The organism is Streptomyces hygroscopicus subsp. hygroscopicus (assembly GCF_001553455.1).
GTDB classification, from domain to species: domain Bacteria; phylum Actinomycetota; class Actinomycetes; order Streptomycetales; family Streptomycetaceae; genus Streptomyces; species Streptomyces hygroscopicus.
In genome coordinates this window covers 1-41,243 of sequence record NZ_BBOX01000011.1, presented here as the reverse complement: position 1 = coordinate 41,243, position 41,243 = coordinate 1, and the positions used below count along the sequence as shown (strand labels likewise).

Annotated in this window: 34 protein-coding genes and 1 pseudogene; 27 read left to right on the top strand and 8 right to left on the bottom strand. The window is 72.0% G+C overall.

All coding sequences use genetic code 11. The features are described from left to right. On the top strand, window positions 1-638 hold a 638-nt coding region (locus AXW62_RS02390), incomplete at its 5' end, for a SpoIIE family protein phosphatase (RefSeq protein WP_159060790.1). Window positions 639-1,158: 520 nt separating this feature from the next. On the opposite strand, the gene AXW62_RS02385 is transcribed toward AXW62_RS02390, so the two are convergent. Beyond that, entirely contained in the window at window positions 1,159-3,423 is a 2,265-nt protein-coding gene (locus AXW62_RS02385) for a (Fe-S)-binding protein (protein ID WP_060943011.1), read from the bottom strand. A gap of 270 nt (window positions 3,424-3,693) precedes the next feature. Here AXW62_RS02385 and dnaK point away from each other — a divergent pair, with 270 nt between their 5' ends. From dnaK to AXW62_RS02355, 6 genes are all read left to right on the top strand, one after another. Further along, window positions 3,694-5,559 (top strand): molecular chaperone DnaK, encoded by a 1,866-nt coding sequence (gene dnaK, locus AXW62_RS02380; RefSeq protein WP_060943010.1) that lies wholly within the window; start codon window positions 3,694-3,696, stop codon window positions 5,557-5,559. Continuing rightward, window positions 5,556-6,218, top strand: coding sequence for a nucleotide exchange factor GrpE (gene grpE, locus AXW62_RS02375; RefSeq protein WP_030836233.1), 663 nt, complete (start codon window positions 5,556-5,558; stop codon window positions 6,216-6,218). The genes dnaK and grpE overlap by 4 nt, the downstream gene beginning before the upstream one ends. Window positions 6,219-6,263: 45 nt before the next feature. Then, window positions 6,264-7,442: a molecular chaperone DnaJ gene (gene dnaJ / locus AXW62_RS02370; protein ID WP_060943009.1), complete on the top strand. Its 1,179-nt coding sequence runs from the start codon at window positions 6,264-6,266 to the stop codon at window positions 7,440-7,442. Window position 7,443: 1 nt separating this feature from the next. After that, window positions 7,444-7,923: a heat shock protein transcriptional repressor HspR gene (locus tag AXW62_RS02365; RefSeq protein ID WP_051886440.1), complete on the top strand. Its 480-nt coding sequence runs from the start codon at window positions 7,444-7,446 to the stop codon at window positions 7,921-7,923. Between the two features lie 215 nt (window positions 7,924-8,138). Next, complete coding sequence (locus AXW62_RS02360) at window positions 8,139-8,780, top strand: Uma2 family endonuclease (protein ID WP_060943008.1); 642 nt, start codon at window positions 8,139-8,141, stop codon at window positions 8,778-8,780. Window positions 8,781-8,862: 82 nt separating this feature from the next. Further along, complete coding sequence (locus tag AXW62_RS02355; protein WP_060943007.1) at window positions 8,863-9,135, top strand: hypothetical protein; 273 nt, start codon at window positions 8,863-8,865, stop codon at window positions 9,133-9,135. Window positions 9,136-9,221: 86 nt separating this feature from the next. On the opposite strand, the gene AXW62_RS02350 is transcribed toward AXW62_RS02355, so the two are convergent. Beyond that, on the bottom strand, window positions 9,222-9,578 hold the full coding sequence (locus AXW62_RS02350; RefSeq protein WP_060943006.1) for an ATP-binding protein: 357 nt from the start codon (window positions 9,576-9,578) through the stop codon (window positions 9,222-9,224). Window positions 9,579-9,812: 234 nt separating this feature from the next. On the opposite strand from AXW62_RS02350, the gene AXW62_RS02345 reads away from it, so the two are divergent. Next, window positions 9,813-10,184, top strand: coding sequence for a cupin domain-containing protein (locus tag AXW62_RS02345; protein ID WP_060943005.1), 372 nt, complete (start codon window positions 9,813-9,815; stop codon window positions 10,182-10,184). 173 nt (window positions 10,185-10,357) lie between these two features. Beyond that, window positions 10,358-11,893: a glycine betaine/L-proline transporter ProP gene (gene proP / locus AXW62_RS02340; protein ID WP_060943004.1), complete on the top strand. Its 1,536-nt coding sequence runs from the start codon at window positions 10,358-10,360 to the stop codon at window positions 11,891-11,893. A gap of 39 nt (window positions 11,894-11,932) precedes the next feature. On the opposite strand, the gene AXW62_RS02335 is transcribed toward proP, so the two are convergent. After that, the gene (locus tag AXW62_RS02335; RefSeq protein ID WP_060943003.1) at window positions 11,933-12,337 is read right to left on the bottom strand and encodes a pyridoxamine 5'-phosphate oxidase family protein; all 405 of its coding nucleotides are present in this window, start codon (window positions 12,335-12,337) and stop codon (window positions 11,933-11,935) included. Window positions 12,338-12,452: 115 nt separating this feature from the next. Here AXW62_RS02335 and clpB point away from each other — a divergent pair, with 115 nt between their 5' ends. Further along, the gene (gene clpB, locus AXW62_RS02330; RefSeq protein ID WP_060943002.1) at window positions 12,453-15,044 is read left to right on the top strand and encodes an ATP-dependent chaperone ClpB; all 2,592 of its coding nucleotides are present in this window, start codon (window positions 12,453-12,455) and stop codon (window positions 15,042-15,044) included. Window positions 15,045-15,151: 107 nt separating this feature from the next. Then, complete coding sequence (locus AXW62_RS02325) at window positions 15,152-15,688, top strand: YbjN domain-containing protein (RefSeq protein ID WP_030836195.1); 537 nt, start codon at window positions 15,152-15,154, stop codon at window positions 15,686-15,688. Between the two features lie 40 nt (window positions 15,689-15,728). Here the strand turns inward: AXW62_RS02325 and AXW62_RS02320 are convergent, their stop codons facing one another. Together AXW62_RS02320 and AXW62_RS02315 are read right to left on the bottom strand one after the other, a co-directional pair. Beyond that, window positions 15,729-16,949 (bottom strand): putative hexosyltransferase, encoded by a 1,221-nt coding sequence (locus AXW62_RS02320; RefSeq protein ID WP_174556342.1) that lies wholly within the window; start codon window positions 16,947-16,949, stop codon window positions 15,729-15,731. Window positions 16,950-17,239: 290 nt separating this feature from the next. After that, entirely contained in the window at window positions 17,240-18,421 is a 1,182-nt protein-coding gene (locus AXW62_RS02315) for a pyridoxal phosphate-dependent aminotransferase (RefSeq protein WP_060943001.1), read from the bottom strand. Between the two features lie 231 nt (window positions 18,422-18,652). Between AXW62_RS02315 and AXW62_RS02310 the strand changes: the two genes are divergently transcribed. Beyond that, window positions 18,653-19,600: a DUF5996 family protein gene (locus AXW62_RS02310; RefSeq protein ID WP_060943000.1), complete on the top strand. Its 948-nt coding sequence runs from the start codon at window positions 18,653-18,655 to the stop codon at window positions 19,598-19,600. Window positions 19,601-19,647: 47 nt separating this feature from the next. Here the strand turns inward: AXW62_RS02310 and AXW62_RS02305 are convergent, their stop codons facing one another. Then, on the bottom strand, window positions 19,648-20,028 hold the full coding sequence (locus AXW62_RS02305; protein ID WP_060942999.1) for a VOC family protein: 381 nt from the start codon (window positions 20,026-20,028) through the stop codon (window positions 19,648-19,650). A 935-nt stretch (window positions 20,029-20,963) separates the two neighbouring features. On the opposite strand from AXW62_RS02305, the pseudogene AXW62_RS02300 reads away from it, so the two are divergent. The 14 genes and pseudogenes from AXW62_RS02300 to AXW62_RS02235 all read left to right on the top strand — a co-directional run. Continuing rightward, window positions 20,964-21,479: pseudogene (locus tag AXW62_RS02300) on the top strand (DUF2617 family protein); the annotation flags it as partial. Between the two features lie 242 nt (window positions 21,480-21,721). Continuing rightward, complete coding sequence (locus AXW62_RS02295) at window positions 21,722-23,314, top strand: polyamine aminopropyltransferase (RefSeq protein ID WP_252368475.1); 1,593 nt, start codon at window positions 21,722-21,724, stop codon at window positions 23,312-23,314. A 113-nt stretch (window positions 23,315-23,427) separates the two neighbouring features. Continuing rightward, window positions 23,428-24,321, top strand: a complete 894-nt coding sequence (locus AXW62_RS02290) for an SRPBCC domain-containing protein (protein WP_060942998.1) — start codon at window positions 23,428-23,430, stop codon at window positions 24,319-24,321. A gap of 25 nt (window positions 24,322-24,346) precedes the next feature. Next, window positions 24,347-25,162 (top strand): aldose epimerase family protein, encoded by an 816-nt coding sequence (locus tag AXW62_RS02285; RefSeq protein ID WP_060942997.1) that lies wholly within the window; start codon window positions 24,347-24,349, stop codon window positions 25,160-25,162. A gap of 199 nt (window positions 25,163-25,361) precedes the next feature. Then, the gene (gene pyrE / locus AXW62_RS02280) at window positions 25,362-25,907 is read left to right on the top strand and encodes an orotate phosphoribosyltransferase (RefSeq protein ID WP_060942996.1); all 546 of its coding nucleotides are present in this window, start codon (window positions 25,362-25,364) and stop codon (window positions 25,905-25,907) included. Window positions 25,908-26,391: 484 nt separating this feature from the next. Beyond that, window positions 26,392-27,414 carry a class II fructose-bisphosphate aldolase gene (gene fbaA / locus AXW62_RS02275; RefSeq protein WP_030836166.1) on the top strand — a complete coding sequence of 341 codons (1,023 nt, stop codon included), beginning with the start codon at window positions 26,392-26,394 and terminating at the stop codon, window positions 27,412-27,414. A 272-nt stretch (window positions 27,415-27,686) separates the two neighbouring features. Next, window positions 27,687-29,462: an MFS transporter gene (locus tag AXW62_RS02270; RefSeq protein ID WP_079115434.1), complete on the top strand. Its 1,776-nt coding sequence runs from the start codon at window positions 27,687-27,689 to the stop codon at window positions 29,460-29,462. Between the two features lie 106 nt (window positions 29,463-29,568). After that, window positions 29,569-29,982: a DUF3151 domain-containing protein gene (locus AXW62_RS02265; protein ID WP_030836161.1), complete on the top strand. Its 414-nt coding sequence runs from the start codon at window positions 29,569-29,571 to the stop codon at window positions 29,980-29,982. Window positions 29,983-30,249: 267 nt separating this feature from the next. Then, window positions 30,250-31,227, top strand: coding sequence for a tryptophan 2,3-dioxygenase family protein (locus AXW62_RS02260; RefSeq protein ID WP_079115433.1), 978 nt, complete (start codon window positions 30,250-30,252; stop codon window positions 31,225-31,227). A gap of 592 nt (window positions 31,228-31,819) precedes the next feature. Further along, window positions 31,820-33,010, top strand: coding sequence for a kynureninase (kynU, locus tag AXW62_RS02255; RefSeq protein WP_060943012.1), 1,191 nt, complete (start codon window positions 31,820-31,822; stop codon window positions 33,008-33,010). A gap of 2 nt (window positions 33,011-33,012) precedes the next feature. Then, entirely contained in the window at window positions 33,013-34,164 is a 1,152-nt protein-coding gene (locus AXW62_RS45365; protein ID WP_060942994.1) for an alpha/beta hydrolase, read from the top strand. Window positions 34,165-34,412: 248 nt separating this feature from the next. Further along, window positions 34,413-35,894, top strand: a complete 1,482-nt coding sequence (locus AXW62_RS02245) for a sensor histidine kinase (RefSeq protein ID WP_063817512.1) — start codon at window positions 34,413-34,415, stop codon at window positions 35,892-35,894. Further along, entirely contained in the window at window positions 35,891-36,589 is a 699-nt protein-coding gene (locus AXW62_RS02240; protein ID WP_030836136.1) for a response regulator, read from the top strand. Before AXW62_RS02245 ends, AXW62_RS02240 begins: the two co-directional genes overlap by 4 nt. Before the next feature lie 95 nt (window positions 36,590-36,684). Then, window positions 36,685-37,908 (top strand): cytochrome P450, encoded by a 1,224-nt coding sequence (locus AXW62_RS02235; RefSeq protein ID WP_060942992.1) that lies wholly within the window; start codon window positions 36,685-36,687, stop codon window positions 37,906-37,908. An 81-nt stretch (window positions 37,909-37,989) separates the two neighbouring features. Here AXW62_RS02235 and AXW62_RS02230 read toward each other — a convergent pair whose 3' ends face one another. Together AXW62_RS02230 and AXW62_RS02225 are read right to left on the bottom strand one after the other, a co-directional pair. Then, window positions 37,990-39,642: an ABC transporter permease gene (locus tag AXW62_RS02230; protein ID WP_060942991.1), complete on the bottom strand. Its 1,653-nt coding sequence runs from the start codon at window positions 39,640-39,642 to the stop codon at window positions 37,990-37,992. Beyond that, window positions 39,639-40,556, bottom strand: a complete 918-nt coding sequence (locus tag AXW62_RS02225; protein WP_060942990.1) for an ABC transporter ATP-binding protein — start codon at window positions 40,554-40,556, stop codon at window positions 39,639-39,641. The genes AXW62_RS02230 and AXW62_RS02225 overlap by 4 nt, the downstream gene beginning before the upstream one ends. A gap of 92 nt (window positions 40,557-40,648) precedes the next feature. On the opposite strand from AXW62_RS02225, the gene AXW62_RS02220 reads away from it, so the two are divergent. Next, entirely contained in the window at window positions 40,649-41,185 is a 537-nt protein-coding gene (locus tag AXW62_RS02220) for a GbsR/MarR family transcriptional regulator (protein WP_060942989.1), read from the top strand. The last annotated feature ends 58 nt before the right edge of the window (window positions 41,186-41,243 follow it).

Here is a 41,243-nt window from a genome sequence, read left to right as displayed (position 1 = left end):
TCCCGTTCGAGACCGCCGAGGTGGAGCTGCCCGAGGGCAGCCAGCTGGTGCTCTACACCGACGGGCTGATCGAGAAGCGTGACCGGGACATCGACACGGGGCTGGAGATGCTGCGTGACGCGCTCGCCCACCCCGGCCGGACGCCCGAGGACGCCTGTACGGCGGTGCTGGACGCGCTGCTGCCCGACCGCCCGAGCGATGACATCGCGCTGATCGTGGCCCGTACGAGGGCGCTGGAACCCGGCCTGACCGCCGACTGGGAGGTGCCGTCCGATCCCAAGCAGGTCGCCGAGGTGCGTGCCGCGGTGGCCCGGAAGCTGGCGGAGTGGGATCTGGGCGATGTCGCGTTCACCACCGAACTCATCCTCAGCGAGCTGATCACCAACGCGATCCGCTACGCCACCGGCCCGATCCGGGTGCGGCTGCTCCGCGACCGCGCCCTGATCTGCGAGGTCTCCGACACCAGCAGCACCTCCCCGCATCTGCGGTACGCGGGAACGACGGACGAGGGCGGCCGGGGACTCTTCCTGGTCTCGCAGTTCGCCGAGCGATGGGGCACCCGCTACACCGCGGACGGCAAGGTGATCTGGACCGAGCAGGCGCTGCCGCCGTCGAAGCACGGCAAGCCCCGGGCGTGAGATCCAGACGGTCACCCCAACGGCTCACTTGTTGCCCTTACGGCCGGCCGGTCGCTGACGGTTCGGTCGGCCACGGGCGAGCAGGTGCGCCGTAGGGCGCACAGGTACGCCGCCCGGCGCACGCCGCACCCCGCATGCCGCACGCCGCACCCCGTATGCCGTAGGAGCAAGAGGTGCCTGGTGAGGGCAACGGATGCGCCGTAACGGCGACATGCACGCCGTAAGGGCAACGCGTACGCCGTACGGGCGACGCCAACGACGCCGTAAGGCCGTCGGCAAGCGGGAAGCCCGCCCACGGGCACTCCGTGGGCGGGCTTCTCCGTGCGCGGGCCGCCGCGTCGCTCCGCGGCCGGGCCGGTGACCCGACTGCGGCTGGACCGGTTACCCGACCGCAGCCGGGCCGGTCATCTGACCGCAGCCGGGCCGGTTACCTCACCGCAGCTGCACCGGTCATCCGACCGAAGCCGGGCCGGTGACCCGACCGCAGCTGGACCGGTCACCTCACCGGCCCGGCTGTGGGTTACTTGACCGGGGCCGGCGCCGGCTCCTCGGTGGTCCTGCCGCCGTCCTCCGGCTCGGCCGGGGTCTTCACCGAGTCGAGGAGCAGCTGGGCGACGTCCACGACCTGGAGGTCCTCCTTCGCCGATCCGTCGTTCTTCTTGCCGTTGACGGAGTCGGTGAGCATCACGAGGCAGAACGGGCAGGCGGTGGAGACGATGTCCGGGTTGAGGGACAGGGCCTCGTCCACGCGCTCGTTGTTGATGCGCTTGCCGATCCGTTCCTCCATCCACATCCGGGCGCCACCCGCGCCACAGCAGAAGCCGCGCTCCTTGTGGCGGTGCATCTCCTCGTTCCGCAGCCCCGGCACCTTCGCGATGATCTCGCGCGGCGGGGTGTAGACCTTGTTGTGGCGGCCCAGGTAGCAGGGGTCGTGGTAGGTGATCAGCCCCTCGACCGGGGTGACCGGGACCAGCTTGCCCTCGTCGATGAGGTGCTGGAGCAGCTGGGTGTGGTGGATGACCTCGTACTCGCCGCCGAGCTGGGGGTATTCGTTCGCGATGGTGTTGAAGCAGTGCGGGCAGGTCGCGACGATCTTCTTCTTGGCCTTCTCCACCACCACGCCTTCGTCGGCGTCCTCGCCGAAGGCCATGTTCAGCATCTCGACGTTCTGCTGGCCCAGCTGCTGGAAGAGGAACTCGTTGCCCAGGCGGCGGGCGGAGTCGCCGGTGCACGCCTCGTCGCCGCCCATGATCGCGAACTTGACGCCCGCGATGTGCAGCAGTTCGGCGAATGCCTTGGTGGTCTTCTTGGCACGGTCCTCCAGGGCGCCCGCGCAGCCGACCCAGTACAGGTAGTCGACCTCGGTGAGGTCCTCGATGTCCTTGCCGACGACCGGCACCTCGAAGTCGACTTCCTTGGTCCACGCGAGCCGCTGCTTCTTGGCCAGCCCCCAGGGGTTGCCCTTCTTCTCCAGGTTCTTGAGCATCGTGCCCGCCTCGCTGGGGAAGCTGGACTCGATCATCACCTGGTAGCGGCGCATGTCCACGATGTGGTCGACGTGCTCGATGTCCACCGGGCACTGCTCGACGCACGCACCGCAGGTGGTGCAGGACCACAGCACGTCCGGGTCGATGACGCCGTTCTCCTCGAGCGTGCCGATCAGCGGGCGCTCGGCCTCCGCCAGGGCCGCCGCGGGGACGTCCTCGAGCTGCTCCTGGCTCGCCTTCTCCGCACCCTCCGCGGTCTTGCCGCCACCGGCGAGCAGGTAGGGGGCCTTGGCGTGGCTGTGGTCGCGCAGCGCCATGATCAGCAGCTTGGGCGAGAGCGGCTTGCCGGTGTTCCAGGCGGGGCACTGCGACTGGCAGCGGCCGCATTCGGTGCAGGTGGAGAAGTCGAGGATGCCCTTCCAGGAGAAGTGCTCGATCTGCGAGACGCCGAACTGGTCGTCCTCGCCCGGGTCCTCGAAGTCGATCGGCTTGCCCTCGCTCACCATCGGCTGCAGCGCGCCGAGCGCCACGTCGCCGTCCGCGTTGCGCTTGAACCAGATGTTGGGGAAGGCGAGGAAGCGGTGCCAGGCGATGCTCATGTCGAGGTTGGTGCTGACCGTGATCATCCAGATCATGGTCGTGCCGAGCTTGACCATCGCGAACAGGTAGGTCAGGTTCTGCACCGTGTCGACGCTGAGCCCGTTGAAGAGCTGGACCAGCGGATACGAGGCGAAGTACGCGGGCTCGTAGGAGTCGACGTGGTGCAGCGCGCCCTCCGTGCCGCGCAGCGCCATGATCGCGACGCCGATGATGAGGATGACGTACTCGACGAAGTACGCCTGCCACGCGGTGGAGCCCGCGAACCGGGACTTGCGGCCGGCCCGGCGGGGCAGGTTCAGCAGCCGGATCACCATCAGCGTCAGGATGCCCAGCGTGGTCATCGTGCCGATGAACTCGATGTACAGCTCGTAGGGGAGGAAGCCGCCGAGGACCGGCAGCGTCCAGTCCGCCTGGAAGAGCTGGCCGTAGGCGTTGATGATGGTCGGCGGCAGGGTCAGGAAGCCGATCGCCACGAACCAGTGGGCGACGCCGATGACACCCCACTTGTTCATACGGGTGTGCGCGAGGAACTCCCGGACCAGGGTCACGCTGCGCTGCCATGGGTTGTCGGTCCTGGCCCCCGCCGGGACCGGCGCGCCGAGCTTGAAGAAGCGCACGAACTGCGCGACGGCCCGGCCGAGCAGGGCAACGCCGACCGCGGTGAGGACCAGCGACACGATGATCGCGGCGAGTTGCATATGGGGCTCCTCGAACCTGCGAGAGCTGGATTACTAAGCAGTAACTTAATGTGGCTTGACCGAGATTACCCGCCCGGACGGGGGCCCATGTAGACGACGAGCCGGTGATCTGTGTCGCTCACCTGGCCCACCTCCACCTCCTCCATCATCCCTTGGCTGTAAGGCTCATATAAAAGTTGAGCCCTCTCGACTCAGGTCTGTTGACAGCGGCAAGCGGTTCAGGCACGCTTGAGTCTGTTCCACTCAATGCTGTAGCTGGAGGATCCCGAAATGGCACGTGCGGTCGGCATCGACCTGGGTACGACGAACTCCGTCGTCAGTGTTCTCGAAGGCGGTGAGCCCACCGTCATCACCAACGCCGAGGGCGCCAGGACCACGCCGTCCGTTGTGGCGTTCGCGAAGAACGGCGAGGTGTTGGTCGGCGAGGTCGCCAAGCGCCAGGCGGTCACGAACGTGGACCGCACCATCCGGTCGGTCAAGCGCCACATGGGCACCGACTGGAAGATCAACCTCGACGGCAAGGACTTCAACCCCCAGCAGATCAGCGCCTTCATCCTGCAGAAGCTGAAGCGCGACGCCGAGTCGTACCTGGGTGAGAAGGTCACGGACGCGGTCATCACCGTCCCGGCGTACTTCAACGACGCCGAGCGCCAGGCCACCAAGGAAGCCGGTGAGATCGCGGGCCTCAACGTCCTGCGTATCGTCAACGAGCCTACTGCCGCCGCGCTCGCCTACGGGCTGGAGAAGGACGACCAGACCATTCTGGTCTTCGACCTCGGTGGCGGCACCTTCGACGTCTCGCTGCTGGAGATCGGCGACGGCGTGGTGGAGGTCAAGGCCACCAACGGTGACAACCACCTCGGTGGTGACGACTGGGACCAGCGCGTCGTCGACTACCTGGTCAAGCAGTTCAACAACGGCCACGGCGTCGACCTGTCCAAGGACAAGATGGCCCTGCAGCGCCTCCGCGAGGCCGCTGAGAAGGCGAAGATCGAGCTCTCCAGCTCGTCCGAGACCTCCATCAACCTGCCCTACATCACGGCGTCCGCCGAGGGCCCGCTGCACCTGGACGAGAAGCTCACCCGCGCCCAGTTCCAGCAGCTCACCTCCGACCTGCTGGAGCGCTGCAAGACCCCGTTCCACAACGTCATCAAGGACGCGGGCATCTCGCTGTCCGAGATCGACCACGTGGTGCTGGTCGGCGGTTCCACCCGGATGCCCGCCGTCGCCGAGCTCGTCAAGGAGCTGACCGGCGGCAAGGAGGCCAACAAGGGCGTCAACCCGGACGAGGTCGTCGCCATCGGCGCGTCCCTCCAGGCCGGTGTCCTCAAGGGTGAGGTCAAGGACGTCCTGCTGCTGGACGTCACCCCGCTGTCCCTCGGCATCGAGACCAAGGGCGGCATCATGACCAAGCTGATCGAGCGCAACACGACCATTCCGACCAAGCGCTCGGAGATCTTCACCACGGCCGAGGACAACCAGCCGTCCGTGCAGATCCAGGTCTACCAGGGCGAGCGCGAGATCGCGGCGTACAACAAGAAGCTCGGCATGTTCGAGCTGACCGGTCTGCCCCCGGCCCCGCGCGGCGTGCCGCAGATCGAGGTCACCTTCGACATCGACGCCAACGGCATCATGCACGTCGGCGCGAAGGACCTCGGCACCGGCAAGGAGCAGAAGATGACCGTCACCGGCGGCTCCGCGCTGCCGAAGGACGACATCGACCGCATGATGCGCGAGGCCGAGCAGTACGCGGAGGAGGACCACAAGCGCCGCGAGGCCGCCGAGACCCGCAACCAGGCCGAGCAGCTGGTCTACCAGACGGACAAGTTCCTCAAGGACAACGAGGACAAGGTTCCGGCCGAGGTCAAGACCGAGGTCGAGGAGGCCCTCACCGAGCTCAAGGAGAAGCTCAAGGGCGAGGACACCGCCGAGATCCGCACCGCGACCGAGAAGGTCGCCGCGGTCAGCCAGAAGCTGGGCCAGGCCATGTACGCCAACTCGGCGGACGGCGCGGCCGCGGCCGGTGCCGCCGGTGACGCCGGCGCCGCGGGCCAGGCCAAGGCCGATGACGATGTGGTGGACGCCGAGATCGTCGACGACGACAAGGCCGACAAGGGTAAGGGTGGTGCCGCGTGACGGAGGAGACCCCGGGCTTCGAGGAGCAGCCCGACGTCCCCTCCGAGGCCGCGCAGACCCCCGACGACGCGGCGAAGGGCGCCGGGTCCGCCGACAACAAGGCGGGCCCGGCAGCCCCGGCCGGGGACCTCGAGCAGGTAGCCCTTCAGGCACAGCTGGACCAGGTGCGTACCGCGCTCAACGAGCGGACGGCCGACCTCCAGCGGCTCCAGGCGGAGTACCAGAACTACCGGCGCCGGGTCGAGCGGGACCGGGTGACGGTCAAGGAGATCGCGGTGGCGAGCCTCCTGTCCGAGCTGCTGCCCGTCCTCGACGACATCGGCCGGGCCCGTGACCACGGCGAGCTGGTCGGCGGCTTCAAGTCCGTCGGCGAATCGGTGGAGACGGTGGTGGCGAAGCTGGGTCTGCAGCAGTTCGGCAAGGAGGGCGAGCCCTTCGACCCGCTGGTGCACGAGGCCCTGATGCACAGTTACGCGCCGGATGTCACCGAGACCACGTGCGTGCAGATTCTGCAGCCGGGGTATCGAATCGGCGAGCGGGTGATCCGCCCGGCGCGGGTCGCCGTCGCCGAGCCCCAGCCGGGAGCCACCCCCGCCAAGGGCGGCGAAGGCGAGGCCGCGGCGCCGGACGAGGAGAGCGGTGGCCCGGAAGAGGGCTGACGTGACGGCGACCGCGGGAACAGCAGGAAAGGAGGGACGTCGGGGATGAGCACCAAGGACTTCGTGGAGAAGGACTACTACAAAGTCCTCGGCGTCCCCAAGGACGCCACCGAGGCGGAGATCAAGAAGGCGTACCGGAAGCTCGCTCGCGAGTACCACCCGGACGCCAACAAGGGCGACGCCAAGGCGGAGGAGCGGTTCAAGGAGATCTCCGAGGCCAATGACATCCTCGGGGACCCCAAGCGGCGCAAGGAGTACGACGAGGCCCGCACCCTCTTCGGCAACGGGGGATTCCGCCCCGGGCCGGGCGGAGCGGGCTCCACCGGCAGCTTCAACTTCGACCTGGGCGACCTCTTCGGCGGTGGCCAGGGCGGTGGCGGTGGCGCCGGCGGCTTCGGCGGCGGGCTCGGGGACGTCTTCGGCGGGCTGTTCGGCCGCGGCGGCGCCACCCGCGCCCAGCCGCGCCGGGGCCAGGACATCGAGTCCGAGGTGACGCTCAGCTTCACCGAGGCCGTCGAGGGGGCCACGGTCCCGCTGCGGATGTCCAGCCAGGCCCCGTGCAAGGCGTGCTCGGGCACCGGCGACCAGAACGGCACCCCGCGGGTCTGCCCGACCTGTGTCGGCACCGGCCAGGTCACCCGGGGCGGCGGGGGCGGCTTCTCGCTCACCGACCCGTGCGTGGAGTGCCGGGGCCGCGGGCTGATCGCGCAGAACCCGTGCGAGACCTGCAAGGGCAGCGGACGGGCCCGTTCCGCCCGCACCATGCAGGTCCGGATCCCCGCGGGGGTCAGCGACGGGCAGCGGATCCGGCTGCGCGGCAAGGGCGCCCCGGGCGAGACCGGCGGCCCGGCCGGTGATCTGTACGTGATCGTGCACGTGGACGCGCATCCGGTCTTCGGCCGCAAGGGCGACAACCTGACCGTCACCGTGCCCGTCACCCTTCCGGAGGCGGCGCTCGGCGGCGAGGTCAAGGTCCCGACCCTGGGCGGCCCGCCGGTCACCTTGAAGCTGCCGCCCGGCACACCCAACGGGCGGACCATGCGTGCCCGGGGCAAGGGCGCGGTGCGCAAGGACGGCACCCGCGGGGACCTGCTGGTCACCGTCGAGGTCACGGTGCCGAGAGACCTGAACGACAAGGCGCGGGACGCGCTGGAGTCATATCGCGAGGCGACCGCGGGAGAGGACCCGCGGGCGGAGCTGTTCAAGGCCGCGAAGGGAGCTTGAGATGGACGGCCGAGGAGGAATCGGAGGCAGGGGCGCCGGCCGGCCCCGTAACCCGTACGAGCTGACCGAGGATTCGCCGGTGTACGTCATCTCGGTGGCCGCTCAGCTCTCCGGGCTGCATCCGCAGACCTTGCGTCAGTACGACCGCCTCGGCCTGGTTTCCCCCGACCGTACCGCCGGCCGTGGCCGGCGGTACTCCGCACGCGACATCCAGCTGCTCCGCCAGGTCCAGCAGCTGTCCCAGGACGAGGGCATCAACCTCGCCGGGATCAAGCGCATCATCGAACTGGAGAACCAGGTCGCGGCCCTCCAGGCCCGTGTCGCCGAGCTCCAGGCCGCGGTCGAGGGCGCCGCGACGGCCATGCAGCAGCGAGAGGCCCAGGTCCACGCCTCCTACCGCCGTGACCTGGTCCGTTACCAGGACGTCCAGCAGAGCAGCGCCCTGGTGGTGTGGCGGCCGAAGGCCAAGCGGACGGACTAGCGGCACCGTTCACCTGATCGAGTGGCCCGGTAACCGGTCTTCGGTTGCCGGGCCTGCCGTGTGCCAGGCGCATGGACGGTCCCGTCTGCTGACTCATCCGTTCGAGTGGCTCACCGCCCGAACCCGGGCTGTCAGGACACTCGCCTCCCTAGCGTGTGGGTTGCCTGTGCCGCCAGGGCACTCTTGGCCCACACTCGAGGAGGAGGTGCTGCGCCGTGACCGCAATCGCCCATGAGGTGCCTACGACGACGGAGGTGCCCGAGGCCATGTCCCCGATCTCGCTCGATGAGGCCCTGTGGCAGGCGTGGAAGTCCCTGGAACTCCCTGAGGGCTTTCGCGCGGAGATTGTCGAGGGGTTCATTGAAGTGTCGCCGACCGGACGTTCCAGCCACGCCCGCATCATCAACCGGCTGCGGCGGCTGCTCGAGAAATACCTGGAAGAGGGCGATTACGCGGTCCACCATGACTGGAACGTCATCCATGGCCTGAAGGCATGGGTACCCGACCTGTTCATCGCTCCCGAGGAGGACGAAGAGCACCTCACTGAGGACGGCCTCGGCTTCGCCGCCTCAGCGGTGAAACTCGTCGTCGAAGTGGTCTCTCCCGGCCACGAGAACCAGCAGCGCGACCGTGTGCGCAAGCGCCGGGCCTACGCCGGTGCCGGGATTCCCGTTTACCTCTTGATCGACGACCACGACCAGCACGGCACCGTCACCGTGCTGACGTCTCCCTCCCCGGGCGAGGGGACGTACGCGGCCGAGACCCGGGTCCCGTACGGCACCGTGGTGGAGATCCCGGAGGGCCCGGCGAAGGGTTTCGCGATCACGGAGGAGATCACCGGCCCACGTCAGGGGTGAGTGAAGGGGCCGCGATGAGTTCCCGGGCGGCGCCGGGTCCTACCTGCTGAACGAAGCATTCCGCCGCCGGAAGGACCCTGCCGTGTACGCAGCCCTCATCACCCTCACCATCGATCCGGCCCAGGCCCCCGCGGCCGCTGCCGCGCTCATGAACGACATCCTGCCGAAGCTCACGGCGGCGCCTGGCTTCGTCTCCGGCCAGTGGCTGGAGCCCGTGGACGGACGCGGCATGTCGATCCTGACGTTCGAGAACGAGGAGCGGGCCCGAGCCGCCGCCCCGCTGCTCGGCGGCTCGGCCCCCGGCGTCACCATCGAGTCCGTCGAGTTCCGCCGCGTCGCCCTCACCGCGCCCTGACCGTACGGCCTACGCCCACGCGGTGGGCGGCGTTCTGCTGATCTCACACCAGACGACCTTGGAGGCGGGCCCCCACCGGTCGCCCGTCAATGGGTAGTGGCTCCACCGGTCGGCGAGCAGCCGCAGCAGGTGCAGCCCTCGTCCGCTCTCGCCGCCCGCCGTGAGCGGGCGGAGACCGGGCGGGCCGCGCTGGAGTCCCACACGGTCATCCGCAACGTCTCGGCGGACCACTTCAGCCGCAGATCCGCCTCGCCGCCCGCGTGCACGATGGCGTTGGTGAGCATCTCGCTCGCCAACAGCTCGGCGCGCTCTACCAGGTCGGGCAGCTCATGGGCGGTGAGGGCGGTATGGAGGGAGGCCCTGGCCACGCCGACGGCCCGGGGGCCGTGGGGGATGTGGAGGCAGTACTCGAACGGGGCGAAGGGTGGCGTGACGAGGGGCATACGGGCCTCTTGCTGGCGCGATAGGACGGGCCGACCGGTGTCGATGCCGCCGCGCTGAGTTGCGGGCAGGGCGGTGCGCTTCCGGCTGGCCGGTTGCTTCGCTGGGTGAGCGACGCGATACGTAACGTAGCGGGGCGCTGAAGGTGCGCAAGGGGTTTGCGGGAACGCCCAGGTGCTCGAAGCGCCCCTGGGCCCCGCCGGGCGCACCATGGAGGTATGGGAGGAGGTACCGCCATGGTGGAGGTCAAGACGATCGAGAAGCCGGATGAGCGGCGTGACTTTCCCGGGGGCCATATCGAAGCGCTGCACCTGACCGGGCTGGATTTCGCCGTGGGCACCTTCGAGCCCGGATGGCGCTGGAGCGAGTCGCTGCGGCCGATCGCGGGGACCGATCTGTGCGAGGTCCGGCACACCGGGGTCGTGGTCCGGGGCCGGATGCGGCTGCGCACGGCCGAGGGCGCGGAGACCGAGGTGGGGCCCGGGGACGTGTATGTGGTCCCGCCCGGCCATGACGCGTGGGTCGTCGGCGATGAGCAGGCCGTGGTGTACGACGTCGCCGGGCAGATGGCGGAGACGTACGCGAAGTCGAGCCACGCCGGCGCCTGAGGCGGGCCGGGAGCGGCGTCCGGGCGTCAGGAGCTCAGGAGCCCAGCATGATCCGCACGACGCCCCTCAGCGGTTCGTAGCCGTCGGCAGGGGACGAGATGAGTACCGGCCGGACACCACCGCGCGGGCCCTACCACGGGGGCCGGTCCCGCGGCAGTGCCCGTACCGACCGGATGATCCGGACGCTGCTGCGCCGCCGCAAGGAGCCGCTGTCCCTCGAGGACGTCACCGTCGTCGACCGGCCGAGGCTGCGGCGGGCGGTCGCGGCCACGGCGGTCGGCAACATGATGGAGTGGTTCGACTTCGGCGTCTACGCGTATGTCGCGGTCACCCTCGGCAAGGTCTTCTTCCCGGCCGACAACCCCGCCACCCAGGTGGTCTCCACCTTCGCCACCTTCGCGGTGGCGTTCCTGGTGCGGCCGCTCGGCGGGCTGGTCTTCGGGCCGCTGGGCGACCGGATCGGGCGCCGGCGGGTGCTGTCCACCACCATGATCATGATGGCGGTCGGTACCTTCGCGGTGGGGGTGCTGCCCGGTTACGACGCCGTGGGGTTCGCCGCGCCGCTGCTGCTGCTGTCCTGCCGGGTGGTGCAGGGGTTCTCCACCGGCGGTGAGTACGCCGGGGCGACCACGTACATCGCGGAGTTCGCGCCCGATCAGCGCCGCGGGTTCCTCGGCAGCTGGCTGGACTTCGGCACCTTCGTCGGCTATTCGATGGGCTCCGGTGTGGTCACGGTGCTCACCGCCGTCCTCGGTGGGGACGGGATGGTGGCCTGGGGCTGGCGGGTGCCGTTCCTGGTGGCGGGTCCGCTGGGGCTGATCGGCCTGTACATGCGGCTGCGCCTGGAGGAGACCCCGGCGTTCCAGCTGGAGGCCGAGCGGGCGGCCGAGGCGGCGGAGGAGGCGGCCGCCCGCGGCGACACCGACCCGGTCGAGGAGGCACGCCAGTCCGGCAGGGGACGGCTGAAGGAGATCTTCACCAGGCACTGGCAGGCGGTGCTGATCTGCATGGGGCTGGTGCTCCTCTACAACGTCACCAACTACATGGTCACGTCGTATCTGCCGACGTACATGACCTCCACGCTCAGTCAGCGGGCGACGGTCGCCCAGATGCTGGTCCTCGGCACCATGATCGTCGTCGCGCTGACGATCACCGTGGTGGGGCGCAGCTCCGACCGCTGGGGGCGCAGGCCGATGTTCATGGCCGGAAGCGTGGGGTTGATCGTGCTGGCGGCGCCGGCGTTCCTGCTCATCCGGGAGGGCGGCATCCTGCTGCCCGCCATCGGCTGTCTGGTCCTCGGTCTGCTGCTGGTCATCTTCGCGGGGACGAGCGCCGCCACGCTTCCGGCGCTGTTCCCGACCCGGCTGCGCTACGGCGCGCTGTCGATCTCGTTCAACATCTCGGTGTCGCTGTTCGGCGGGACGACGCCGCTGGTGGCCTCGTGGCTGGTGGCCACCACGCACAACACGCTGGTGCCCGCGTACTACCTGATGGCGGCGGGTGTGGTCGGCCTGGTCGCCACGTTCTTCCTGTACGAGACGGCGGGGAAGCCGCTGCGCGGCTCGGGGCCGATGGTGGAGACCGAGGAGGAGGCCCGTACGGCGGTGGCCGAGAGCCGTACGGAGGCCGGGCGCCGCGCCCGCGATGTGTGGCTGCGGCTGCGGCACCCCAGGGCGCAGGTGCACCGGGACGACGAGGAGTGCGACTAGCTAGATCTCAGCCGCTCACGCCCGGCCCATGGCAGCCGCTCACGCCCGGCCCATGGCCCGGGTGAGGGTGATCTCGATGAGGACGCGGTCGGGGTTGGGGCGCGGGGCGTGCTGGTAGCGCTCGGCGTAGCGGCGTTCCGCGTCCGCGATCAGCTCGGGCTCCGCGCGCACCACCGCGAGCCCCTCCAGGGTGGCCCACCGCCTGCCCGCCAGCTGGCAGACCGCGACCCGCGCGCCGCCCTCGCCCGCCGCCCGGACATGGGCGACCTTGCGGCTGTGGCGGCCCGCGATGACGCGGGCGAGTCCCGCGCCGGGGTCGTAGGTGACGCCGACGGGGACGACGTGCGGGGTGCCGTCCGGGCGCGGGGTGGTCAGCGTGCACAGATGGCGTTCGCGCCAGAAGGCGAGGTACTCGGGATCGGGGTTGCGTGGATCGATGGGCATGGCCAGAACCTATGGCCAGAAGAGTGGCGTTCGCGAGGTTGAGTGGAATAGACTCAACTTTACGGATGTTGGGTAGGGCAGGATGCCAATCCGGAGCGAGGAGGAGCACAGGGACGTGGATGCCGAGCTGACCAACAAGAGCCGTGCGGCGCTGAGCGCCGCCAACGACCGGGCGGTGTCCGCCGGGCATGCGGACATGACGCCCGCGCATCTCCTGCTCGCCCTCCTGGAGGGCCAGGACAACGAGAACGTCATGGATCTGCTGGCCGCCGTCGAGGCCGACGCGGCCGTCGTGCGCGACGGCGCGGAGCGGCTGCTCGCCGCCCTGCCCAGCGTCCAGGGCTCGACCGTGGCCCCGCCGCAGGCCAGCCGCGATCTGCTGGCCGTGGTCGCGGACGCCGCCCAGCGGGCCAAGGAACTCGGGGACGACTACGTCTCCACCGAGCACCTCCTCATCGGCATCGCCGCCAAGGGCGGCCAGGCCGGGGAGCTGCTCGGCCGGCAAGGGGCGAGCGACAAGAAGCTGCTCGCCGCGTTCGAGAAGGTCAGGGGTGGACAGCGGGTGACGACGCCCGATCCGGAGGGCACGTACAAGGCCCTGGAGAAGTTCGGCACGGACTTCACCGCGGCGGCGCGCGAGGGCAAGCTCGACCCGGTCATCGGCCGGGACCAGGAGATCCGCCGGGTGGTGCAGGTGCTCTCCCGGCGCACCAAGAACAACCCGGTGCTGATCGGCGATCCGGGCGTCGGCAAGACGGCCGTGGTCGAGGGGCTCGCCCAGCGGATCGTCAAGGGCGACGTCCCCGAGAGCCTGCGCGACAAGCGCCTGGTCGCCCTCGACCTCGGCGCGATGGTCGCGGGCGCGAAGTACCGCGGTGAGTTCGAGGAGCGGCTGAAGACCGTACTGGCCGAGATCAAGTCCAGCGACGGCCAGATCATCACCTTCATCGACGAGCTGCACACCGTGGTCGGCGCGGGCGCCGGCGGCGACTCCGCGATGGACGCGGGCAACATGCTCAAGCCGATGCTGGCCCGAGGCGAGCTGCGCATGGTCGGCGCCACCACCCTCGACGAGTACCGCGAGCGGATCGAGAAGGACGCCGCGCTCGAGCGCCGCTTCCAGCAGGTGCTGGTCGCCGAGCCGACCGTCGAGGACACCGTCGCCATCCTGCGCGGGCTCAAGGGGCGCTACGAGGCCCACCACAAGGTGCAGATCGCCGACGGCGCGCTGGTGGCCGCCGCGGCCCTCTCCGACCGGTACATCACCTCCCGCTTCCTGCCCGACAAGGCCATCGACCTGGTCGACGAGGCGGCCTCCCGGCTCCGGATGGAGATCGACTCCTCCCCCGTCGAGATCGACGAGCTCCAGCGGTCGGTGGACCGGATGCGGATGGAGGAGATGGCCCTCGCCCGGGAGACCGACGAGGCCAGCAAGCTGCGGCTGGAGAAGCTGCGCCGCGACCTCGCGGACAAGGAGGAGGAGCTGCGCGGGCTCACCGCCCGCTGGGAGAAGGAGAAGCAGGGCCTGAACCGCGTCGGTGAGCTCAAGGAGAAGCTCGACGAGCTGCGCGGCCAGGCCGAGCGCGCCCAGCGCGACGGCGACTTCGACACCGCCTCCAAGCTGCTGTACGGGGAGATCCCGGCCGTCGAGCGGGAGCTCGCCGAGGCGTCGGAGGCCGAGGCGGAGGTCCAGCAGGACCGCACCACCATGGTCAAGGAGGAGGTCGGCCCGGACGACGTGGCCGATGTGGTCGCCTCCTGGACCGGCATCCCCGCGGGCCGGCTGCTGGAGGGCGAGACGCAGAAGCTGCTCCGCATGGAGGACGAACTGGGCAAGCGGCTGATCGGCCAGACCGAGGCGGTACGGGCCGTGTCGGACGCGGTGCGCAGGACCCGGGCGGGCATCGCCGACCCGGACCGGCCCACCGGCTCGTTCCTCTTCCTGGGCCCCACCGGCGTCGGCAAGACCGAGCTGGCCAAGGCGCTCGCCGACTTCCTCTTCGACGACGAGCGGGCCATGGTCCGCATCGACATGAGCGAGTACGGCGAGAAGCACAGCGTGGCCCGGCTGGTCGGTGCCCCGCCCGGCTACGTCGGCTACGAGGAGGGCGGCCAGCTGACCGAGGCGGTGCGCCGCCGCCCGTACAGCGTGGTGCTGCTGGACGAGGTGGAGAAGGCCCACCCCGAGGTCTTCGACATCCTGCTGCAGGTGCTCGACGACGGACGGCTCACCGACGGCCAGGGCCGCACGGTGGACTTCCGCAACACCATCCTGGTGCTCACCTCCAACCTGGGCAGCCAGTACCTGATGGATCCGCTGCTCGGCGAGGAGGAGAAGCGGCAGAGCGTCCTGGAGACGGTCCGGGCCTCCTTCAAGCCGGAGTTCCTCAACCGCCTGGACGACCTGGTGGTCTTCTCCGCGCTCAGCCATCCGGAGCTGGCCCGGATCGCCGAGCTCCAGATCGGCCGGCTGGCCCGCCGCCTGGCCGACCGCAGGCTGACCCTCGACGTCACCCCGGCCGCGCTGGAGTGGCTCGCCGTGGAGGGCAACGACCCGGCGTACGGGGCGCGCCCGCTGCGCCGGCTGATCCAGACCGCGATCGGCGACCGGCTGGCCAAGGAGATCCTTGCCGGGGAGATCCGGGACGGCGACAAGGTCCGGGTGGACCGGGGCGGTGACGGCCTCCTGGTGGGTCCGGCGCAGTAGGTCACCGGGGTGGTTTTCCGCCGGACCGGGCAATGTGCGGCCGGGGTTGCACGGCGGGGGCGGGTGTGAGGGAGGATGGCGGTATTCCATACGAAGGGAAATCCACGGTGAGCATCGACCCGTCCTCGATTCCGAATTTCGGGGGTCAGCCCGAGCCCGAACCGACGGGTCCGAGCGGCCCTGTGCTGCCCGACCAGGATCTGGTCAAGCAGCTGCTGGAGCAGATGGAGCTGAAGTACGTCGTCGACGAGGAGGGGGACCTCGCCGCGCCGTGGGAGCAGTTCCGCACCTACTTCATGTTCCGCGGGGAGGAGGAGCAGCAGGTCTTCTCCGTCCGTACGTTCTACGACCGGCCGCACGGCATCGACGAGAAGCCGCGGCTGCTCGAGGCGATCGACGACTGGAACCGCCGCACGCTGTGGCCGAAGGTCTACAGCCACACCAATGACGACGGCACGGTCCGGTTGATCGGCGAGGCGCAGATGCTGATCGGCACCGGCGTCAGCCTGGAGCACTTCGTGTCCAGCACGGTCAGCTGGGTGCGGGCTTCGATCGAGTTCGACCGCTGGCTGGTCGAACAGCTCGGTCTGGAGGCCGATATCGAGTCCGACGGCGACGACAAGCCGGGCGACGACGGGGCCTGAGCCCCGCCGCCGCCCGTCCCGGCCCCGTCGGGCCCGGTCGTCAGATGGCGACATGGGCCACGGCCAGCAGGTACGTGCCGTAGAAACAGCAGAGCCCGGCCAGCGCACCGCCCAGCAGGACGACGGTGCGGGGCCGGGCTCTCGCCATCGCCAGCGCCGCCGGGAGCAGCAGCGGAAAGGCGGGCAGCAGAAAGCGGGGCTTGGAGGCGAAGTAGTTGGTGCCGCCGACCGCGATGACCACCAGGACGAGGGTGTAGACGACCAGCGCGAGCGGCGGCGGGCACAGGGCGAACCGGACCAGGGAGATCAGCACGGCGCCGAGGACCGCCAGCACCATGGAGCGGATCAGCTGGTCGTCACCGCTCAGCAGATGGCGGGCGAAGCGGAGGCTGCCCGGTCCGAGGCGGAACCGCGAGCCCCAGTCGTGCTGGACGTCCACATACCCGCGCCAGGTGCCGCGCCGGGCCCCCACCCAGCCGATATAGCCCAGCCAGCCGAGCGGTGACAGCGCCGCCCCCGCCCACACCCGCCAGGACACCCGGGCCCGGTGCCGGGCGATCTCGGCGGCGGCGCAGCAGCAGACGGCGGCGGCCACCGCGATCCCGTTCGGCCGGCAGGCCCCGGCGAGCAGGGCGAGCGTCCCCGCCCACAGCCAGCGACGGGTCAGCACCGCGTACAGCGACCAGGCGGCCAGCGCGGTCAGCAGCGATTCGGTGTACGCCATGGACTCGACGATCGCGTGCGGCAGCAGCCCCCACAGCGCGACCAGCAGCGTGCCCACCCGCCGCCCGTGCAGCCGCTCCCCGATCGCGTACACCCCCCACGCCGCCATCCCCGAGGCGGCCCAGGCGATCAGCAGGGCGGCGGTCACCGTGGTGAGCGGCAGGACGGTGGTGAGGGCGCGGGTCAGCGCCGGGTAGAGCGGGAAGAAGGCGAGATCGCTGAAGACCCGGCCGGGGTAGTGGACCGAGGGGCGCACGGTGCCGTACCCGTGCCGGGCGATGCTCGCGTACCAGAGGCCGTCCCATTGGCGGCCGAGCAGCCTGTGCGGATCCCGGCCGGTCCGCCAGGCCCAGAGCGCCAGGCAGCCGGCCCCGGCCAGCCGCACCGCCGCGTACACCCCGAGCGCGAGCCACGCCCCGCCCAGTGACGCCCCCGCCCGCCCCAGTGACGCCCGCACCCGCCCCAGTGCCCGCCACCGCCCGGCCGGCCGCCGGGGAGGCTCCGGGGGCCGTGTGGACGCGGCGAGGTCGGTGGACACGGGAACCTCCGGTGCGGGGCACGCGACGGGCACGCGCCGAGCCCCCGGGCGGGGACGGGCCAGGGGGCTCGGCGGATACACCGACCATCCACCGGCGCGCGGCCGCCCGCGACCCGGGAAGTCCATCCGGAGGAAGCCCGGCGGGAAGCCGATCCGGGGAACGCCGGTCTTGGGTAAGACCGAGCGGGAGGAACGCCGATCCGGGGAACGCCGGTCTTGGGGAACGCCGATCTGGGGAAGCCGATCGGGAGGCACGCCGATCCGGGAACGGGCGCGTCAGCTCGGGCGTGTCAGCCCGCGGCGAGCCCCTTGAGCCGCCCGACCGCCTCCGTGAGGACGCTCTCCCGCTTGCAGAAGGCGAACCGGACGAAGGGGGAGCCCTGGTCCTGGTGGTCGTAGAAGACCGCGTTCGGCACGGCGACGACTCCGCAGCGCTCGGGCAGGGAGCGGCAGAAGGCGAAGCCGTCGGTTTCGCCGAGGGGGCGGATGTCGGTGGTGATGAAGTAGGTGCCCGAGGGGCGGAAGACCTGGAATCCCGCGTCGGTCAGGCCGTCGGCCAGCAGATCGCGCTTGGCCCGCAGATCCTCGCGGATGCCGTCGAAATAGGCGTCGGGGAGGCGCAGTGCCTCGGCGACCGCGTACTGGAAGGGGCCCGCCGAGACGTAGGTGAGGTACTGCTTGGCCGAGCGCACCGCCGTGACCAGCTCGGGAGCGGCGGTCACCCAGCCGACCTTCCACCCGGTGAAGGAGAAGGTCTTGCCCGCGCTGCTGATGGTGACGGTCCGCTCGCGCATCCCGGGGAAGGAGACGAGCGGGGTGTGCGCGGTGCCGAAGACGAGGTGTTCGTACACCTCGTCCGTGACCACCAGCAGATCGCGCTCGACGGCCAGCTCGGCGACGGCGGCCAGCTCGTCGTGGGTGAGCACGGTGCCGGTCGGGTTGTGCGGGGTGTTGAGCAGGATGAGCCGGGTGCGGTCGGTGACGGCGGCGCGCAGCTCGTCCAGGTCCAGACGGAAGATGTCGCCGTCCGGGCGGAGGGTGACGGGGACGCGGACGCCGCCCGCCATGGCGACACAGGCCGCGTACGAGTCGTAGTAGGGCTCGAGCGCGATCACCTCGTCGCCCGGCTCCACCAGCGCGAGCAGCGACGCCGCGATGGCCTCGGTGGCGCCCGCGGTGATCAGCACCTCGGTGTCGGGGTCGACGTCCAGGCCGTACCAGCGCCGCTGGTGCTCGGTGACGGCGGTGCGCAGCTCGGGCACGCCGGGGCCGGGCGGGTACTGGTTGCCCCGGCCGTCCCTCAGCGCGCGGACCGCGGCCTCGCGCACCTCCTCGGGGCCGTCGGTGTCCGGGAAGCCCTGGCCCAGGTTGATGGCGCCGGTGCGCACGGCGAGGGCGGACATCTCGGCGAAGATCGTGGTCCCGAATGCGGCCAGTCGGCGGCCCAGCGGCGGTCGTCCCATGGCGCCCATACTCCGCCGAACCCGTGGCCTTCCTCAACTCCCCTCCCGGCCCGGACGCGGCGGAGGGTCTCACCGGGGCTTCGGCAGAGGCTTTCCCCGGGTTTCGCCGGGCCGGTGCTTTTCGCCGGGGAGGTGCTTTTCACGGAGAGGTGCTTTTCGCCGGGCGGTGTCCGGGTACCCGGACGGGCCGGAAGCCATCGACGGCGCGTTGCCGGAGCGGCGAGGTCCGCGGGAGGCGAGATGGCCGAGCAGACAACACGGCAGACCGGCGGCTGGCCACGGCTCCGGGTGGCGGACTGGACCGAGACCCGGGACACCCTGCACATGTGGACCCAGATCGTCGGCAAGGTCCGGCTGGCCCACGCACCCCTGGCCAACCACTGGTGGCAGGTCACCCTGTACGTCAGCCCGCGGGGGCTGAGCACCTCCGCGATCCCGTACCGGACCGGGGCGTTCGACATCGAGTTCGATTTCGTGGACCACCGGCTGCGCATCCGGGTCAGCGACGGGAGCCGGCGCGAGCTGGCGCTGGAGTCCAAACCGGTGTCCCGGTTCTACAACGAGATCATGGACGCGCTGGGGGAGCTGGGCATCCACACCCGGATCTACCCCCGGCCGAACGAGGTGGACCCGGCGATCCCGTTCGCCGAGGACCACCGGCACGCCGCCTACGACCCGCACGCCGCCCACCTGTTCTGGGGCCAGCTGCTCCGGGCCCACCGGGCGTTCGCGGAATTCCGGTCCTCTTTCGTCGGCAAGGCCAGCCCCGTGCACTTCTTCTGGGGGGCGATGGACCTGGCCGTCACCCGCTTCTCCGGGCGGCCCGCGCCACCGCACCCCTCCGGCGGGGTGCCCAACCTGCCGGACCGGGTGACGCGGGAGGCGTACTCCCTCGAGTGTTCCAGCTGCGGCTTCTGGCCCGGCGGCGGCGAGGAGGGCGGCTTCTACTCCTACGCCTATCCCGAGCCGCCCGGCTTTGCCGGCTACCCGGTCCGTCCCGCGGCGGCGTCGTACCAGCGGCAGCTGGGCGAGTTCCTGCTGCCCTACGAGGCGGTCGCCACCGCCCCCGACCCGGAACGGACGCTGAGCGAGTTCCTGCAGACCAGCTACGAGGCGGCCGCCGAGCTGGGCGGCTGGGACCGGGTGGCGCTGGAAGCCGACCTGCACCACGTGGTGGAACACCACTAGCACCACGTGGAACTGACACCACGAGCGGCGCGGGCGAAGGGGGCCGCTCACGGCCAGACGTTGGCCTGTGCCCGGAAGGTCTCGGGGTCGGTCTCCGCGGGCAGGACGCACACCAGGTGGCCGCCGGGAACGCGGAGCACCCGGCACTCCTGCCACCGGGAAACCTGCTCGGCCCCCAGGGCGAGCAGGCGCGCGGTCTCCGCCTCCACGTCGTCGGTCTCGATGTCCAGGTGGATACGGGGCGCGTCGTCGACCGCCTGCACGGCGGTGACCAGCCCCGGCAGGGCCTGATGCAACTCGGTGAACTGCGGCTCCGGCGCGAACGGCTCGGCGGTGACGCCGAGAGCCGCCGACCAGAAGGCGGTCGCCCGCTCGGCCTCGGCCTTCGGCGCGTCGATGAGAACGGCGTACACACGGCTCCTGTGCATGCGCGACGAATACCCCCGTGGACCGACGGTCAGTCCGCCGCGGGGCCGCTTTCGCGTCCGCCCCTGGACGCGTCGAAGAGCTCACCGATACCCGGGTGACGCCATCCCGCCGCCGCTCCGCCGAACCTCTGGACTTCCTCAACTCCGCTTTCGATCCGGGCGGGGTCGGGCAGGGGACTCGACGGGTACGGAACGGTACCTCGCTACGGGGGATGGAAGGGGAGTGAGGACCATGGGTCCTGTGGTCATCTTCGTGGTCCTGGTGTTCACGTTCGCGGCGGTCGCCGCGTTGAGCGCCGGTCGGTCGAAGGGGTACGGCGGGCGGCGCAGGCGGTCCTGGAACGCGGGTGCCGGGGGCACGGCCGGCGGCAGTTGGTGGGCCGGTGACGGGGGCAGCGGTGGTGGCCATCACGGTGGTGGACACCACGGCGGCGGTGGCTGCGGCGGTGGGAGTGGCTGCGGCGGCGGGGGCGGCTGCGGCGGTGGCGGTGGCGGTGGTTGCGGCGGGGGCGGCGGCGGTGGCGGTGGTGGCTGCGGAGGGGGCGCCTGATCCCACGGTGTGCGTGACCCCACGGTGTGCCCGCCCCCACGGCCGGCACGCCGTCGTGGAGCACGGCCGGCCCGTACGGCCACCCCGACGCGTGGTCCGCGGTCGGCGACGACCACGGTTTCGGTGGGAGTGATGAGCCCGCGCCCGGCGCATCAACGTGCGCCGGGCGCGGGCTTGTTGAACACTTGCCCTAGAAGGCGCCCTAGGGGGTGGAAACCCGGCGAAGGTGGGTAAAAACGATGTGGCGCCGAGCATTTCATGATTCCGTATACCACCATCGACCTTACGGACCCCACGTGGGCACGAGCCGGCCTATGCGCATGCCCCTGGTCCACCGCGGGGCGAGCCGGCCCATCTTTCCACTGCGCGCTTGCGGAGCCGACCCATGCTCACGACCCTCAAGACTGCCTACACCGATACCCGCGCCGCCGATCTCGCCTGGGGCCTGGGGCGCGAACCGCTTCCCGCCCTCGCCGTACTCGATCTTCAACTCCATGGCTTCGCCGTCCAGTTGAGGCTTCTGGGCGCCTCGCACCAGGTCCTCCTCGAAGGGGAGGACAGCCGTTGTTCGGAGACCGTGGCCTGTATGTCCGGCAACAGCACCCCGCTTCCGCTGGGGGTTTCCACACTCGTCGACGGCCGTGAATACGAGTTCGCGGCGCGCGTCGAGGAGTTGTCGCAAGGGGCCTTCGCCGGGCGGGCGCAGGAGCTGCTCGCCCTGGTGGCCGACCATCCGCACGGTCTGGCCGGCACCTTTCCCGGCAGTCCGCACGCGTTCACCGCGCTGCTCGCCCAGTGGCACGAGGGCACGGTGGGGTGGCGGACCTGGCACGCCTATCCCCAGGAGGGGCGGCTGGTCACCACCCGCACCTGTGTGGGGGTCAGGGTGCCGGCCGCGCTCCGGCCGCCGGGCGCGGGCGGGCTGGAGATGGGCGGGCTGGTGGGCGGCGCGCCGGACGGCGGGCCGGGCGGTCCGTCGCACGGTCTCCAGGACAGCGGGCCGGACGGCCTGTCGGACGGTCTGCCGCCCCAAGTTCCATGCGGATGAACGCGATCGGGAAGCCGTCGATGCCAGACGTGTGAACGGCGATGCACTCGCACGGGGGACGAGACGTCGGCGATATGTGACGTAGCGTTCCCTTTGTGATCGATTCGCCGGTGTCCACCGTCTCGGATGCGTTGTCGTCGCCGGAGCCCCCACCTCCGGCGCGGCTGCCGGTGCGGGCGGGGCTCGGCCGGTTCCTCGTGCTCGGCACGGTCTTCGTCTGCGCCGCCTGCGGCCTCGTCTACGAACTCGAACTCGTCGCGCTGGCCACGTACTTGGCGGGCGACTCGGTCACCCAGGCGTCCCTGGTGCTGTCGGTGATGGTCTTCGCCATGGGCGTCGGCTCGCTGCTGGCCAAGCGGCTGCGCTGCCGGGCCGCCGTCGGCTTCGGCGCCGTCGAGGCGGTGCTCGCGCTCATCGGCGGCTGCTCGGCGATGGCGCTGTACGCGTCCTTCGCGTGGTGGGGGCACTCGCGCTCCGCGCTGGTCGGCTTCTCGTTCGCGATCGGTGTGCTCATCGGGGCCGAGGTGCCGCTGCTGATGACCCTCATCCAGCGGGTGCGCCGACAGGACGCGGGCGGCGCGGTGGCCGATCTGTTCGCGGCGGACTATGTGGGCGCGCTGGTCGGCGGGCTCGCCTTTCCCTTCCTGCTGCTGCCCGCCCTCGGGCAGCTGACCGGCGCGCTGGTCACCGGTGCGGTCAACGCGATCGCGGGCGGGGCGCTGGTGCTCTGGCTGTTCCGCCGCGACCTGAGCGTCCGGGCGCGGTGGACGCTGATCGTCGTCAACGGGCTGGTGCTCGCCGCGCTGGCCGCCGGCGCCGCGCTGACCCCCTCCTTCGAGCGGGCCGCCCGGCAGGCCGTCTACGGACCGGGGGTGCGGGTCGCGCTGCGCACCGGCGAGCAGGAGATCGTGCTCGCGGGGGGAGGCACGAGCGGGCGGCCGCTGTCCCTCTTCCTGGGCGGGCGGCTGCGGGTCAGCGGACGCGACGAGGACCGCTACCACGAGGCGCTGATCCACCCGGCGATGGCCGCCGGACCGCACGGCCGGGTCCTGGTGCTGGGCGGGGGCGACGGGCTCGCGGCGCGCGAGGTCCTGCGGTACGCCGGCGTCCGGTCGGTGACCGTCGTGGAGCGCGACGCGGAGGTGGTCCGGCTGGCCCGGCACGACCCGGACCTGGCGGCGCTCAACGGCGGCGCCTACCGGGATCCGCGGGTGCGCGCGGTGACCGCGGACGCCTTCGACTGGCTGCGCCGGCCGGTGGCGTACGACGTGGTGGTCTGCGATCTGCCCGCCCCCGAGCTGACCCCCAGCACCAAGTACTACTCCCAGGAGTTCTACGGACTGGCCGAGCGGGTGCTGGCGCCCGGGGGCCGGCTGGTGGTCCACGCCGGGCCGCTGCGCCCCGGGCCCCGGGCGTTCTGGACGGTGGACGCGACGGTGCGGTCGGCCGGGCTGTGGACGGCGCCCTACGCGATCGACACCCCGCGCCCCGGCGGCCGTGGCCGCCCGCACGACTGGGGCTTCGTGCTGGCGGCCCGCTCCCCGGTGGGGCTGCGGCTGGCCCGGCACGGCCCCCGGCCGCACTCGCTGACGGAGCCGGGGCTGCGGGCGGCCCACCGCGCGGCCGAGCGGCACCGGGAGGCCGGGCTGCCCCCTTCCACGCTGATGCATCCGCGGTACGGGACGTGAGACGCGTGCGGGTGACCTTGGGCTACCGGACCTCGGCGGGGGCGGCGCGCCGGGCGGGGAAAGTTGCGCGGGAGCGGGTCTCAGCGAACCCGCGGTGGGTACTGTCTTGAGCTATGGAGCATGAGGTGTTCGTTCCGTTTCCCGTCGACACCGTCCGGCTGGCGCTCGCGGAGCCCGACCGCGTCGCCCGTTGCGTTCCCGGGCTCCAGCAGGACGCCGATGAGGCCGCCGGTCCGCTCGCCGGCCGGCTGCGGCTGCGCATCGGCGGGTCCACCATCACCTACCGCGGTGCGCTGCGCATCGGCCGGCGCGCCGATGTCTTCGAGATCGAGGGCGAGGGCACCGAGGTGCGCGGCGGCGGTTCGGTGAAGCTCGCGCTGACCCTCACGCCGAAGCCCGTCGAGGGCGGTACGGAGCTGATCTGCTCCGGGACGGTCCACAGCGAGGGGCGGCTGGCCGAGTTCGACCAGGAGGTGTCCGCCGGCGTGGCCCGCCGCCTGCTGGACCGGTTCGCCGCGGCGCTCACGGCCGGGCTGGAGACGTCCCCGATCAGCGCCGTCACCGAGGACGGGGCCACGGGGGACGGGGCCACGGGGGACGAGGCCACGGGGGACGAGGGCGCGGCCGCGGCCGCCGACGAGACCGGGCTGCCGACCGAGGCCGAGCTTCCGCTGTCGGCCGATGACATGGACATCGAAGACGTCGGCGACCTCGAGGGCCTGGACGACGTGGACGCCGTCGCGGAGCCCGTCGGCTTCGGCGACCTCGGCGATCTCGATGACCTGGACGACGAGCCCCCGGCCGAGGCCGCCCACGCCCGCCGCACGATGATCGGCCGCTCCACCGAGGAGGTGGACCACGCCCCGCCGCGCGGCCGCTACGCCCCCGTCCCCGCGCCCGAGACCGTCTCCACCAGCGCCACCCTGCGCTGGGCCGCGCCCGCCGCGGCCGTGGTGATCGCCTCCGTCGTCGTGGTGGGCCGTCGCGTGCTCCGCCGCCGCCGATGAGCGTGTGCGCATAGGGTCGGTAGCTGTGACCACCGAAGAGACAACGGAGACCAAAGGCGTGCGGCTGACCGCCGGGGACGCCGAGCTGACCGTCTCACCCGAGAACGGCTGTCGTATCGGCTCACTGCGCATCGGCGGTACGGAGCTGCTGCGGCAGGGCCCGCGGTACGGATCGTTCCCGATGGTGCCGTGGTGCGGCCGGACCGGGCTGGGCCGGTTCCGCAACGGCGGGCGGACCCATCAGCTGCCGGTCAACTCCCCGCCGCACGCGATCCACGGGACCGGCCGGAACGTCGCGTGGAGCCCGGCCCGCGCCGGGCGGTCCAGTGCCGCCTTCACCTACGACCTCGCCGACCCCTGGCCGTACGAGGGCCGGGTCACCCAGACCTTCGAGCTCACCCCGGACAGCCTGACCGTCACCATGAGCGTGGAGACCGAGGGCGATTCCTTCCCGGCACAGGCGGGCTGGCATCCGTGGTTCCTGCGGAACCTGGGCGAGGGCGGCGCCGATGTGGAGATCGCCTTCGAGGCGGCGTGGCAGGAGGAGCGCGGGGAGGACCACCTCCCCACCGGCCGCCGCGTCGCGCCGCGGCCCGGCCCCTGGGACGACTGCTTCGGCATGCCGGAGGGGGTGGACGTCACGCTCACCTGGCCCGGCCGGCTCGAGCTGAGGGTCACCAGCCGGACGGAGTGGGTGGTCGTCTACGACGAGCAGGCGGAGGCGGTGTGCGTGGAACCGCAGTCCGGCCCGCCCAACGGGCTCAACAGCCTGCCGCGCCTGGTCACCCCCATCGATCCGCTGGAGATCTCCATGACCTGGAGCTGGCGGACGCTGACGTAGCGGAGCGGGCGCCGGTGCGGCGGAGCTGAGCGGGCGCTGGTGCGGCGGTGGGGCGGAGCGGGCGCCGGTGGAGCGGAGCGAGCGCTGGTGGAGCCGGATCAGCGGGCACTGGCGCAGCGGAGCGGGCGTCGGTGGAGCGGAGCGGGCGCTGGTGGAGTCGGAGCGGCTTGGAGGGCTCCGCGGGCCACCGCCTAAGCTCATGCGCATGAGCGATGCGCGTGACGCCCTGCTGCGGCAGATCAAGGACAAGGCCGTGGTCCACGGCAAGGTGACCCTCTCCTCCGGGCGCGAGGCCGACTACTACATCGACCTGCGCCGGATCACCTTGGACGCCGACGCCGCACCGCTGGTCGGCCAGGTCATGCTCGACGCCACGGCCGATCTGGAGTACGACGCGGTGGGCGGTCTGACGCTCGGCGCCGACCCGGTGGCCACGTCCATGCTGCACGCCGCCGCCGCCCGCGGGCGGCGGCTCGACGCCTTCGTGGTCCGCAAGGCCCAGAAGACGCACGGGATGCAGCGGCGGATCGAGGGCCCGGACATCGCGGGCCGCCGGGTGCTGGTGGTGGAGGACACCTCCACCACGGGCGGTTCGCCGCTGACCGCGGTGGAGGCGGCGCGGGAGGCGGGTGCGGAGGTCGTCGCGGTCGCGACGATCGTCGAGCGCGGGGCCGCGCCGGCCATCGCGGACGCCGGGCTGCCGTACCTCCCGGCTTATTCGATCGCCGACCTCGGGCTGAGCTGAACCGGCACCGCGGCGCAGCCGCGCCCGGGCCCGGCGTGCACCCGGGCCCGGCGTGCACCCGGGCCCGGCGTGCAGCCACGCCCCCGGGGTGCGGCAGCAGCCGGGGTGCGGTGCTCGCACTCGGGTGCAGCGGCACCAGGGGCAGCCACACCCGGGCATGGCGGCACCCGGGGTGCAGCCGTGACCCCGGCGCAGCAGCACCGGGGGCGGAGCCGCGCGCCCGCATCCCGGCACAACCGTTGCGCCGGGGCAGCCGTATCGCCGCATCGCGGCGCGGTCGCACCGGAGGTCAAGCTGTGTCGCGGTACAGCCGCGTCGCGCCCCCGTGGGAGGTTTCACGTGAAACCTTCCCACCCCCGTCCGTGTGGTCCTCGCGTGCGCCGTGTGGAGCAATCGGCGGAGTCTGGGATTATGGCCCCGACGATGACGTCGCCCCTAGGTCAGGGCCAAGTACGACTAACCCGCACATACAAGGAGCGGACAGATGCCCATCGCATCCCCTGAGATCTACAACGAGATGCTCGACCGGGCGAAGGCGGGCAAGTTCGCCTACCCGGCGATCAACGTGACGTCGACGCAGACTCTGCACGCCGCCCTGCGCGGCTTCGCCGAGGCGGAGAGCGACGGCATCGTCCAGATCTCCACCGGTGGCGCCGAGTTCCTGGGTGGCCAGTACCAGAAGGACATGGTGACCGGTGCGGTCGGCCTCGCCGAGTTCGCGCATGTCGTGGCCGAGAAGTACCCGGTCAACATCGCCCTCCACACCGACCACTGCCCCAAGGACAAGCTGGACGGCTATGTCCGCCCGCTGCTCAAGGTCTCCCAGGAGCGCGTCGACAAGGGGCAGAACCCGCTGTTCCAGTCCCACATGTGGGACGGCTCCGCCGAGACGCTCGACGACAACCTCCGCATCGCACAGGAGCTGCTCGCCGAGGCCGCCAAGGCGAAGATCATCCTCGAGGTCGAGATCACCCCGACCGGTGGCGAGGAGGACGGCATCTCGCACGAGATCAACGACGAGCTCTACACGACGGTCGACGACGCGCTGCGCACCGCCGAGGCCCTCGGCCTGGGCGACAAGGGCCGCTACCTGCTGGCCGCCTCCTTCGGCAACGTCCACGGCGTCTACAAGCCGGGCAACGTCGTCCTCCGCCCGGAGCTGCTGCGTGAGCTCCAGGACGGTGTCGCCGCGAAGTACGGCAAGCAGGACCCGTTCTTCTTCGTCTTCCACGGCGGCTCCGGCTCCACGGAGGAGGAGATCCGCACCGCGCTGGAGAACGGCGTGGTGAAGATGAACCTCGACACGGACACCCAGTACGCCTTCACCCGCCCGATCGCGGACCACATGTTCCGCAACTACGACGGGGTGCTGAAGGTCGACGGCGAGGTCGGCAACAAGAAGACGTACGACCCGCGGAGCTGGGGCAAGCTCGCCGAGAAGGGGATGGCCGAGCGGGTCACCAAGGCGTGTGCGGACCTCCGGTCCACGGGGACGAAGCTGAAGTAGTCCTCGGCTCTACGAAGCTGAAGTAGTCCTCGGCTCGCTCTTCCGGGCCCGGCTTCTCGCCTTGCGGTGAGTTGCCGGGCCCGTTGGCGTTCCGGGGCCGTTCGCGTTCCGGGGCCGTTTGCGTTCCGGGGTCGGTTCCGGTTCCGGGAAGGCGTCTGGCGTCTGGGTTCCGGGTGCCCGTTTTTCCTTCGCGGTTCTCTTCGCGGTTGCCTGCGCGGTTCCGTTCGCGGTCGGGCTGGCCTCTGAGGGGCCGCGCGGGCATCATGCCAGGTATGGCAGGCGTGCGGCTGTCCGCGCCGGCGGGGCGGTGGCTGGTGTTCACCACCGTGCTGGGCTCCGCCATGGCCCTGCTCGACAGCACCGTCGTCAATGTCGCCCTGCCGCGCATCGGGCTCGACCTGGGCGCCGATCTCCCCGTGCTCCAGTGGACCGTCAACGCCTACATGCTCACCCTCGCCGGGCTGATCCTGCTCGGCGGGGCGCTCGGGGACCGGTTCGGGCGGCGGCGGGTGTTCGTCATCGGGGTGATCTGGTTCGCGCTGGCCTCGCTGGCGTGCGGGCTGGCGCCGAACGCCGGGGTGCTCATCGCCGCGCGGGCGTTGCAGGGCATCGGCGGGGCGCTGCTCACCCCCGGGTCGCTCGCGCTGATCCAGTCGGTGATCCACCCCGATGACCGGGCGCGGGCGATCGGGCTGTGGTCCGGCTTCGGCGGGGTCGGAGCGGCGATCGGGCCGTTCCTCGGCGGCTGGCTGGTGGACGGGCCCGGCTGGCGCTGGGTGTTCTGGCTCAACGTGCCGCTGGCCGCGGTCTGTGTGCCGGTCGCTTTGCGCCATGTGCCGGAGACCAGCGATCCGGAGGCCCACGGCCGGTTCGACGTCGTCGGCGCCGCGCTGGGCGCGGCCGCGCTCGGCCTGGTCACGTACGCGCTGATCGCCGCGCCGCAGAAGGGCGCCTCGCCCGCCGTGGTGGTTCCGGCCGTCGCCGGGCTGGCGCTGGGGGTGGCCTTCGTCGCCGTGGAGAAGCGGCGGTCCGAGCCGATGCTGCCGCTCTCCATCTTCGCCTCCCGCCAGTTCAGCGCCGTCAACGCGGTGACCCTGTGCGTCTACGCGGCCTTCGGTGGCTTCTTCTTCCTTTCGGTGATCAACCTCCAGGTGGTGGTGGGCTACTCCGCGCTGGCCGCCGGTACCGCGCTGCTGCCCACGACGACGCTGATGCTGCTGCTGTCGGCCCGTTCGGGAGAACTGGGCAAACGCATCGGCCCCCGGATTCCGCTGACCGTCGGCCCGCTGCTGTGCGCGGCGGGGATGCTGCTGATGACCCGGGCCGGGGTGGGGGCGGTCTACTGGCGCGACATTCTGCCCGGGCTGGTGGTGCTGGGCGCCGGCATGGTGGTGCTGGTCGCCCCGCTCACCGCGACCGTCCTGGCCTCGGTGGACGTCGGCCGCGCGGGTCTGGCCAGCGGAGTCAACAACGCGGCGGCGCGTGCGGCGGGCCTGGTCGCGGTGGCGGCGCTGCCGCTGCTGGCGGGGATGGGCCCGGAGGCGTACCGGTCGGCGGACGCGTTCGCCCACACCTTCCGGCGCGCGATGCCGATCTGTGCCGGGGTGCTGGTGCTGGGCGCGGTCGTCGCCTGGCGCACGGTGCGCTCGGACGCCCTGGAGCGGGCGGGGACGGAAGCGGGAGGGGAGGGGGAGGGTGCCGAGGCGGGCGCGGTGCCGGAGGGAGCGGTGCCGGAGGGTGCGGTGCCGGAGGGCGCCGAGGGCGTGGCGCCGGTGAAACGTGCCGGGGGAGCCGAGAGCGCGGGGGCCGAGGGCGCGGCCGAGGGTGCGGGGGCCGAGGGTGCCGGGGGTGCCGCGCCTTCGGAGCGCGTCAAGGGCGCCAAGCGCGTCAAGGGCGCCAAGCGCGTCAAGGGCGCCAAGGGTGCCAAGGGTGCCAAGGCCAAGGGGGCCGAGGGCGCCGCGCGGCCCCCGTGCCGCCCCGAGTGCGTGTACCACTGCGGTGTCTCCGCCCCGCCCCTCGACCCGGGCGATCGGCGCCCCGGGGCCTGACCCATGCCCTCTCCCGCGGGTCTCCGGGCCGGACGCTCCCCCGGAACGACGGGGCGCGTGGCTTGAGCGTGTCGGGTGGGGCCCCGGACCAGGCAGACTGGAACCCATGGCCATTCACGAGAACCTGCTCGGGGGACCGCCCCCGACCCATCTGCCCGACGACCCCGAACCACGGGAGCTGCTCGCCTCCGGCGCGGCCCCGGCCGAGGTCGCCGCGAAGTACCCGGCGTCCTCGCTCGCCTGGGCGCAGCTCGCCGACGAGGCGTTCGAGGCCGGCCGGGTGGTCGAGTCCTACGCGTACGCCCGGACCGGCTACCACCGGGGACTCGACGCCCTGCGTCGCAGCGGCTGGAAGGGCCACGGCCCGGTGCCCTTCGAGCATGAGCCCAACCGCGGCTTCCTGCGCGCCCTGCACGCGCTCGCGCGTGCCGCGCAGGCCATCGGCGAGCAGGAGGAGTACGAGCGCTGCTCGACCTTCCTGCGCGAGAGCTCCCCGACCGCGGCGGACACGCTTTCCTGAGCCGCCGCTCCTGATCTGCGTCTGCTGACCTGCCTCGGCTGAGCGGTTTTCGGCTGAGCGGTTTGCCACTGAGGCGTGGCGAGGCGCACCGGGCCTGTGGGGCGGCCTACGCCCCACGGGCCCCTTCCGCACTTGCCGTACGTCCGGACGGCGCGGATGATGCGGTGCGGGGCCCCTTCGGCTGTGGGCCCCGAGGGGACCGGGGCTCCGAGATCAAGGGGAAGGGGCGGACCGCTACCCGGGAGCGAGCAGTACTCAGGAGACGCGATGTCGCAGCAGCCTGCCCCTGACCGCCCGGCCCCGGCCCAGGCCACGCCGGACCGGACCACCTCGGCCGAGGCCACGCCAGGCCGGACCACGTCGGCGGAGGTCACGCCGCCCGAGGCCACGTCGGCAGAGGCCACGCCGGACCGGACCGCCTCCGGCGCCGCCGAGTCCGACGCCCCCCACCTCGACTTCGACGGCACCACCCCGTACGAGGACTACGTCCGGGCGTCCGTGCTCACCCACCTCCAGCACCCCCTCTCCGACGATCCCGGCGAGATGGTCTTCCTGGTCACCACCCAGGTGATGGAGCTGTGGTTCACCGTCATCGTCCATGAGTGGCACACCGCCGCGCTGGCGCTGCGCGAGGACGACCTGCCCACCGCGATGGCCGCGCTCCAGCGCTCGACGTACGAGCTGGAGTCGCTCAACGCGTCCTGGGCGCCGCTGGCGCATCTCACCCCCGGCCAGTTCAACGCGTACCGCTCCGCGCTCGGCGAGGGCTCCGGCTTCCAGTCGGCGATGTACCGGCAGCTGGAGTTCCTGCTCGGCGAGAAGTCCGCGTCCATGCTCGTCCCGCACCGGGGCGCGCCGCAGGTCCACGCGGAGCTGGAGAAGGCGCTGACCGAGCCCAGCCTCTACGACGAGGTGCTGCGCTATCTCGCCCGCCGCGGCCTCGACGTCCCGGCCTCCGTGCTGGACCGCGATCCCACCCGGCGCTACGAACCGGATCCGGGCGTGGAGCGGGTCTGGGAGGAGATCTACTCCGGGCCGCCGGACAGCGAGCTGATCCGGCTCGGTGAGGCGCTCACTGAGGTGGCCGAGCTGGTGTGGCGGTGGCGCAACGACCATCTGGTGGCGACGCGGCGAGCGATGGGTGCCAAGACCGGCACCGGCGGCTCGGCCGGGGTGGCATGGCTGGAGAAGCGCGCGTCGAAGACCGTCTTCCCCGAGCTGTGGACGGCGCGCAGCCATGTCTGACGCGACGATCCCCACCGAGCCGGTCTCCCCTGGGCCGGTCTCCCCTGGGCCGGTCCCCACCGAACCGACCCCCACCGAACCGGTCTCCCCTGGGCTGGTTCCGACCGGCCCGCCCGCCCCTGAACGGTCGGGTGCCGAGGCGTCCGCCCCCGGTCCGTCCGCCCCCGGTCCGTCCGCCCCCGGTCCGTCCGGCCCCGAGAGGTCCGGCCCCAGTCTGAGGTCCGGTCCCGGTCCGTCCGGTGCGGCGTCGCCCGGTGCTGAGGGGTCCGGCCCCGAGCGGTCCGGCGCGGCGTCTTCCGGCCCTGAGCGGTCTGGAGCTGGGCGCTCTGGTCTCCAGCCGTCCGGTGCTCAGCGGTCCGCCCCTGGTCTGTCCGCCCCTGGTCCGTCGGGTGCCGAGTCGTCCGGTGCGGCGTTGCCCGGTGCTGAGCGGTCCGGCGTCGAGCCGTCCAGCCCTCTGCCGTCCGGGCGCAAACGTTCTGGTCCGGAGTGGTCCCGCCCTCAGCAGTCCGGCCCCGCGCCTGCCGCGTCCCGGTCGGCCGCGTCCCGTCCGGCCGGGCCGCGTTCGGCCGGGGCCTCACCGGCCGAGAGCGGTCTGGCCGGTGAGGCCGCCCGGCTCGACGCGGCCGACCGGCTGCGTGCCAAGCGCGACGCCTTCGTCCTCGATGACGTGATCTACCTCGACGGCAATTCGCTGGGCGCGCTGCCGCGTGCCGTCCCGCCCCGGCTGGCCGATGTGGTCGCCCGCGAGTGGGGGCGGCTGCGCATCCGCTCCTGGGAGGAGAGCGGCTGGTGGACCGCGCCGGAGCGGATCGGCGACCGCGTCGGCCGGCTCCTCGGCGCCGCCCCTGGCCAGGTGGTGGTGGGCGACTCGACGAGCGTGAACATCTTCAAGGCGGTCGTCGCGGCCGTACGGATCGCCCAGGAACGCGGCGCCCACCGCGATCAGATCCTGGTCGACGAGACCACCTTCCCCACCGACGGCTATATCGCCGAGTCCGCTGCCCGGATGACCGGCTGCACCCTGCGGCCGGTGGCCGCGGGCGACATCCCCGCGGCCACCGGCCCGCGCACCGCCGTCGCGCTCGTCAACCACGTGGACTACCGCACCGGCCGCCTCCATGACCTGCCCGCGACCACGGCCGCCGTGCACGCGGCGGGCGCACTCGTCGTGTGGGACCTGTGCCACAGCGCGGGCGCCCTGCCGGTCGGGCTGGACGCCCACGGGGTCGATCTCGCGGTCGGCTGTACGTACAAGTACCTCAACGGCGGCCCCGGCGCGCCCGCGTATCTCTACGTCGCCCGGGCGCATCAGCCCCGCTTCGACTCGCCGCTCCCCGGCTGGAACTCGCACGCCGACCCCTTCGGCATGGACTCCGCCTACACCCCGGCCGCCGGTGCGGCCCGCGGGCGCGTCGGCACCCCGGACATCCTCTCGATGCTGGCGCTGGAGGCCGCGCTCAAGGTGTGGGATGACGTGACGATCGAGGAGGTCAGGACCAAGAGCCTGGCCCTGACGGACTTCTTCCTCCGCTGCGTCGAGGAGTACGTCCCGGCGGGCCGCGTCCGGTCCCTCACCCCCGCCGCCCACGCCGAGCGCGGCAGCCAGGTGGCGCTGCGGTGCGCGGACGCGGGGGAGGTGATGGCGGAGCTGGTGCGGCGCGGGGTCGTCGGCGACTTCCGTCGGCCCGATGTGCTGCGCTTCGGCTTCACCCCGCTGTACACGGGCTTCGCCGAGGTGGAGCGGGCGGCCCGGGTGCTGGCCGCCGCGTTGGCGGAGGGCTGACCATGGGTGGGGCGGCGGCTGAGGAGGCGTCGGTCTTCGGGCTCGCGCCGGTGGCTCCGGACCGGACCGCCGCGTACGGCGAACACCCGGACCAAGTGGTGGACTTCTACCTTCCGCCCGACGGGTCCGGGCCCGCCCCGCTGGTCCTCCTCTTCCACGGCGGCGCCTGGCGCGCCCCCTACGACCGCCGCCATGTGTCCCCGTTCGCCGCGTTCCTGGCGGGGCGGGGCCTCGCGGTGGCGTCGGTGGAGTACCGGCGGGGCGGGGACGACTCGTCACCGTACGGTCCGGCCGCCCCCGAGATGCCGGGCGGCGGACCGGGCACCGGCCCGCGCCCCGGGCCGGACGACCCCCGCCCGCGCCCCGGGCCGGACGGCACCGGCGGGGCACCGCGGGCGGGGCGGTGGCCGGAGACGTTCGACGACATCGCGGCCGCCGTGGACGGCGTGCCGCGGCTCGCCCGGGACCTCGGGCTCCCCGGGGCGGACACCGACCGGGTCGTGCTCACCGGGCACTCCGCGGGCGGGCACGCCGTGTTGTGGGCGGCTGCCCGGCATCGGCTGCCGTCCGGCACTCCCTGGTATCTGCCCTCGCCCTCCCCGCTGTGCGGTGTCGTCGCCCTCGCCCCCATCGCGGACTTCGCCACGGCCCGTGCGCTGGACGTGTGTTCCGGTGCCGTCGGCCAACTCCTCGGCGAACGCGGCGGGAAGAGTGACAGCGACGACGGCGGCAACAACAGCGACAGCGGCGTCAACAGCGACAGGCGCGTCAACAGCCACAGCGACGACGGCGCCAACAGCCACAGCCGCAACACCAGCCACAGCGGCGGCAACCGCAGCAGCGACAGGGTCGCCAACAGCGGCAGCCACGGCCGCGCCCGCACCGATGAGCTGACGGCCCGGCTGGCCCTCGCCGACCCCGCCGCGCTGCTGCCCACCGCGGTCCCCACCACCGTCGTACAGGGCAGGGCCGACACCGATGTGCCCCCGGCGGTCGCGGACGCCTTCGTAACGGCCGCCTCCCGCGTCGGCCAGCGCGTGCGGCTCGTCACCACCGAGGGCGGGCACTTCCCGCCGATCGACCCCACCACGCCCGTCGCGCACACCGTCGCCGAGGAGATCGCCCGACTGGCCGGAGCCCACCCGGGCGCGTAGAACTGGAGCCCACCCGGGTGCGTAGTAACCGGGGCGCACCCAGGCGCGCAGCGCCGGAAGCCAGCCACCCGGCCGCGTAAGTAACTGGGGCCACCCGGCCGTGGAATGACCGGAGCCCACCCGACCCCGTAGTAACCGGAGCCCAACCGGCCGCGGAGTACCAGGAACCCACCGGCCGCGTAGTACTTGAGAAGGACGCCGCACAATCCACATTTCCGGGGACGACGGCCGCGCGCCCGCTCCCTACCGTGAGACGCGTGACTGAGACGATCCCGCGGACCGAACTCCGCACCATCCGCGCAGCGTTGTCCGATCTGCGGAAGGACTTGATCAACGGCGCCTTCGTCTTCCGCCCCGTGCCGCCGCTCGCCCCCACCCATCCGCTGGTGCGCCGGGCGCCCCAGCGGATTCGGCAGTACGCACCGTGGCTGCCGCACACCGCGATCACGGTCTTCGCCTTCTACCTCATGGCCGTAGCCGTCGATACCGAGGCCATGGGCCTGGCCCTGCTCAGCGGCGTACCCCTGCTGATGGTGCTCTACCGGCCGATCGGCGCCTGGTGGCTGTCGTTCGCGGCGAGCATCGGATGGGGCCTGGGCACCGCCGAGACGACGATCGGCAGCATGTGGCCCTGGCCGACGACCCTCTTCGTCTCGCACATCGCGGTGATGGCGGTCGTCGCGTCGCAGAACCGCCCTCGGGTGGCCGGGCAGATGCTGCTGATCACGGCCGGGTTCGGGGTCGCCTGTGATCTCCTCAGCGAATGGCGGCAGACGAACTCCTTCCCCATGGTGGTCACCTCCTGCGTCATCGTGGGCGCCGTCGTCGCCTGGCGCAGCCTGCGCGAGACCAAGCAGCAGGTCGCCGTGCAGCAGTCGGCCACCGTCGAGGAGCGCTCCCGCCGCACCCTGCTGGAGGAGCGCGCGACGATCGCACGGGAGCTGCACGATGTCGTCGCGCACCACATGTCCGTGATCGCGATCCAGGCGGAGGCGGCGCCCTACCGGGTGGCGAACCCGCCCGAGGAGCTGGCCAAGAGCTTCGCGACGATCCGGGAGAACGCGGTCGCCGCCCTCATCGAACTCCGCCGGGTCCTCGGCGTCGTCCGGGCCGATGACCCCGACGCCTACGCCGATGCCGACCCCGAGGCGCCCCAGCCGACCCTCGCCGCGCTCGACACGCTCTTCGCGGGCGTCCGGGCGGCGGGGCTGACCGTCGAGCACATCACCACCGGTGCCGTGCGCCCGCTCCCCTCCGGTGTGGAGCTGTCCGCCTACCGGATCATCCAGGAAGCGCTGTCCAACGCGCTGCGCCACGCCCCCGGCTGCACCGCCCGCGTCGAGGTCGCCTACGTCCTCGGCGGGTTGGGCCTGCGCGTCGTCAACGGCCCGCCCACCCAGGCCGTACGCCCCTCGCCGGGGGTGGGCCACGGGCTGCTCGGGATGCGGGAACGCGTGGCGATGCTGAACGGGGAGATGACGGCCGGAGCGGTCGAGGAGGACGGGGGCTATGAGGTCGCGGTCTTCATCCCGGCCGCCTCCGATCCGGCCGCTCCGGCCGCGGATGCGTCCGGACGGGATGCGTCCGGACGGGATGCGTCCGGACCGGGGACGTCCGCACCTGACGCACTCGGACGGAAGGCGGCCGCACCTGACGCACCCGGACCGATGGCGGCGGCGCCGAAGAGAATGCCGGGCCCGGTCTCGGAGGGGGAGACGATGAAGCCATGACCACCGACGTCCCCTCCGCCCCCATCCGCGTGCTGATCGCCGACGACCAGATGATGGTCCGCGAGGGCTTCTCCGTGCTGCTGAACGCCCAGCCCGATATCGAGGTCGTCGGCGAGGCGGTCGACGGGCGCGAGGCCATCGCCCAGGTGGCCACCCTGCGGCCCGATGTGGTCCTGATGGACATCCGGATGCCGGAGGTCAACGGCCTGGAGGCCACCCGCGAGATCGTCGCGGCGGACGCGGACGCCAAAGTCCTCGTCCTGACCACCTTCGACCTCGACGAGTACGTCTACCAGGCGTTGCGCGCCGGAGCGAGCGGCTTCCTGCTCAAGGACGCCTCCGCGCGTCAGCTCGGTGAGGCGGTCCGTGTCGTCGCGGCGGGCGAGGCGCTGCTGGCCCCGACCGTGACCAAGCGTCTGATCACCACGTTCTCGAGGATCGGCGAGACGACGGGGATCGGCGCCCCGCAGCCCTCCGCGCGGGGGCGGGTGGCCGAGCTGACCGACCGGGAGAACGAGGTCCTGATGCTGGTCGCCCAGGGCTGTTCCAACGCCGAGATCGCCGAGCGGCTGATCGTCGCCGAGTCGACGGTGAAGACGCATGTCAGCCGGATCCTGGTGAAACTGGGGCTGCGCGACCGCACCCAGGCGGCGGTGTTCGCCTACGAGGTCCGTCTGGTGACCCCTGGAGGCTGAGCGGGCCCGGCGGTACCGTCCGGGGACGAGCGGTACCCCCCGGGGACGTCCGGGGACGAGCGGTACCCCCCGGGGACGAGCGGTACCGTCCAGGGATGAGCAGCACTGCCGAGGTTCCTGCCTTCGACCCGTGGCGGCCGTCGTTCGTCGCGGACCCGTATCCGGCGTACGCCGCGCTGCGCGAGCGCGGCCGGGCGCACTGGTTCGAGCCCACCCGCCAGTGGCTGATCCCGCGTCATGCGGATGTCAGCGCGCTGCTGCGGGACCGCAGGCTGGGCCGCACCTATCGGCACCGCTTCAGCCATGAGGAGTTCGGCCGCACCGCGCCGCCGCCCGAGCACGAGCCGTTCCACACCCTCAACGACCACGGCATGCTCGAGCTCGAACCGCCGGACCACACCCGGCTGCGCCGGCTGGTCTCCAAGGCGTTCACCCCGCGGACGGTGGAGGCGCTGGTGCCGACGATCCGGCGGCTGGCGGACGAACTCGCCGACTCCCTGGTCGCCTCGGGCGGCGGCGATCTCATCGCGACGGTCGCCGAACCGCTGCCGGTCGCCGTCATCGCCGAGATGCTCGGCATTCCGCCGGCCGACCGCCCGGCCCTGCGGCCCTGGTCGGCGGAGATCTGCGGGATGTACGAGCTGAACCCGGGCGAGGAGACGGCCCGCCGCGCCGTGCGCGCGTCCCTCGACTTCTCCGCCTATCTGCGCGAGCTGATCCGAGCGCGCCGCAAGGCCCCGGGGGACGATCTGATCAGCGGGCTCATCGCCGCGTACGACGAGGGCGACCGGCTCACCGAGCAGGAGATGATCTCCACCTGTGTGCTGCTGCTCAACGCGGGCCACGAGGCCACCGTCAACTCCACCGGCAACGGCTGGTGGGCGCTCTTCCGCCACCCCGAGCAGCTCGCCCTGCTCCGTGCCGACCCGGACGCGCTGCTGCCCACCGCCGTGGACGAACTGCTGCGCTTCGACACCCCGCTCCAGCTCTTCGAACGGTGGGTGCTGGAGGACATCGAGGTCGGCGGCACGGTCATCCCGCGCGGCAGCGAGGTCGCGCTGCTCTTCGGGTCGGCCAACCGCGATCCGGCCCGCTTCGACCGTCCCGACACGCTCGACCTCTCCCGCACCGACAACCCCCATGTCAGCTTCGGCGCCGGTATCCACTACTGCCTCGGCGCCCCGCTGGCCCGGCTGGAGCTCATCGCCTCCTTCGGCGCCCTGCTCCGCAAGGCGCCCGGCCTGCGGCCGGCCGGGGAGCCGGAGCGGCGCGAGAACTTCGTCATCCGCGGGCTGCGGGAGCTGAGGGTCGAACTCTGAGCGGAGACGGACGCGCCCCCTGTTGTCCACAGCCTGTGGACAACAGGGGGCGCGCGCCGGGACGTGGCGGGTCGGCGGGGGTCAGCCGCCGATGTCACGGCGGCGCAGACCCACCAGGCCGCCGGCGGCCGCTACCACCGAGAGGAGCAGCAGCCACAGGAAGGGCGCGGCCGTCACCTCGTCGCCCGGCAGCTTCGGCAGGTGGCTGAAGGGTGAGGTGTCCATGACGGGCTGGGAGAACTTGAGCGCCGGGCCCATCCAGCCCACGGCCACCACCCAGCCGACCAGTCCCCAGGCCGCGGCCGAGTACTTCGGCAACACGCCCACCAGGAGCAGCGTCAGGCTGGTGACCACCCACAGCGCCGGGAGCTGGGAGAGGGTGGCGCCCAGGGCGCGCGGGAGCTGATCGGCCACGTCGCCCGCGGCGATGCCGTAGCCCAGGCCCAGCGCCAGACCACCGACGGCGAGCACGGCGACCGGGCCGAGGTAGGCGATGACCAGATGGCTCCCGGCCCAGCGCAGCCGGCTGACGGCGTTGGACAGCAGGGGCTCGGCGCGCTGGTCGGTCTCCTCGCTGCGCAGCCGCAGCACGGAGCTGACGGTGTGGACGGTGAGGATGGTGCCGAGGACGCCGACCATGGCGGCCAGGAAGGCGTCGCTGAGCCCCTGCGCGCCGCCCATCCGCTGGATGATCTCGCGGGTCTGGTCGCTGTCGCCGAGGAAGTCGTCGGCGCCGTCGGAGATGCTGCCGAAAATGGCCCCCGAGAAGACGAAGCCCGCGGCCCAGCCGAGCAGGGCGCCGCGCTGAAGCCGCCAGCCCAGGCCGTAGACGCCGGTCAGCAGCGGGCCGGCGGCCGCGGGGCCGGGACGGCTGGCGTAGAAGCTGGCGCCCACGTCGCGACGGCCCGCGAGGGAGTACGCGAGGGTGATCGAGGCGCCGGCGAGCACGGCGATCAGCAGCAGCGGCCACCAGCGCTCGTCCGCGTACGGCCGGGCGTACTCGGCCCAGCCCAGCGGCGAGAGCCAGACCAGAACGTGGCCGGAGCCCTTGCTGCCGTCCTCGGCGGCGTCGCCCGCCATGCGCAGCACGAAGGCGACGCCGACCGCGGCGGAGCTGAGGCCCCGGGCCAGCCGGGTGTTCTCGGTGAGCTGGGCGGCGACGGCCGCCAGACCGCCGAAGGCCATCCCGGACAGGCCGACGGCGAGGCCGAGGGCGAGCGCACCGGTGCCGCCCTGGCTCGCGAGGCCGCCCGCGATGAGCAGGGTCACCGCGCCGTTGGCGATGCCCACGGTGAGCAGGGCCGCGGTGAGACCGGCGCGGCGGCCCACCATACCGGCGGAGAGCGCCTCCTGACGGCCGGTCTCCTCCTCCTCGCGGGTGTGCCGGAGCACGATGAGCAGGCTCATGATCGCGGCGAACACCGTCAGGAAGGCACCCACGCGCCAGACGGTGAGCGCGCCGAGCGAATCGTCGAAGGCGGCGCCGAACAGGGCTCGTGTCGAGCCGTTCCCGTTCATGTCGTGGACGAGATCGGCGCGCTGCTCAGGGGTTTCGTACGTGCTCTTCAGACGGCCGACGGTGCTGCTGGCCGTCAGCCCCAGGCACAGCACCCACACCGGCATCATGATCCGGTCGCGCCGTAGCGCGAGCCGCAGCAGCGTGCCGGTGCCGGCCAGATCGCGGGCCGATCCGCGGGCGCGGGGGGAGACCCGGGCGTCGGCTACGGCGGTCATCGGGTGATCGCCTCGGCTTCCGTGCGCGTGACGTCGTCCTGGTAGTGGCGGAGGAAGAGCTCTTCCAGGGTGGGCGGCGTGGAGAGCAGGCTGCGCACCCCCGCTTCGGTGAGCTGCCGCAGCACGGCGTCGAGCTTGTCGGTGTCGACCTGGAGCTTGACCCTCCGGTCCTGGATGTCCACATCGTGCACCCCGGGGAGGGCGGACAGGCCACGCGGCTCCCCGGCGAGCTCGGCGGTCACCGACGTACGCGTCAGATGGCGCAGCTCGGCGAGTGAACCGGACTCCACCCGCCTTCCCTTGCGGATGATGCTGACCCTCCGGCACAGCGCCTCGACCTCGCTGAGGATGTGGCTGGAGAGCAGCACCGTACGACCGCGGTCGCGCTCCTCGGTGACGCACTCGCGGAAGACCTCCTCCATGAGCGGGTCGAGCCCGGAGGTCGGCTCGTCGAGGATCAGCAGCTCCACTTCGGATGCGAACGCGGCGACCAGGGCGACCTTCTGACGGTTTCCCTTGGAGTAGGTACGGCCCTTCTTGGTGGGGTCGAGCTCGAACCGCTCCAGGAGCTCGGCGCGGCGTGCGGTGTCCAGGCCGCCGCGCAGCCGCCCGTAGAGGTCGATGACCTCGCCACCGCTCAGGTTGCGCCACAGGGTGACGTCTCCGGGGACGTACGCGATGTGGCGGTGGAGGTCGACCGCGTCGTGCCAGGGGTCCTTGCCGAGCATCTGCACCGCTCCGGAGTCGGCGCGGAGCAGGCCCAGGAGAACCCGGATGGTGGTGGACTTCCCGGCGCCGTTGGGCCCGAGGAAGCCATGGACCTCGCCTGCCTCGACTTCGAGGTCGAGGCCGTCCAACGCGTGGGTCCGGCCGAAGGACTTGTGGAGGCCGGACACGGAGATTGCCGTTTTCATGATTCCGAAGCTACGCTACTTTCACAAAATTGTGAAGTTAAGGAACCATATAAACTTATGATGATGTGACGAAGAGAGGAGATGATGAAGCGGTGAGGGAGACGACCGAACCGGAGAGCGCGCCCGGTGGTGAGCGTGACGAGGCGGCGGTGTCCAGGTTCGTCGAGCGGTTCGCGGCCGATCTGGCCGAGGCCGGGATGCAGCGCATGGCCGCGCGGGTCTTCGCCGCGCTCCTCGTCTCCGACTCCGGGGCCCTCTCCTCCGCCGAACTGGCCGAGCGGCTGCGGATCAGCCCGGCCGCCGTCTCGGGCGCGATCCGCTATCTGTCCCAGGTGGACATGGTGGTGCGGGAGCGCGAGCCGGGCTCTCGCCGCGATCGCTACCGGCTCTTCAACGAGGTCTGGTACGAGACCCTGACCCGCCGCGACCAGATGCTCTCCCGCTGGGAGAGCACCATGCGGGACGGCGCGAAGGTGCTCGGCCCCGGCACCCCGGCGGGGCAGCGGATCACCGAGACCGCCGACTTCTTCGAGTGGATCCAGCAGGAGCTTCCCAGGATGCTGGAGCGCTGGCGCCACCATCAGGCCGAGCGGCGTGCGGCGGAGGCACGCACGGCGGAGGCGGGGTAGCGGGCCCAGCCGGGGCGCGGTGGCGGGCCGGGCGCGGCGCGAGCGCGGGGCCCGGCGC

Excerpts from the sequence above, each read along its gene's own strand:
- AXW62_RS02270 (WP_079115434.1), top strand. The coding sequence starts at position 27,687 with ATGGCAGGCGTGCGGCTGTCCGCGCCGGCGGGGCGGTGGCTGGTGTTC.
- AXW62_RS02290 (WP_060942998.1), top strand. The coding sequence starts at position 23,428 with ATGGAGCATGAGGTGTTCGTTCCGTTTCCCGTCGACACCGTCCGGCTG.
- AXW62_RS02365 (WP_051886440.1), top strand. The coding sequence starts at position 7,444 with ATGGACGGCCGAGGAGGAATCGGAGGCAGGGGCGCCGGCCGGCCCCGT.
- dnaK (WP_060943010.1), top strand. The coding sequence starts at position 3,694 with ATGGCACGTGCGGTCGGCATCGACCTGGGTACGACGAACTCCGTCGTC.
- AXW62_RS02310 (WP_060943000.1), top strand. The coding sequence starts at position 18,653 with ATGGCCGAGCAGACAACACGGCAGACCGGCGGCTGGCCACGGCTCCGG.
- AXW62_RS02385 (WP_060943011.1), bottom strand. The coding sequence starts at position 3,423 with ATGCAACTCGCCGCGATCATCGTGTCGCTGGTCCTCACCGCGGTCGGC.
- AXW62_RS02345 (WP_060943005.1), top strand. The coding sequence starts at position 9,813 with ATGGTGGAGGTCAAGACGATCGAGAAGCCGGATGAGCGGCGTGACTTT.
- AXW62_RS02235 (WP_060942992.1), top strand. The coding sequence starts at position 36,685 with ATGAGCAGCACTGCCGAGGTTCCTGCCTTCGACCCGTGGCGGCCGTCG.
- AXW62_RS02305 (WP_060942999.1), bottom strand. The coding sequence starts at position 20,028 with ATGCACAGGAGCCGTGTGTACGCCGTTCTCATCGACGCGCCGAAGGCC.
- pyrE (WP_060942996.1), top strand. The coding sequence starts at position 25,362 with ATGCGCATGAGCGATGCGCGTGACGCCCTGCTGCGGCAGATCAAGGAC.
- AXW62_RS45365 (WP_060942994.1), top strand. The coding sequence starts at position 33,013 with ATGGGTGGGGCGGCGGCTGAGGAGGCGTCGGTCTTCGGGCTCGCGCCG.
- AXW62_RS02315 (WP_060943001.1), bottom strand. The coding sequence starts at position 18,421 with ATGGGCGCCATGGGACGACCGCCGCTGGGCCGCCGACTGGCCGCATTC.
- AXW62_RS02265 (WP_030836161.1), top strand. The coding sequence starts at position 29,569 with ATGGCCATTCACGAGAACCTGCTCGGGGGACCGCCCCCGACCCATCTG.
- AXW62_RS02230 (WP_060942991.1), bottom strand. The coding sequence starts at position 39,642 with ATGACCGCCGTAGCCGACGCCCGGGTCTCCCCCCGCGCCCGCGGATCG.
- proP (WP_060943004.1), top strand. The coding sequence starts at position 10,358 with ATGATCCGGACGCTGCTGCGCCGCCGCAAGGAGCCGCTGTCCCTCGAG.
- AXW62_RS02335 (WP_060943003.1), bottom strand. The coding sequence starts at position 12,337 with ATGCCCATCGATCCACGCAACCCCGATCCCGAGTACCTCGCCTTCTGG.
- AXW62_RS02260 (WP_079115433.1), top strand. The coding sequence starts at position 30,250 with ATGTCGCAGCAGCCTGCCCCTGACCGCCCGGCCCCGGCCCAGGCCACG.
- fbaA (WP_030836166.1), top strand. The coding sequence starts at position 26,392 with ATGCCCATCGCATCCCCTGAGATCTACAACGAGATGCTCGACCGGGCG.
- AXW62_RS02240 (WP_030836136.1), top strand. The coding sequence starts at position 35,891 with ATGACCACCGACGTCCCCTCCGCCCCCATCCGCGTGCTGATCGCCGAC.
- dnaJ (WP_060943009.1), top strand. The coding sequence starts at position 6,264 with ATGAGCACCAAGGACTTCGTGGAGAAGGACTACTACAAAGTCCTCGGC.
- AXW62_RS02225 (WP_060942990.1), bottom strand. The coding sequence starts at position 40,556 with ATGAAAACGGCAATCTCCGTGTCCGGCCTCCACAAGTCCTTCGGCCGG.
- AXW62_RS02350 (WP_060943006.1), bottom strand. The coding sequence starts at position 9,578 with ATGCCCCTCGTCACGCCACCCTTCGCCCCGTTCGAGTACTGCCTCCAC.